Raw genomic sequence first — 57,671 nt, 5'->3', positions numbered from 1 at the left:
TTTACAAGTAGCAGAGCAGTATTTTGATTTACAACCAAAAGGAAACTTTAGCGATCGCTGTCGGCGTGTCGAACAGGCTGGTTGGAATTATATTTTTAGAGAAGAATACAAAGATATCAAAGCACTATCACCATTAGAAAAAGCATTAGGCGATCGTGTTGCCGAAGAAGCCAATTTACGGATGTGGCATATGCGTTTAGTAGAAAGTTTTGTTGCTGTGACAGGCAAGTACGTGCGCGAAAAACCCACAGCAGAAAGATTTGCTGAGACAACTTCACTCATCCGAGATATGGTGACTCGGATTAAAGGCGGTAATCCATTTAAATCTCCGCCACTAGGTAAGCAACGGGCGAAAATTACTATAGGTGAGCCACTATCTGTTTCAGAAAGGTATCCGGTTTATAAAGGCAGTCGCCAAGGTGCCAGACAAGCTGTTGCCGACTTAACGAAAGATTTGCAGATGGCAATGGAAAGTTTAGTTGTGAAGGGAGAGTGAAAAGGAGCGATCGCTCAACATTCTAGACTCAGCATCAGAGAGTTTCTACACCTGAACAAATGATTTAGCACCGCTATACTCTATACCAGCAAATATGTATTTGACTAAAATTTGCATCAATTAATCTTTTGAATAATTGGATTAATCTTATTAATGTTGTATTATTTACTACACATATCTCCAGAGGTTTTTCTCTTTTCACTTCCACATATTTGGTACAAACATTACCAAGTTGGTCTGCATTGAGGCTAATAATTTTTCTATTTCCTAATAAGGATTCAATTGCTAACCCAATATGCTCAACAACAATTTTTAGTTGTTGCATATCTTCTTCAGTGAATTGGCGGGAGCGAAAAGTACCAACATGGAGAACGCCGTTGGCTTGGTATTTCAGCACCAATGGAACACCAAGCATTGAGCGGATTCCCTTGTTACGCAGAATCGGACTTACTACCTCTATTTTTGACAAGTCATCTACAATCATATACTTACCCTCAGCGGCGATTTTACCAGCAAAACCACAACTGAGAGGTATTCGAATATCTTCTAAAATTTCTTCTTCTAGCCCAATGGTGGCACATACAGCCAATTGCTGTCCATCAGATGTTGGCAAAAGAACTGTAACAGTGTCTACATCTATTAATATACGTATTTTTTCTAGCAATACACGCAGCAGATTTCCAAAAATCAAATCAATAGATACCGTGTTGTTAATACCAACGTGCTGGTAGTTTATCTGAGCAAATTGCTTCAGCTTGGTTAGTTCTGCACTCAGTAAAATGGAAAGATGAGTGCTATCTCTATAGATGTATTCCTGTTCTAGTTCCTTGCTATTATGACTTTTGACCATCACATCAAATAAACGCAAACCGTGATTACTGATAATCCTCAGTTTTCTGGCTTGAGTCTGGTTACTGTCACACTGAACTATGGCACGGAACAAGCAGCTAGTATTTTCTCCAATATAGCTTGCAAACTTCCGGAGTTCCTCTTCACTCATCTCAAGTACAATACAATTTGACGTGCTCTCACAGGTTTTCTCCTGATTGCGATTCTCCAAAATTGTTGTTAAGTGAGCTTGCATACACTTAGACTCATTTTCGTTGAGGGTGATGCAGTTAAGCCTATGAAGCAAGCGGCTTTGTTCAGAAAGCTCAGAAAGTGGAGTTGTTGATTTAGAGTAGTTATCTTGGTACTGATTTTTGTTTTGAAATAACAAACGGCGCAAGCTGAGAAGAAATTTATAAATAACCATTGCTAATCTATTTGAATTTGTTTCAAATTCTTAATTAAATAATTATGGTCTTTCTAAAGAATAGAAAGGTATCGTAATCAATAATACTTACTATATTTTTTAGATTTATTTAATATTAAAATATTTATTTTTATACCAGTTACTGTTACATCTGCACGCATCTATCCTATGGCAGGAATTTACTGATCATCCAAACTCAAATAAATATCCTGCGAATTGCGTTACTTTGGTAGCCATATACTTATTTATCGAACCATATCTTTGAATTTGTAGTGGTGCTTTAGCACCACTACGGGTTCATCTATTTTTCTTGTCTATCCACTGATCTGAAGTTTAGCTGTTGGGTTTTCTGATTTGGCAGTAAACTGAGCTTTCACACGATCTGCCAACCGAATTGCTAAAGCGACAATTGTGAGTGTAGGATTTGCGTATCCTCCTGTTGGGAAAACAGAGCTACCTGCGATAAATAAATTTGAGATACCGTGAACTTTAGAATTTGCATCAACAACACCCTGTTTAGGATCAATATGCATCCGTGTTGTTCCCATATTATGATGTGTGCTAAAAGATAGAACACTCGGAAGTTCTCCATCTGACTCAATCTGGAATTTACCTAATCCTGCACGAGCTATTTCTTCTGCCAAGATAGCTTGCGATCGCTTGATGCTGCAAATGTCTGTTTCGCTCCATCGATATATTAACTTTGCTTGAGGACAACCAAGCCTGTCAAGTTTATTACTAAGCGTCACTCGATTATCGGGGTTTGGGACTTGTTCAGTTTGACTCAAGACTTCAAACATTAAATATCTGTTTTCGTTACCTTGATGTTCTGACCATCCGCCATAACTCAAATCAGGAAATAAATGTTGCTGTTTTATATGATACTTATACCAATCGACCACAAGGTCATCAATGTTCTTGATCACATTACCCAAATGCTGAAAAGTATGTTTGGGAATCTTTTTCTGCAAAATTGAAGAAAGCAAAGTTTTTGCAGAAGTTTTTGCTGGGGATCTAAACTTTCCATCTCTAGGAAATAGAATAAAACTCATATTGAGCAATTGCTCACGACGTATCACTTGTTCAGTTAAGTGAAGTTTTCCCATAATTGGTACATTATTCACTCGACGCAAGTCATATAAAGCCGTCGAATTGAAGATTTTTTGACTAGAAGGATATAGTATTCCAGAGCGAATAATGGGATGATCCATAAAAAACCTACCCACAACATCATTCTGATTGGCTAATCCAGTCTTTTGAATTTTATTAGATAGCAGTAATAAACGTGCGTTTTCTATACCACCTGTAGCTAATATAAAAATTTTGGCAACTATCCAAAATTTATTACCTTGGAGACAAGCTAGGCGTACACGAGTTACATTTTTAGCTGTTTCGTCAGTCTCAATTTCTACGACGTTTGCATTGAGATAGGTAGTGATGTTAGGAGATTGATTAATTTGTTTTCGATATTCATTGGTGAAAACATCGCGAGGTCCAAACTGAAATATAGTGGTAGTGACGCAATCACCAATGAATGGTAATTGAGGTGATTTTGCATCCTCCCAAGTCAGAGCATCATAAGCAAAAGCACCCAGTTTACAAACCTCATGAGCACGCTCGTAGAAAGAATTCAGGTGAGATTTACTAAAAGGCCATCCACTATATGGCACACAATTACGTTTTTCAAAGTCTATTGCATCTAAGGGCATATGCCTTAGACCAAATTGCTTGTTATTAATTTCAACATTCCAGACATTAGCATGTCCACCAAACTGACGATGTCGCATATCTTGCAGATTGGGAAAAGGCTCACCAACAGTTTCACCTTCGCTTAGAGATTGTGTCTCTCGATTAAATTCTAGATCGCCACTTTCTACTAAACATACTCTAAAGTCTTGTCCAATAAATTCTCGTGCCAGTGTAATCCCCGCCGGCCCGGCGCCAACAATACAAACTTCTGTTTTAATAACTTCATTATTTGTTAATGTACGACTATCAATCAACATAAATAATTAATATCCTTTCATATTTTTTGGCTATCTATGTCAATATCCCTACACATCGCAGTACTGTTTGGTAGGTTAGTGGTGTTTAATAATAAAAATTACTGATAAATGAAAATCATAGCTTTTAAAATCAATCAAATTCAAAGTTAACTTCAAAAATAGATAATTCTTCCTTGGGCAAAAACCTTGCCAAGAATAAACATTTGAGTGTAACAGTATTTACAGGCATGAGATACTGACACACTTTTATAATGTGATACTTTAATTATTCCCAATTCAATAAATATCTTTACAAAAAAGTTGTTTAGATATTTAAAAATTTAGCTGGTCTAATAAGTACCTACACATAAATATTGAGCCATTTTTAAAAATGGCTAAAATAGCTATATTTATTCTGTATTCCCCTAATCCTATTCCCTTACCTAACTAGATAATTTCTTTTGCACGATTATTTATATAAATGCTATTTGATATTAAGTGTATAAGTTAATTTTCTGGCCTTATATGTAGAAATCAAAAAAATCAGGTAATTTCTGTAAAGTTATTTCAAATTTTCATCTATGTGCAGTATCAATTGAAATTTAATATTTTTTTCTAGCTAATTTTTCCGCACAAGTAATTGTATGTAGTACATCTTGAGGTGAAACGAACAATTACACAGAAACTGATGCTAAGGTTGGAATACTTACTCCACAAGCGTTATAAGCATTGTGCTCATGAGTTTCCCTAGAATTGGGTAACAGATACAACTCTCCTACTTGTAGAGGCAAGTGATCGCACTCAACTACAGTCACACGTTCAAATTGATTTATCAATACTCAAGCTACTATCATTCCAGCCATGCTGACACCAATTACCAAAGCATGGCTATCATTGTTAAAAGATTGTTGTAATTATACCAATTCAATTGGTTGCGGGGGTGGGGTAGTAACCTCGCCAGCATTTGAAACTTTATTTGGTTGCACTTTAATTATCTGTGCCAAAACCTTTACCAAAATATCAGGAGCAAAAAGCACGGAAGGCGGTTTAACCATGTGGATAACTTCCGCAAATTTCCGGTACACCTTAGGATCATTTACCGCTTGCAAAATGACTTGATCCATATAGCGGTGCATGAGTCTTGTAATTATATCAGGCTTACCGCCCTCGGTAGTTTCCCAGCGAAAATCTTCACTTGTTGCCATCATCCAGGGAGTTTCTAAAACGCGAGCGAGTTGTTTGTGGAAGCAGCGAGTTAAATTTGTGAGCCTTTGCTCTTTTAAGCAATGCTCAAGAGTTAATGCACCCAAAGTCGCAGTTGTCATACCCTGGCCATAAATAGGATTAAAACTACAAACTGCATCCCCTAGTGCTACTAATCCTTCTGGCATTCGAGGCAGTTGCTCGTAGTGACGCCAAAGATTTTCTGTGCGGCGATAGCCATAAACGGGGGAAAGGGGTTTAGCATTTTTAATGGCTTCATAAAGGATGGGACTGCGTAGACTGCGAACAAATTCGAGAAAACCAGCTTCATCAGTCGGAGGGTAGTCTCTACCGATACCAGCCACAGTAATTACCCAACGCTTGCCTTCTACAGGATAAATTACCCCACCGCGTTGCTCATAGGGTGGTTTATACATCACAGTTAGCACTTTCCAATCTGCTTGAAAAGTGTCTGGACATTCATACCATCGAGAGCCATAGCCCAAAAAAGAGTTGATTATGGTTTCCTGGGGGGATGGGTAGCCTAGATCTGCCAGCCACTTTGGTAATGAGGAGTTGCGCCCACTAGCATCTACAATTAAGTGAGCGGTTAATTCTGTTGGCTCAGAAAGATTGCGACAACGCAATTTTATTCCTGTAACTTTGGAATTGCTATTGTCACTCAAAAGCCCAGTCACTTGAGTTTCATCAAGAAATTGCAGATTGTGATAGGTGCTTAAACGACGACGAACCAGCCATTCTAGTAAAGAACGACTACAAGTATGGGTAACTAAATCTGAATCAACGCGGGGAAACCAGCCCCAAATCCCTAACAAGGGATAATCCACTGTCCAATTTACCTTCGGCGCACCCGCAGCAGCTAATTCTGCCTCTAAACCAGGAAAAAGCTGCTCTAAAAGTCGTTGCCCTTGGGTAAGCAGCACGTGTACTTGATTCGCTTGGGGAACTCCCGGACGTAATTCTGGTTGCTGGGGTAAGCGATCGCGCTCAACCACAGTCACACGGTCAAAGTGATTTACTAATACTCTAGCTGCCAGCAGTCCAGCCATGCTGCTACCAATCACTAAAGCATGGCTGCCATTGTTAAGATTTTGTTGGTTTGTCATGAGTATAGACACTGCCACTAGACCCTAGTACTTTATTATTAAGTAGGTGAACATAATTAAATGTAAAATAGCAACTTCTAAAAAGCTGACGGAAATAGTCTTTTTCCTTCTGCCCTTAGCATAGCTGCCTTCTACTTAATATTTTTCCTTAGCTCCTAACATCTGTAAAATTTTATCTGCGTGATCCAAATTCCCAACAATACGCCGAATCGGCTGCGGCCAAACTTTTACCAGAGTTGGAGTTGCTGTTACCTGATTGGCTTCAGCTAGTTCTGGATGGGTAAAAACATCAATAACTTTTAGTGTGTACGGTTGCCCCAGGTACTTTTCTAGCAGTTCGTGAAGATTTTCGAGAATACGTTCTGTACCAGGACTATGTCCGGCAATAAATAGGCGCAGGACATAACCTTGGGTGTCTAGTTGTAACTGTTGTGTCGTTGTCTGTTGATAGTATAGGACTGCTTCAGTAGGATCTAAACGCAAAATTAAATCGTGATCTTCCCACAGTTGCGGAAACGAGGAGCGATAGCTTGTTAAAACCATGCGATCGCACAATCCCTCTTGCCACGGAGCGCTTTGCCAAACCAAATCCCCTGTGTCAAAAATAGCATTCAACACAGGCTGATATCGCATCACTACTGGATAAGCTTCAGCAAAAGTTCGTATTTGTTGAGTACGCGGATCTAACCAATGATCGATAGTCGCCGTATAACAAGGCACTAAAAAGTGAGGCGGTTCTGGCAAGTCTAGAATTTCTTGCAAAGTAGCACACAAATGCAAATGCCATCGACCTTGTTTACTAGGATCGATGCAATAAATTAAATCTCCTCCAGGCGTAAACAGGGCAATGCCTTTGAACAACTGGGGTAAAGGTGGTTTGTCGGGAGTCAAGGCTGATAATGGGGGATTAGGGACTAGGGACTAGGGACTGGGGACAAACAAGAGGAGGGGGAGAGATGAGGGAGATAGGGAAGATAGGGAAGATGGGGAAGAATTTACTCTTATTACTTCCTCACCTCCCTCAACTCCCTCAACTCCGTGTCCCCGCGTCTCCGTGTCCTCTTCTTCCCGATCCCCAATCCCTGACACCCTTACCTTATACTCTACCTCGGAGTGCCTGGGCCATTTCGTTGGGAGTTGGTGACATTTCTAAGGCTGTCTCTTCTGTGATTCGGCCTTCCTGATAGAGGTTAAACAATGACTGGTTCATAGTAATCATGCCGTCAAAGCTAGCTTGCTTCATCAGCTCGGTAATTTCATCATATTTACCGTCTTTGACCCAATCTTTAACTGCATCAGTATTAATGAGAATATCGTGGAAGGCTGCACGTTTGCCATCAGTGGTGCGACACAATCCTTGGGCAATTACTGCTACTAAAGATTCTGCTAGTGCTACGCGCATCGCATCCTGTTCTTCACCTGAGTAGAGATTAAGGATACGCTCAATCGTTTTAACGGCGCTGTTGGTATGTAAGGTTCCCATTACCAAGTGTCCAGTTTGAGCGGCTTTGAGGGCAGTGTTCACGGTTTCTTTGTCCCGCATTTCTCCCACCAGAATCAAATCTGGATCTTCCCGCAAGGCTGCTTTGAGGGCATTATCAAATTTCCGGGTGTGCATTCCTACTTCCCGTTGTTTGATCAAAGATTTTTGACTTTTGTGAACAAATTCAACTGGATCTTCAATGGTGATGATGTGCTTGGGCATCTCTTTATTGATGTAGTCAATCATCGCCGCCATAGTAGTAGATTTACCAGAACCTGTTGGCCCTGTTACCAAAATCAAACCTTTGTGATAATGGCAAATATCTCGAAAAACACGGGGTAAACGTAACTGTTCAATGGTTAAGATTTTTAACGGAATTAACCGCATTACCATTGCATAACCCTTGAGGGAATCAAAAATATTAATCCGGACGCGGGCAAAATCATACTGAGTTGCACCATCAAATTCCAGCTGTTCTTCAAAGCGGTGAATTTCTGACTCTGTCAGCACCTCCCGCATCCAACTCATAAAAGTTTCTCGATCCGTTTCGGGATAGTCTGTAAGCTGCATTTCTCCTCGGTTACGGAAACGCGGCACTTCACCCACGCCTAAGTGAATATCAGAATATCCTTTATCATAAGCTTCCTTAATTAATTGCTCTAAAGTTAGTTGCAAACTAACGGTTTTGGGACGCACGGAACTAGGCATGGGGGGTGGAGTTCCGGGGCGGTGGGCGGCATTAGTTGAAGGAGCCGGCGGTGGTGGCGGTGCTGCTACTGACTGAGCAGTACGATTAGTACTCCTTTCTACCGACATATCTAATGTTTGGGTAGCTTGACGCTGAGTGGCGATCGTTGGTGGCGGTGGGGGTAGTGGAGGGGTGCTGCGAGGTATAGTCGGAGTCGATGGGGTTTGTGATTCTGTCATAATTTTTTTGATAAATGCATACTAGCTTCACTTTTCTAGTAAAGAGAAGCGTTTTGTGAATACAAAAATTCGTTTTTGAGTGTGGTGGGTGGCAAGTTCAATTACTGATATTTTTTTTACATTCTCTCAGGATTACCTCTGTTCCCAATTTACTCAACGCTTATATTAATATGTTTAACACAGCAGGTTACCTATCTATGCCTAGTGAATATAACTAGTTTTTATGGTATAAAAATATATTTTTTTAATTTGAATTAGACTTGTACTTTCAGAAAATATCCGGGTAATTCACGTTGCTTCATGTCTTGCAGCAATAGAGACGCGAAATTATTTTCGGGAACCCCTACTGCGTATACTTCTCTACATTGATTGCAATTTTTGTGATGAGATAATTATCATAATCTCTACTCACCTGATGGGTACAATTTTCATGGTGCAAGACCAGTTTTTACACAATAATTGGCATGTCTTAGCACACTCCCAAGACTTGCAACCTGGAACTGTTCTACAAAAGCGTCTACTAAGTGAAGATTTAGTCCTTTGGCACAATGGGGACAAAACTCCAGCTTGGCAGGACTTTTGCCCTCACCGGGGAGCGCGCCTTTCTCTGGGATGGGTAGAGAAAGATACGCTTGTTTGTCCTTACTACGGTTTAGCCTTTAACACCAAAGGTAAATGCGTGCGAGTTCCGGCTAGCCCAAACCATCCGCCCCCTGCAAGAGCTTGTACCCAAACTTACCATATTCAAGAACGCTACAGTCTACTCTGGGTTTGTCTAGGAACACCGCAATATTAATATACCTACATTTCCAGACTGGGAAGACTCCTCCTGTCGCAAAATTTTCTGCGGCCCTTACCACTTCAAGTCTAGTCCTCTACGTGTCGTTGAAAACCTCATCGATCCAGCTCACTTTGCCTTTGTGCATAAAGGAATATTCGCCGACTCCAATCATCCGGAGGTAAGGCATTGTGACTTAGAGTTGCATCCATATGGTATGAGTTTCAAATTCGGTGTTTGGGAGGTGGTTACAAGATTGGGACAACCCGACTCACTGATGTTATTTGTTACGACTCAGTATCACCTCTGTCATCCCTTAGTTGGATATTTCCAACGACGTGCACAAGATGATAGTCTCATGAGTTTATTTTTTATGGTTACTCCAATCGATGAGGAAGAGTGCGTTTTGTGGTTCTGGCTCCTTGAGAACTATCTCCATCACATTCCAGAGCAAGCCTTTGTTGCTAGACAAGACCAGATTATAAATCAAGACATTGCCGTTGTAGAATCGCAGCGACCACGACGCCTCCCTTTGGACTTGCAAGCAGAGGTACATTTGCCAAGCGATCGCTATATCTGTGACTTACCGCAAGTGGCTTAAACAAGAGGGTGTCACCTTCGGTAGCATCTAGAATTTATGAGAATAGTCTTTGGTTTTTATAAGAAATATTAAGAACACTAGAAAGCCAGTCTATTGAAGTAGTTAGTTAGCTAGGGCTTTTGAGCTTATCTGTCATAAGATAGATGGCAAATATTGGTTTTCTGTCAAGCCCTAAAATCAGTGTTTATTCATCAATTACAAAATTTTAACTGTAAATTTTATTAAATAAATGCTCATCTTATCAATTGGTTTTTATATACTGAACATCACTAATTGTTGATCCCTTCAGAGATCAACGTCTACAGATATGCTTCTGAATCCCAATCAAATTTGCGTATTTAGGAGAGAAAGTCATGACTTTGTCACAAACATCTGATTTCGGTAAGAGTTACTCTTTGTTGATGCTCAAAAGCTTTTTAATATGGTCTTTCACATTGGCAGTATGCTTGCTGGTTGTCGGTTTTCCTTTAGTTGTCTTGATGGCTACGGTTGGATGTCTGTTGTCTATTGTATTGCAATCGGTAATGCCGGTTAGCGCTGTTTTGCTTGTAGCAGGTGGCTTAATTTTGTTTAATGTTTTGGCGGTTGTGGTTGGTGCAGGTGTGCTGACTGCTAAGGGAATTCACCCCAACGAAGTTAAATGGTTAAGCTGGTTGCATGGAGAAACAGAAGAAATGCAAAAAACCGTCTATGCCGCTTGCCCGTTGACATGTGACATCAAACTATAATCCTACCTGCTAAATTCGACAAACAGTGCATCTGCCCGGTCATACCGGGTTTTTTCATGCTTTTTTGTCTATTTTTATCAATTATTTATAGTTATTAATCCTTGACTATTCAGCATTTACCACTCACAAATAAGTACGGGCGGGTTTAGAAGATTAATTGTCGGTTTGTGCCGAACAATAATCAGCAAAATCCGCCCCTACTATTGACTATTGACTAATGACGATTAACTAATGACTATTGACTAGTGACTATTAACCAATGACCATTAACTAATGACTATTGACAAGCGCATTTACATTATTTTGGGTACTCGTCCGGAAGCCATCAAACTAGCTCCGGTGATTCAACTATTTCAAAAGTCTCCAGGTTTCCAGACGCAGGTAATTTTGACTGGACAGCATCGCGAGATGGTTGAGCAAGTTATGCAGCTGTTCCAGCTAAAGGCGGATCTTGACTTAGAGATCATGCAGCCACAGCAATCTTTAACTGATATTACTTGCCGCAGCTTACGAGGGCTGGAAGAATTATTTAAACAAAGCAAGCCAGATTTAGTGCTAGTTCAAGGAGACACTACTACGGCATTTGCTGCTACTTTGGCAGCATTTTATCAACAAATTCCTGTAGGGCATGTAGAAGCTGGTTTAAGAACTGATGACTTATTCAATCCTTATCCAGAAGAAGCTAATCGGCGGTTGATTTCGCAACTAACTCAGTTACACTTTGCACCAACGCCGTTGGCTGTAGAAAATCTACAGCGTTCTGGTGTTTTGGGCGAAATTCATCTTACAGGTAATACGGTGATTGATGCACTGCTGAATGTGGCGAGGAGTGAACCAGCCTGTCATATACCTGGGATGGAATGGGAAAAATATCGTGTCTTACTAGCAACTGTACATCGGCGTGAAAATTGGGGAGAGCCACTACAAGGAATTGCTGAAGGGTTTTTACAGATACTAGACAAGTTTCCTGATACAGCATTAGTGTTACCACTACACCGCAATCCTACGGTAAGAGAGCCATTACAAGTAATTTTAGGGAATCATCCTCGAATTTTTTTAACTGAACCTTTAGATTATGCAGAACTAGTGGGAGCAATTATGCGATCGCATCTGCTACTTACAGACTCTGGTGGTTTGCAGGAAGAAGCACCCAGTCTAGGAAAACCTGTTTTAGTTCTGCGAGAAACGACAGAAAGGCCAGAGGCTGTTGCTGCTGGTACAGCTAAACTTGTGGGAACTAAACCAGAGACGATAGTCTCCACTGCTGCTGAACTTTTAAGTAACCCCACTGCCTATGAAGCAATGGCAAACGCAATAAATCCCTTTGGGGATGGTTATGCAGCAGAGCGAATTTTGCAAATTGTGCAAAATTACTTGGGGCGGACTTGAAATAGAAGGCAGCTACGCTGAAGGCAAAAAAATATTTCTGTCTGCTGTCTACTATATAGGCAGCCAGAATTAACTGAACAAATAGTGCCGCTAGTATATTCCTAATGCGTTTCGTGTTTGCGGCCCAACAATTCCATCCACAAGTAAACCATTTCTTGCTTGGAAATTTCGGACGGCATTTGCAGTTACAGGGCCATAGTATCCAGTTCCCCTTATTCCTAAAGCTCTTTGAACTGCTGCCACTGCTGGGCCTCTAGAGCCTCTTCTGAGAAAATACCGACCACCTACTCCTAAACCAGGAGTATGCCAACTGCCAGGTCTAGTACTAATCCAATTGGAAGCAACATAATTACCTGTAGACAGCCGGGCAAAACCATTCCTGTATCCCACAACCCGTGGCAGTCGAGAACCATTTCTGTAACAAGCAACAGATCGAAAATGAAGACTTGGCCCATTGCGAACATTTAGACAACGACCATGTGTTCTGACATAATATACGCCAGGGCCATAGTATGCTGCTGAAACTTCTTGAATTGGAGCTAAAAGTGAGAATAAAACTCCTAAGCTAGCGAAAACTAATCCAGCAGATTTGAGACTGTTATGCCAATTAAACTTGAACTGAATTTCGGGTAGCCGAAGCTTAATGTCTAAATCTGGCTCTGCATTGGCAAGAGCCATTTCTGAATAAGCAAGATACTCCAAAATAACCTCCTTACTAAACAATACCAAGTTAAAGCGGAGATCTGCTTCGCTTTTCACCGAGAATTGCTTGAGTGTAATTTAAATTACGTAATAATCATACGAGATTTTTATTTAGAATTGGATTAAGAAAACATAAGTTTGTTAACAAATGTCCGGATGAAAAATGAGCACTATCCTGACGCAATAATGACTATATGCAAATTTACCTATCAAAAAAGGTCATGTAGTCTTGAAAATGTTAAGATTTGCCCATTTTGAAGATAGAAAACTTTTTAGCTAGGTAATCGCTTTGCGGTGTAAAAATGATCCGAGCGCACTAGACTACCATTTCGCCAAATTTCCACTCCATTTGGTGTAACAAAGTAAGAAAAACTACCATTGTCTGCCCGATATTTAGTTGTGTCAATGTTGATAGCTTGTAATCTGATCGGCTTCGTTGGTTCCTGTTTTAATTGCCCGATGTAAAATAATTGACCATTTTCTTGGCAAACTTTCACAAAAGCATTTGCTGTCTCTCCTTGAATTACTGTGTTACCGTTGCATTCTGTATTAGTACTCTTGGGTAAAACTTCCACAGGAATAGGTTTTGAGGGCGAAACTGTGGGTGAGGAGACTACCTGAGGAGCTACTTTTTTAGAAGCAGAATTAGCAATCTGCTGTGGTGGTGTTTTGCCAGCGATAGTAGATGATAATAGGCTAGAGGGATCAACTGCCAAACCACCATGAGAGTGTATTTCAAAATGCAGATGAGGCGCTGTACTGTTACCACTAGAACCCATGGCAGCAATAATTTGACCTTGAGTAACTTGTTTACCTTTACTCACTAAAAGGCGGCTATTGTGACCGTAGACTGTGACTTTGCCATCAGAATGCTTAATTGCTATGGCTTTACCTAACCCCCAATCATCCCAACCAGCTTTAATTACTGTACCGGATGCGGCAGCGACAACAGGAGTTCCGGATGCACCAGCGATATCAATTCCCTCATGACTATATTTACGGAAACCTTGAGAAACAATGCCTTGAGTAGGCCAAATAAACTCAGAAGCAGGAATAGTTTTTTGTTGCCTAGAAGTATGGTTTGGTGTTTTAGTTAAAACAGAAGAACTTGTACTTAATATGATGCTACAGAAAATTCCTAACCCTACTAAGCCATAGGTATGGAATCGAGAAAGGGTGGCTTTTTTCATGGCTGCAAAATTTACATAACAATGGTTCAGGTTGTATTCGGCAATTAGACAGTGTTTGGTTCCGCGTTGTTTCAGTATTAGACTAGTAAAACTACAACCGTCAAGTTATCTAATTGGCAAGTGTTTCAGTAGAAGGCAGCTATGCTGGAGGCGGGAGGTAGTCCCAATGAAACAAGTTTCACAAGCCTTGCATGAAAGTGTTTCTCTCCCCCAGCTTCCCCTGCTCTTTCAAGTCAGAAGGGAATTTGGGACAAGGGAGGGGGAGATGAGGGGAAAGAACGTAGCTCACACTCCTGCTCTTTGTCACCTTGTCCTCTTCTGTATGCAGTTTATGGTGGCTAATTAGAATCACTACTGCACCATTGGTATAGCTTGTATTTTATTTATCTACCTCAGGCAAAAGACAGAAGAATAAAATTGAAGAATAAAATTACTGTTTTGAAAAAGCGATCGCAAAAAAAAGCTCATGAATAATAACTACCATGAGCTGTAAATTAATGCTGATATTGTTTGAGATTTAGTTGAAAATTCTGCTATTTAGCGATCGACTCAGTTGCAGTTAATTCTGGCTCCTGCATCACTTCTTCTTCTTCAGGTAAGCCAAATATTGAGCGATACAATTTGACGTATTTCTTAGCAGATTGATACCAACTAAAATCTTGATTCATGCCACGTTTTTGTAGCTCCTGCCAGTAATCCTTATAGCGGAAGCCCTCCCAAGCTCGCACCATGCAGGTGAACAAATCTAATGGTTCATAGCGGTCAAAAGAATAACCAGTACCTGTGTGGTTAGTTGGATCGTGGTGGAATACGGTGTCAACTAACCCGCCAGTGCGGCGAACAATTGGTACGCTACCATAGCGCAAAGCCATCATTTGGCTAATTCCGCAGGGTTCAAATCGACTGGGCATTAAGAAAGCGTCAGAACCGGCATAAATGCGGCGAGCTAAGGCATCATTATAGAGTAGGTAAGTTTTCATCCGTCCAGGGAAGCGGGATGCCATCTGCCACAATTGGCTTTCGTAGTAGCGATCGCCAGTTCCCAGAACTATAAACTGAGCATCGGTATAGGACATAAACCGATCCAGAATATTCAATATCAAATCAATACCTTTTTGCTCTACTAACCGCGTCACTATACCCATTAAAAAGGCACCGGAATTGACTTCTAATCCAACTTCTTCTTGCAAAGCAATTTTGTTGGCTTTGCGTTTTTCAAGGGTATCGGTAGTAAACTTTTGGGCAATATATTTATCAGTTGCTGGATCGTAGACTTCCGTATCGATACCGTTGAGAATCCCAGATAACTTGCCGCTAATAAACGACATCAAACCTTCTAGGGTTTCACCATAGGCAGCTGTTTTGATTTGTTCGGCATAAGTCGGAGAAACTGTAGTTACCCTGTCAGCAAACTGCACAGCAGCCGCCATTGTATTGTGTCCTTGCATATACCAGGGACACCAGGTAATTTTCTCTAAATACCAACGCCACGGCCCTTGATAAGCTAGGTTATGAATCGTAAACACGCTGGTAATATCAGGAGATTGGTGCAACCACACAGGAAGCATACCCGTGTGCCAATCGTGGCAGTGGACAATTTCCGGCTTCCAGTAATTCCAGCAAAATTCAGCCGCACCATTGGCAAATAAGGTGAAGCGCCAGTGTTCATCTTCTCCAGAGTAGATGCGGCGAGGCGAAAATGCTGGATGTCCAAATAAGTACAAAGGGACATCAGTACCAGGCAGAACCGTTTCGTAAACTGCAAAGTCTTGGAACATTGCATATCCTTTCCAAATCGGCTCTTTGGGAATTTCCACTTTATCTGGCAGGAAGCCGTAGTAAGGCAGGAAAATCCGCACGTCATGCCCCATTTTTCTCAGGATTTTTGGTAGCGCCCCAACTACATCACCCATACCTCCAACTTTCGCAATGGGAGCTGCCTCAGCTGCAACAAATAGAATCCGCATGGTAATTAGTGTTTCCCCCGATTCTGCCTATATGTTCAATTTCATTTGGCAAAACATCAGTCGCTGACTAACGCGTCTTGAGAAATGTTCAGCCACTGAAATCTTTCTTCATATAATCACATTTGCTGGTGTTCAATCTCAAGAACCACGCTGGATCTGGGCAAAAATTTCGTCTAAAATTTCTTGCGCTCCTTGATTACGTAAGCGCTCTGCTAGCTCTGTGCCTAGTTTTTCAGCATCGGTGGTTTCCCCACTGACGGTATCTTGAACGAGTTTTTGACCATCCACACTGGCGACTATACCAGTTAAGGTTAAAGTACTACCCTGAATCTCAGTATTTACACCAATGGGAACTTGACAACCACCTTCTAGTTCTCGTAAGAAAGCCCGTTCTGCCAAACAGCGATCGCGTGTTTCGGGATGTTCGATCGCTTTTAGGAGAGATATCAATTCTGCATCCTCAGCACGACATTCAATACCTAATGCCCCTTGTCCAACGGCGTGTAAGGAAATTTCCTTGGGGATAATTTGATGAACGCGATCGCCCATTTCTAAGCGCTGCAATCCAGCTACTGCTAAAATTAGAGCGTCGTATTCACCCGCATCGAGTTTTGCCATGCGCGTGTTTAAGTTGCCACGTACATCTTTAAAGGTATAGTGGGGGAATCGATGCCGTAACTGTGCTAGTCGCCGCAAAGAAGAAGTACCAATCACCACGCCTTCCGGCAAAGTATCAATTTGCCTATCTTTATATTTTTCATGTACCACCAAAGCATCGGCGGGATTTTCCCTTTCGGTAACTGCTGCCAAAACTAACCCCTCTGGCAAGCGAGTTGGCAAATCTTTGAGAGAATGAACAGCAAAGTCAATCTCCTTGTTGATCATCCCCAATTCGAGTTCTTTGGTAAATAATCCTTTATCACCAATCTTGGCTAAGGCTACATCTAAGATTTTGTCGCCTTGGGTGGACATAGTATGGACTTCAAAAGTAATATCAGGAAAACTTTTTTGAAGTTGTTCTTGTACCCAGTAAGTCTGAACAAGAGCAAGTTGGCTTTTGCGCGAACCAATGCGAATAGTGCGGGGGGGGCTGGAAACAACTGAGGTCATAAAGCAGTATGTCAAAAAGCAGAGATAAAGTCACTTCGATCTAGACTACCGCAGTGAGTGACGCTTCGGTGTTTCAGTAGGCGCGATCGCAATCAAGTTTATTCTTTCTGAGCTTTACGTTTCTTTACAGTAATATTTTTGAAAAAAGTTCTAGCCACGGTCACAAAATTGAAATCTGCTGTATTTTCCGCTCGGCCACACCCAGCCCAAAGAGTAGAATTCACAGAAAATATAGAAGCCATTCCCTTCTAAATCTACAGGTACTTGTGACTGGAATTTCCCTGTTATTCCAACCCTATTCCCTATTCCCTTTTAAACGATAGTCTTTAGGAGCCATTCCTGTGTGCTGTCGAATCCATTTACCGAGATGGCTATGACTACTAAAACCGCACAACATAGCAATTTCCATAACTGGTAGTTCTGTTTGTTTGAGTAAGTGCTTTGCCCGTTCTAGCCGTTGCTGAAGCACATATTGGTGAGGTGTTACTCCAATTGATTGCTTGAAAAGTCGAGCGAAGTGAAATTGACTCATGCCCAGCAATTTACCTAAGTCAGAGAGTTTGATCTCTTGAGCCAGATGATCGCTGATGTAATCAGTAACTTGAATTAGCTGGCGATCGCTTAATTTTCCATAATCTGAAGTAACATAAGGTTGGACAGCAGAATAATTTCTAAGTAAATGCACGGTTAGTACATTCGTTAGCGATTCAACATAAAGCTGTCCTGCTAGCCCTCCATTTTTCAGTTCCATCAGGAGCATCATGGCGATCGCTTCAATTTGGGGATTGCGAACTCGAAACTCTGACAACAATTCTGTGCGATCGCGATTAATTTCCAAGGCTTCTTGGGCAACTTGTTGGAGAAACTGCGAGGCAATCCGGATACGCAAGTATTTGTCCTGTTCGCTCCATCGGCAAAAGAACAACTCTCCAGCAGGAGCGATGGCGATATCACCTTGAGTGAAAAGACCAGTATAGCGGCGATCGCCCATTACTTGTAACAGACGAGACGGACGATTGTTCAGAGATATGCAGATTGTGTGCTCTGTTTGACTTTGGTACGTCTCCTGTCCCGGTGGTTGGCAAAATTCTTCAATCACAATGTTTTTCCAACCCTGGGGTTCACTGGAATAGATTGGAGGATGGAGTTCGTTGTTTGGCAGATGAACCATCTTTGTGGATGGGGGTGTTAATGCTTGCATCTGGCGATCGGGCTTTCTGTACACTAAAGTTTCAGGGCTTTTGGGATCAGAGCCTTTTCAGACTCAACAGGTAGCGGCGAGGAGTCGCCCACCAAATGTTCTGATTGGTGGATTCTATAACGCCGCTCCCGGTACTGGAAAAAGGGTACTGGGGACTCGTGACGCTTGGTTTGGGGGAAGAGATTCTTCCCAGTACCCAGTCCCCAATCACCTGTCCCCAGTCCCTTTTACAACTCGCCGCAAGATTTTGAGAGTTACGCAAGTTTTGAGTAGTCAGAAATTATTAATTTTTTTTAAATTCTAAGTTATGAATCAAATTTACAGCCAAGAGGCACTTTCATGGCAATTAAAACGTTTGCTAAATCGAATATCCGAATCGAAATCCAAGAATTCCTAAAACTCGCTGTTCCTTTAGCAAGTGCTCAAGTTGCCCAAGCTGCTGTAGGATTTGCAGATACTCTGATTATGGGGCATTTGGGGCAGGAAACTTTAGCCGCAGGTGGATTAGCATCGATTACCTTTCAGTTTTTGCTCAATACGATCGGCGGCGTTTTGATGGCAGTGAGTCCGCTTGTTGCTGAAGCTTACGGAGCAGGTCGAAAAACGCAAATCGAGCAGATTGCACGTCAAGGGCTATGGCTTTCGCTACTTTTTGCAATCCCTATGATGTTCCTGATTGGGCATCTCGATTCAGTAATGATTCTTTTTGGGCAAGCACAACAAACTGTGGCGCTAGCAGATAGATATTTAGATTTCATTTTGTGGGGAACTTTTCCAGCTTTGGGGTTTGCTATGCTCAGAAGTTATGTTTCTGCACTCTCTCAAGCCCGCCCAGTGATGACTATTGTTATTGTGGGAACACTCGTCAACGTTATCGGCAATTACGTTTTAGGATTCGGCAAGTTTGGATTTCCACGGATGGAACTGGCAGGATTAGGTTTGGCAAGTGGACTCAGTTTCTGGGTGATGTTCTTGCTTTTACTTGGCTACACGTTCACACATCAGCAACTCAAGGATTACCGATTCTTACAGAATTTTCATCGCCTGACACCACAAATTCTCCAGAAGTTGGTGTGGGTTGGAGTACCGATCGCAGTAACTATTACCTTGGAATTTGGGCTGTTTATAGTTATCACTTATCTAATGGGTTTATTGGGAACCGAGGTATTGGCGGCACACCAAATCGTCTTTCAAACTATTGTTGTGATTTTCATGGTGCCTCTGGGTATGTCTTTTGCTACGACTGCTAGAGTTGGTATATGGTTTGGACAGCAAAATCTTGAGGGTGCGCGACGAGCAGGGTATATCAGTATCTCGATGGCGGTAGTTTTTATGACACTAACAGGAATTATAATGCTCGCGTATCCCCAGCAAGTGGTTGGAATATATTTGGATATTCGTAATCCAGAAAATGCCAACGTACTCAAACTGGCAGTATCAATGCTGATGATTGCAGCCTTGGCTCAACTGTTGGATGGTGTACAAAAAACAGCTATGGGTGCATTATATGGACTTCAAGATACACGTGTACCAATGCTGCTAAGTTTACTGGCATTTTGGGGTGTAGGGTTAACTAGCGGCTATCTGCTCGGATTCTACTTTGCTCTTGGGGGTGTTGGATTGTGGATCGGACAGTCGATCGGAGTGGCGATCGCAGGAGTGATTTTTTTATGGCGCTTTCACAAGCTAACTTCTGCACATATGGCTACTCTGAAAATAAGGCAGAAGGCAGAGGGAGAATAAAAACTAAGCTCCCCGACTTCTGGTGAGAAGTCGGGGAGCTTACCGTGATTCTCCTTATTAACAACTAAGTTCCCAAGAAGTTCGGAGGTAACTTAGCGCCATTACGACCAACAGCAGGTATTTCTAGGAGTTGATCCCTAGCTTGTGTAGTACCGTCTTGGGTTCTGACATTGGGGTCAATAGTGACAAAATTCTGGTTGCCAGGATGACCGTTAGGAACAAATAATTGGGGATGGTCAAAAGGTGCTCTTTGAGAGCGGACTCGCTCATCGGTAAGACCTTTGAGAAATGCCACTAACGCCTGTTTTTCCTCTGTGCTTAGATTCAGTGGTGGCAAATTCCGACCAAAGTCCCCGCCGCGATTGTAGAAATCTATTACTTGTTCTAAGGTTAATTGTCCGCCGTTATGGAAGTAAGGTGCGGTAAGTTCCACATTACGGAGTCCTGGGGTTTTGAAGGCTCCGTCGGCAACCAAATCTTGTTCGCTGCTAGGAATAACGGGTGGATCTTCACCAAGTAACTCCTCAAAAGTTCCATTCAAGGCCAAGCGTGATTCCGAAAGCGGATTGCCGAATGCGTCATTACTACCTACACCAAGATCATCTAGAGGAGGTCTGACACCGATATTAAAGAAACCAGCGTCTTCAACTCTTCCTCCTGCAAATGGTGGCGCACGTCTAATTCTTCCTTGACTGTTAGCGCTGCTAACTGAGGCAACAGTCAATTCTGAGCCACCGTGGCAACCAATACAAATACCCTTAGTCTGGAAAATCTGCCATCCTTGCTGTTGCTGTGGTGTCAAAGCACCATTATTTCCTGAAAGAAATTGGTCAAATGGTGTTTGATCGGCAACTAGAGTCGATTCATATTCCTGAACTGCCAACCCAAAGAATAGAGAGAAGTTGTACTCCATCAATGTGTATTCGTTGGTATTTAAGGCACGTCTTCCCCGTCTGGGCAGGAATCTGCGCTCACCAGTTTCTGGGTTAATGCGGATGATGATATTGGAGTTCCACCACTCTGGCTGGAAAGCTTCCCTAATCAGATTTTCGTAACTTATATTCAGCCCAGTTCTAGGAAAGCTGCTGTAGCGACTGAGAACGCTGTCATCTCTTGCTACCTGTTGCTTGTTAAGTGGTCTAAGAGCAAGTAACTTCTTACCCAGCTTTCTACCAATGCGTTGAAATTGCTGATTATTGGCTGGAAGTGGTTGTGTTTCTGGTGGCATTAAGTCTGTTCTGCCACTGACAGTTTCACCCTCAGGATTCAGTACTGCAACTTGTTGACCAGTGTTGGCATCAGACACTACAATCCGGTCATTATTTGCGGATGCCTGTACTCGGAATGGTGCGATGGGAAGGTCTTCGGCTGCTGTCTCCAAGGCACTGAGTGGTGGGCCAACGGCTTGGGAAGCTAGAGAAGAATTATTGATACTAACTTTTACATCTTCAAGTAGTCGAGGTTGGCTTGCCTTCAAGACATAAGCATTAGGATCTCTTAGCCCAAACTGGCTTACACCATTAAATATGGGTTGCGCTCTTCCATCCCAAAAGTTGCGGAAGTTGAAGACTGAATTAATTGTGCTGGGTGAGTTACGAGCCGTTACTTGGCGGACATTTGTGCCTTGTACATTAAAAATGTCATCTTGAAGTAGAGTTACATTGTCCCTGTCACTGCCAGGAATGACATCAACAAATCTTGTCCTGAATACTCCCTGAGAGCCGGTGCTATCGTTACTGTCGGACAAAACTGTCGAAGCCCGATCGCCTGGATTTGCTAACTTATGGAATGGATAATCTCCTACCTGTAACTGATAGTTTGGTCTACCTCCTATATTGAAAGTTGTATCCGGGTTTGGAGTTTTATCGGCATTGACACGCGATCGCCCCGGATCGATTTGGTTTTTGGATCTGTTGTCTGCTCCGGCATGGAAATGACAGCTAGCACAGGCTTGAATGCCGTCTGTACCAAGTTGCATATCCCAGAACAGAGATTTTCCCAGAGCGATCGTAGCCGTCTTATTCCTAACAAAGTCCCCGATATTATCTGGTTGTGGAACCGTGATTTTACTCAACGGCTGTAAGGGTGACGTTACTTGAGCCGAAGCAAGATGCCCAGCAAGGATTGCAACTGTTACCAGCGCAACTATAGCCGTACCTTGCCTAATGTTTTTAGACAACCGAGATGTAATTTGGAACGGTTTTGTGAGCATTCCCACTGCCGAAAAGGCAAGAATTTCACTTAACTTTAAAAAACTCGAAATTAAACGACTAAAAACAGTAGTACTTTCATTCCTCTGACTTGCCTGAGCTTTGTATTTGAATTGTTCTGACTCAGACACACTGCTATACCTGTTTGCTTCAGAATCTTTCATTTTTCTTTATTTTTATAGCAGGAACGCCAAAATTGGCATCTGTCTATTTGTCGTTATGATTCCTTGTTTGTATGCCAGATAACATTTTTTTGTTATAGTTTTTTACAAACTATACTTTATTGGTAAATGCCAAGCTCAACAAAAGATGTATCGTTTTATCTTTTTCTATAATCATTAATCCCTATCAAATCCTTATAAATTACAGGTTTTGATTTTGAATTTCTAATAATTATTGACTTTATGTAAAATTTATGAGTGTGTACAATTGCGAGAATACAGAAAAGCAATATAAGTAGCAAAAGTGTCTTTTTTAGAAAATCGAATTACCTAGTGGTTAATCGCATTAATTTTGTGGGGTTAGAATCGAAACACAGAGTTGAGCGTTCGCAAATCAGATAATATGCCAAAAAGCACATAGTAAAGCTGACACAAGAACAACATCAAAAGTTAGTTGAAATAGTGAAAAAAGGAAAAGCAACGGCGAGAATGATTTGTCAGGCGCACAATTTACTAATGGCTGCATCAGGTGAAACTTCTGGAAGCGATCGCCAAAATTCTATACATTAAGTGTGTCAACAGTGGAAAGGACAAGGAAACAGTTTGTCCAAGAAAATTTGAAAAATACTTTAAGCGAGCGCTAGCGTCCTGGAAAACCACGTAAGCTAACTCCAAGGAGAGAGGCATTTCTAATGGCGACACTTGCAGTCAGCCACAATTCGTTAACAATCCACCAGCACAAACAGATGAAACCCACGCTCTAAGTGAGGCTCTCAACGCGATCATCAATATTATACCCCTGCGTTGCATTGTTACTTTTACCAGCACAGGATATACAGCCAGATTAGCTGCGGGTGAGCGTCCGAAACTACCTATCATTGCCTTAATACTCAACTCCAAAGTTTACCACCGCTTGAACTTAGTTTGGGGAATTCGACCGATTTTATTAAAACATGAAGTTGAGACATTTGAAGAATTGACTGCACAAGCCCAGGCTATATTGCTACAGCGTGGTTGAGTTGGGCTGGGTGACAAAATATTGATTATGGGGGGCATTCCTACTAAGCAGCCCCAAGGAACAAATTTTCTTAAGATTCACAAAATCGAACCTTCTTAAGAAGATTTAAATTGAAACATGACTAAAGCCAACGTTGTTGTTTAGCATACATAATGCTACCAATCACAATTAATGCCATCACGCCAAGCGCAGCAGGATAAGCCCAAGGTTGTTCTAATTCTGGCATATATTTAAAGTTCATGCCGTAAACTCCAGCAATAAAAGTAATTGGTAAGAAGACAGATGAAAGGATAGTCAAGCGATTAATTCGTTCACTAGTTTTGCTAGCAATATTATCGCGTTGAATTTCCATTAATTCTGACATCCATACTCTCAAAGTTTGATATTCTTGCGAGAGTTTATCGATGTGACGCACTAATTCTTGATTAAATAATGTCTTCACTGGTTGAGTGAGCCATTGAAGATTTTGGTACTCCATAATAGCTAAAAGTGATTGCATACTTTGAAGATTACGTCGTCCCAGACGAGTGGATTGCCTCATTGTGGCAATTTTTTTGTATGTGGATTCATTACCAGAATTAGCTAAAACTTCATCTTCTAAATTATCTAGTTCTCTAGCAATGTGGTCAAATACAGTATAGTAGTTATTCAAAATGTCATTATAAATAATATATACAAGATTATCAATTCCCCAATTTTTGATATCTATATTTTGTTTTTTAATGTTATTGATTAATGCGCTTAATATTCTTAATTCATTCGTTTCAAAAGTGATTAGAAAGTTTGTCCCAACAACAAAACTACCGCAAGCTTCCTCGAAATTATGATATTTAACTTGACGAGTCAGAACTTCGTAATTGTCAAAAAAGCAATCTTCTAAGTCTTCATCAATTCCTTTAGGAAAATGGTTGAAAATCATGTCAACACGGCATGGATCGAGTCCAAAGTACTTGACTATTCGGGCAATCGCAGTGCGATCGCGTAAGTGAATACAACGAAACCAGATATTGTGAGTGCGATCAATCCTTTGTAGTGCAGCATCTACTTCCCAAGTGTTACAGTGAAAAAACTCCAGATGATTCGCAGAAAAGGTAAGAAGCATTAGCATAAGAGTATTGAGAGCATTTGTGCATTCTTGATCCTACTATTAATCTCAAGTTGCCAAATATAAAAGTGCCTGCTCTAAATAGTTATCTTTGAGTAAAAAAATTATACTTACACTAAATTGAGATAAATTTTTTGTAGAGATGCACCAGAGCATATCTTTATAGATTCAAAAAATACTAGCTATGGTAATTTAGTATTATGCTTGTGGAAATTAGGCGATCGCCCTCAATCATAGTTTAGACTTTACAACACTTTCTCTACTGAAATAGCAGAATTCTCAAGTCATGTTCTCTAAAAAAACTGATATTCCTTGAAATCTTCAAACTGCTCAACTGTACCTTTCATCAACTGCTGGAGCATTTTTTTAATCAGACGCCAACAACAATACTTAATTACTGCTATCTTTCACTACAAAAACAACCAAAAAAACCTCGCTAAAATTAGCCGAGGTAAATTATAGAGTATCAATTAAAAAATACATACTCAAGTCTCAATCTCAAAATTCTGAAATACTACTCGACAGCCTTCACTTTCTGGACACGCACATATCAAACCTACCTGCACTGCTTCTTCCCCAGTTAGGCTCACTGTTTTTAGTGATGTGTAATTTTTACTATCAAGAGAGTATTGCATCTCTACATTGCTACCTCCTCGCTGCAAACACAACCACAGGTAAGGAGGATTCTTTATTAATGGCACAACAGACCAATCGGAATTATTATTTGTGACAACTACACTGATAAACTGCATACTATCTACAAATTCAATCGTGGATTTGAACCAAGTCTTCTCATCCACGCGAATCATTAGACCTGCTTGACCATACATATTATTAAATTCATTGATGATTTTAACTCTAGCAGTAAAATCACCCTTGACTTCTTGATAATAAAAGTTGCCGTTGTCGCGAGTGTAGCCACAATCAATCCTACGCCAAAAATCTGTTTTCGCTCCGGAAGTAACCGTGATTAGATCTTCTTGATTTTCCCAAGCCGGAGGTTCGTTATACCATTTCATCAGCATAAGGAAATTTTTGTTAAGTTTTTACAAGACTTACTCTCAAGTATAACTTAAAATTATGCATTGCATATTACTTGGCTAAGATTGCCATCCCAGAAGGAGGTAAATCTATTCGCACAACTGTCCTACCACTTTTGTGTTGAACCACAATTTTTTGATTTTCTGGAGGTTGACGTAATTCGGCATCACTCCAATCACTTTTATACAAAAAGGTGAGAGTTGAATCAATCGAGTGCAAGGAGCTATCGACTGTTACAAACGCTCCGCGATTTTCTAAGCCATGTGTATTTAGTGCGACCACTACTTCAGTATTAAACTGAATCTGCGACCAAGCAATTAATTCTCCTGCACCAGGGATAGAAAAAGGACGATTTGCAAAGGATGTTTCGCGCAAATAATGATGTCCGCGACGCAATGCTTTACCAATATTGTCCTGACGATTGCGAATACGTGCGATCGCAGCAATTCGCAAATAAGTAGGATGACTTGTGTTAAAAAAATGGCAACCTTCAGTCTCAAATGCACCAAAAGCACTGCCAAACATAGATTCGCGAACATAGCGATCGGCATAAGTACGCTCAGGTTCAATTCCATAGTCGTGATAACTCTCTGAGCCGTCAAATGCCTGTTCGGTTCCGTAATAAATTGAGGGAATCCCTGGCATCGTTAACATGACACCGACTGCATGAGCAACTTGCTCGTAGTGATAAGGCACGTTGCTGTGAGCAGCAAACCGCTGTTTTGTTGGACGAGAAGACATATCATGATCGTCCAAAACAGCAACATGATAAGTTCCAAGTTGACGTTGACTACCTGCAAGCGTATTGTCGTTGTAAAGACAAAAAAAATCGTTTGGGTGTGCCAATCCTTTTACTACTGCCGTTAATCTGTTTGGTGCCACTACAATATCTAACACTGCATCTAGATTCCGTCCAAAAATATCTAGATAACCTCGAACCATGCTTTCATCTGTTAACTCTCCCACCATGAGAAAGTTATCTTTACCAATAGATTGAGCATATTCATGAATAGCATTACAAAATTTCCGAGAGGCGAAGGGAGAAACGTGCTTGACAGCATCTACGCGGAATCCGTCACAATCACTCACAGCAATCCAGTACTGATAGACGCGAGCAAGTGCTGCGATTACTTCATCGTTCTCCAAGTTAAAGTCTCTAAGTTCAAAGAAATCTCCACGCCGAAATTCCACGTGAGGATTCATAGGATCTTCCCATGATGCAGCTTCCCAGTGTATGATTGCACCCGCACGATTATACCAGTGAATATTCTGAAATTCTTTAGGAAAAACACCATCATCAAGGGTAATAATTTCAGGAATACTGTCTCCACTTTTGGAGCGCCAGCCATGAATAGGATAGGCAGGAGAAAAGCGGTAAGGCATTGTGGTTTTGGGACTTCCACAACTTTCATCTTTGTAAAACCAGTTGCTGCCACTATGGTTATAAATAACATCCAAAATCACGTACATACCGCGTTGATGGGCAGCCTCTACTAAGTCTTGTAAGTCTTGACGAGTTCCAAAGCGTGGATCGATATCTAAAAAGTTTTGAATTCCATAACCGTGATAAGTTTCCAAATCCGTACGCTGTTTCCAAGGTGGATTAATCCAAACTGTAGTCACTCCCAATTCTTGTAAATAGCTCAACTTGTTTTCAATTCCTTTAAGTGTTCCACCATTGAACTTATTGCCTGCTGCCATCCACGCAGCTTTATCTTTCACTCGATACTTTGTTGGATTTTTATAGTCAAAAAAATCTCGCTGTGCTTCACAACCGTCACTAAAACGATCTGGTAAAAGTTGGTAAAAAAGTTGATCTTGCCAATTAACAGGGCTAGGATGAACTCTTCCTCTTGGTGTGAGATCCACCTCAGAGAGTTTTTGGGGAACAAGATCTTCGATTTTAGTTACCATATGATTTTGTCATTCTGACTGAATTTACACGTATCAAAGAGCAAACTGATCCCAATCTTTATTAATTTTTATTTCTGGCACTTCATCATTGCCCATACATATTAAATGCTCGACCTGAGCCTTGTTCTGGACACCGTGAAATGTATTCTCTTCGACAATCTGCTTGTGAGCTTTCCATTCGTATATATTATTAATGTCAACCTCTTCTAAAGCCTGGATAATAGCTTGTTCCTCTGAGCTTGCTGCAATCATCGCTTCAATCACTCCAGTAATGGGAACCCGTACTAGATATTTTTTCATGAATGTCTTTAAGTAGTAAATTACAATTAAATTCCGCATTCTCGGACTATATAGAACTAAATCAAGGGAATAAAGAACTGTTTCCCAGAAAATTGCAGAGGTAACTTTGATAATTAGATCTACTAGTTCCTTATAAATAGCTAGTTACAGAGATGAATAGCAAAATTTGGCTTTTTAAGCTTATGAAATCCAAATTAGTAATTCAGAACAGACTATATAGATTTACTGAGTAATATTTATACCGCAAGTAAGAACTTCTTTGATTTAGAGATGATTAGCTGTGCTAAATTGTTCGTTGCATCCCTCTTGCTATTATTTGTGCTTTCACTATTTTTTTCAAATTATATTTATTTATATCTTTGTAATTATTTAATTAAAATACAGTATGTTTAATCTATTTTTAACCCAAGCTTTATTTGAATTTAGGTAAATTGTTATAAGCAAAATTTAGATCGAAAGATATTTAAAAATATTAATCGAAAATATTAATCGTTGGTTTTTTATTAATTTAGCTGGATAATCCAGTTAATTCTGTACTAAGCTATGTACTTACTAAATTCTTATAATACCTCAATGAATAATCACATTCTTGGTATTGGCAATATTTTATATAAACATAGATACAGCAGATAGCATTCAATTAAGCCTTCTGATAAGCGCATACAAAAAATCTATTCTCAATAAGTATCAGAAGAAATCTTTATATTATCTTACTTTTATTGAGACTAATATGCTTTGAAAGAGATTTAGTCATAAAATCAAAGAAAATCTAAAGATTACTCTAGCTCTGGTTAGAATTTAAAAATTCATCAGTCATTACTAATATGGTGTTATCACTTCTTAATCAAGTTCTTATATATTGGATGTTTCTAAAATCAAAAATATACTGACGTTTTTGAATTGCATTAATTTAAATTTTCAAAAATCAATAATTCATGCAATACTAATTTTGAAGGAACTTCCTCAATACTAAATTAAGGAATTTTCTGGATTAGGCTTATCAAGAGAATTATTCGCTTCAAAAACAACTCAACTCATATTTAATTTTGAAGAGTTAATTTATGGTAGTAGCAACTCGGCCCGAAACAAAGCCTTTAAGTTCAGAGGAACTACGTAAGATTCACGCTTACTGGAGAGCATGTAACTACTTGGCAGTAGGCATGATATATCTACGGGATAATCCCCTACTAAAAGAGCCTCTCAAGCCTGAGCACGTGAAGAAGCGTCTATTAGGACATTGGGGAACAAGCCCTGGTTTAAGCTTTGTCTACATCCACCTCAATCGGCTCATTAAAAAGTATGACCTGAACGCTATCTACATGGCAGGCCCAGGTCACGGCGCTCCCGGAGTGCTTGCTCCTGTCTACTTAGAGAGAACCTATAGCGAAATTTATCCCGATAAGAGCGAAGACGAGGAAGGCATGAAGAAATTCTTCAAGCAATTCTCCTTTCCTGGTGGTATTGGTAGCCATTGCACTCCTGAAACTCCAGGCTCGATCCACGAAGGTGGTGAACTTGGCTACAGCCTTTCTCACGCTTATGGAGCTGCTTACGATCACCCTGATTTGATTGTTACCTGTGTTGTTGGTGATGGAGAAGCAGAAACAGGCCCCTTGGCTACTGCCTGGCACTCAAACAAGTTCGTCAATCCAATTCGTGATGGTGCAGTGCTGCCTATATTGCACCTGAATGGATATAAAATTGCCAACCCAACTATTCTGGCTCGGATTAGTCACGAAGAACTAGAAGACCTATTTCAGGGCTACGGTTATACACCCTACTTTGTGGAAGGGGATGACCCAGAAACCATGCATCAAGACATGGCTGCGACTCTAGAGGAGTGTGTGAACGAGATTCGCAAAATTCAGCAAGAAGCTCGCAGTAGTGGTGTTGTCAGACGTCCTCGCTGGCCAATGATTTTATTGCGTAGTCCGAAAGGTTGGACAGGGCCAAAAGAGGTAGACGGCCACAAAGTAGAAGGTTTTTGGCGTGCTCACCAAGTACCAATGGGTGCGATGCACAGCAACCCAGAGCATCTCAGGCTGTTGGAAGAATGGATGAAAAGCTATAAGCCAGAAGAATTATTTGATGAGAATGGTACTTTCATTGGTGAATTGAAAGAATTAGCACCAACGGGCAACCGTCGTATGAGTGCCAATCCTGTTGCCAACGGAGGATTTCTGCGTAAACAGCTGCTTCTACCTGACTTTAGAGACTATGCTGTTGCAGTCAGCGAACCTGGTAAAGTTGAGGCAGAAAATACTCGTCCACTCGGCAACTTTCTGCGCGATATTATGCGCAAAAACCCAACTAACTTCCGCATCTTCGGCCCAGATGAAACTGCCTCCAATCGACTGAATGCCGTCTACGAAGTCAGCAAAAAGGTTTGGTTGGCAGATATGTTACCTGAAGACCAAGACGGTAGTGAACTGAGTACCGATGGGCGGGTAATGGAAATGTTGAGCGAGCACACTTTGTTAGGGTGGCTTGAAGGCTACATACTTAGTGGCCGCCACGGCTTTTTCCACACCTACGAAGCCTTTGCCCACGTCATTGATTCGATGTTTAACCAACACGCTAAGTGGCTGGATATTTGCAAAAACGAAATTTCCTGGCGAGCTCCGGTATCTTCAGAGAACATATTGCTTTCTTCCACAGTTTGGCGACAAGACCATAATGGTTTTTCGCACCAAGACCCAGGCTTTATCGATATTGTCACCAACAAGAGCGCCGATGTTACTCGCATTTACCTACCTCCCGATGCTAACTGCTTGCTGTCAGTAGCAGACCACTGCCTGCGCAGCACTAACTATGTCAATGTGATTGTTGCTGACAAACAGAAACATCTGCAGTACTTAAGCATGGACGAAGCGATTAAGCACTGCACTAAAGGTATTGGTATCTGGGAATGGGCAAGTAATGATGATTGCGGTACAGATCCCGACGAACCTGATGTCGTGATGGCGTGTTGTGGAGATGTGGCAACCATGGAATCGTTAGCAGCGACGGCGATTCTGCGGCAGGAAATTCCCCACCTGAAGATTCGGTTCATCAATGTGGTTGACTTATTTACTTTGCAACCTCAGACAGAACATCCTCACGGGCTTTCTGATTGGGACTTCGATAGCTTGTTTACCAAAGATAAGCCAATTATTTTTAACTTCCACGGCTATCCTTGGCTGATTCATAAGCTTGCTTATCGTCGCACTAACCACAATAATCTTCACGTGCGCGGTTACAAAGAGAAGGGTAACATCAATACACCACTAGAATTGGCAATTGAAAACCAGGTTGACCGATTCAATTTGGTCATTGATGTGATTGACCGAGTACCAAAGCTTGGCCCTGCGGCTGCTTTTGTTAGAGAGCGTATGAAGAACGAAATTATCGAGAATGTGAACTACGCCTTCGAGAACGGTATGGACAAGCCTGAAATAGTTGATTGGAAGTGGCCGTACTAGCTTCAGCATGAATGTTAAGGGTTGGGGTTGTATTCCTCACCCCTAACTATTACAGCCAAGGTAGGTTGGATTGTAATCATTGAGGGTGATCGCTTAATCTCAACATTCTTACATTCAAAAAATATTCTATGAAGATAGAAAAACCAAACGACCAACCTCTTTCATTTGAAGATCTCAAAAATTTCGACAAACCAAAGGCTTTGATTAAGCGTGCTGTTGCAGATGGCAAGCTGTTTAAACAAGAAAAAGATTGCATTGATGTGACCATATATGCCGATAGAAAAGTTACGGTTGAGGAGCTAAATCTGTGTCAAAAAATTATCTGGGACAAAATCCAAAAAGGAGAATTGGAATATAGCTGGTGGTGAAAATTAAAATTTCAGACTCGCACTCACCAACTATTCAAGTTTAAAATTTGATCCCTCCCCAGGTAGACTATAGGAGCAGTTTAAGCAATGGATACTAAACAACTCTGGCAACGCTATCAAGACTGGCTCTACTATCATCCGGGTTTAGAATTGTATTTGGATGTCAGCCGCATACCATTTGACTTTGAATTTGTAGAATCCTTACAGCCAAAGTTTGAGCAAGCCTTTCAAAATATGGCTGCTTTGGAAGGAGGAGCGATCGCTAACCCAGATGAAGGTCGCATGGTAGGACATTACTGGTTGCGAAATCCAGATCTAGCCCCTACCGAGGAGATAAAAAAAGAGATAGTTGAGACTTTTGCAGAGATTGAAAACTTTTCCCAGCAGGTGCATACAGGCACGATTCATCCACCTGAAGCACCCAAGTTTACTGATATCCTTTCAATAGGCATTGGGGGTTCTGCCCTTGGCCCTCAGTTTGTAGCATCTGCTTTGGCCCCTAGTTCTCCACCCCTAGCGCTTCACTTTATTGATAATACCGATCCAGCAGGAATGGATCGGGTTTTGGATGGAATCAAAGACCGCCTCAAAAGTACTTTGATCATAGATACTAGTAAATCTGGTGGTACACCCGAACCACGCAACGGGATGCTAGAAGTCAAGCATATCTATGAAATTCAGGGATTGAACTTTGCTAAACACGCTGTTACCGTCACTATGAAGGGCAGCAAAATGGATCAGTTAGCTAAAGCTGAGGGATGGCTGGCAGAGTTCCCGATGTTTGACTGGGTAGGGGGACGCACCTCACAGATGTCTGCGGTGGGGCTGTTACCTGCTGCCTTACAAGGAATTGAGATTCGAGCGATTTTGGCTGGCGCTAAGGAGATGGATGCAGCGACGCGATCGCCTGAAATTAAAACCAATCCAGCTGCACTTTTGGCGCTTTGCTGGTACTTTGCTGGCGAGGGCAAAGGTAAAAAAGACATGGTAGTACTGCCCTACAAAGATAGCTTGCTATTGTTTAGTCGCTATTTGCAGCAACTAGTAATGGAGTCTCTCGGCAAAGAAAAAGACTTAGACAATCAGATTGTGAATCAGGGCATCGCCGTCTACGGTAACAAAGGCTCAACAGATCAGCACGCTTATGTGCAACAGTTGCGGGAAGGGGTGCCAAATTTCTTTGCCACTTTTATTGAAGTGCTAGAGGATCGCTCTGGTGCTTCTATAGAAGTAGAACCAGAAGTAACAAGCGGAGATTACTTATCAGGCTTTTTACAAGGAACTCAGCAAGCACTTTATGAAAAACAGCGGGGTGCAATTACAGTCACAATTCCCCAGGTGAATCCTCAGACAGTAGGGGCATTAATTGCTTTGTACGAACGAGCAGTGGGGCTATACGCTTCACTAGTGAATATCAATGCTTATCACCAACCAGGTGTAGAGGCTGGCAAAAAAGCTGCGGCATCGCTACTAGATTTACAAAGGCGAGTTTTGCAAGTTTTACGTACCACAGAGCGATCGCTAGATTTAAATACATTAGCCCAGCAAGTCGGTTTACCTGAACAAATTGAATCTATCTATAAGATAGTACGGCATTTGGCAGCCAATCAGCGTGGAGTCGTCTTGGATGGCGATCGCGCTCAACCATCTAGTCTGAGTGTCAGTTTGCATAAAGGCGATCGTCTCAATCAGGATAATTTCACCCGTACAACCAAATCTCTACAAGTCAACCGTTAAAAACAATGATTAATCAATCTGTTTGCTTCAGGAAAGTTTCAGTATTAGTTTTGGCAATCAGCGTCGCTGCTTGTGGCGGACAAAATAACAGTGCCACTGATGCAGCCGTCTCTAGAGTCGGACAACTGGATTTTGGCGTAAATATGCGATTAACTGGATCTGGTGCCTCTTTCCCAGCACCACTTTACCAGACTTGGTTTCAAAGCTTAAATAGACAAAATAAAAATCTGCAGATTAGTTATCAGTCAACAGGTAGCGGCGCTGGAGTTGAACAATTTACACAAGGCATCGTAGATTTTGGTGCCAGTGACGTGGCAATGACAGATAAAGAACTCCAAAAGGTGCCGCAGAACAGGGGCGTACTGATGTTACCCATGACCGCCGGTAAAATTGTGTTGGGTTATAATCTGCCAGGTGTTGAGCAATTAAAGCTATCACGGCAAAATTATACTGATATCTTCCTTGGCAAGATCAAGACTTGGAATGACCCAAAACTTGCTGCCACAAACCCTGGCATTAACCTCCCCAACCAACCAATCACACCAGTGTCTCGTTCAGATGGTAGCGGTACCACAGGCGTATTCACAAAGCACCTTAGTGCAATTAGCCCGGAATGGAACAGCAAAGTTGGTGAAGGTAAAACCGTTAATTGGCCTACAGGAGTAGGTGCCAAGGGCAACGAAGGTGTTACCGCCCAAGTTCTGCAAACTCAAGGTGCGATTGGTTACGTAGAGTATGGCTACGCCAAACAAAACAATCTTAAATTTGCTGTTTTGGAAAATAAATCAGGTAATTTTGTTGAAGCTAACGAGCAATCAGGAGCCAAAACCTTAGAGGCAGTAACTCTACCAGCTAATCTCCGCGCTTTTATTGAAGATCCACAAGGAGCTGATTCTTATCCGATTGTTACCTATAGCTGGATGTTAATGAATAAAAAATATTCCAATCCAGCAAAAGCAAAAGCAATCGAAGCGATGATTGAATATGGCTTAACTGAAGGTCAGAAGATAGCCCCCGAATTAGGATACGTTCCTCTGCCCCAGAACGTAGCTCAAAAAGTGGTAGCAGCAGCAGATGGAATTAGTCCAGATTTCCAAATCGCAGTCGGTACAAGCAATGAACCCAGCGCCAGCAAATAGCCGATCGCATCAATAAAGCTAAATAGAAGTAGGAGTTTTGCAATCATGAGCGCACAAGAACTTGTTGCTACTGCTAAAGCTATGGTTGCTCCTGGTAAAGGGATCTTGGCGATGGATGAGAGCAACGGTACCTGCAACAAACGTTTTGAGGCACTGGGTATCGCACCGACACAAGAAAATCGCCGGGCTTATCGGGAGCTAATCTTAACGGCTCCAGGATTGGGTGAATACATCAGCGGAGTTATTCTCTATGACGAGACAATCCGTCAAGCCAAAAAAGATGGAACTTCGTTTGTAAAAGTAATCACTGATGCCGGAATTATTCCTGGTATTAAAGTTGACACTGGCGCCAAAGACTTAGCAAATCATCCCCAAGAAAAGGTGACTGAAGGACTAGACGGACTGCGATCGCGTATTGCCGAATACTATGAGATGGGTGCGCGTTTTGCTAAATGGCGTGCTGTCATCACTATCAGTAAGAAGATTCCGAGTCGCGGTTGTATTGAGGCGAATGCACACGCCTTGGCACGCTATGCAGCACTTTGTCAAGAAGGAGGACTTGTACCGATTGTTGAGCCGGAAGTCTTGATGGATGGCGATCACACAATTGAGCGTTGCTACGAGGTTACAGAAGAAGTTCTGCATACTGTCTTCAATCAACTGTATGTGCAGCGGGTTGTTTTAGAACAAATGATCCTTAAACCCAGCATGGTAATTTCTGGTAAGGATTGCCCCAAGCAAGCTAATGTTGTCGAAGTGGCACAAGCTACTGTGGATTGTTTGTTGAGAGCGGTGCCTGCTGCTGTACAGGGTGTGGCATTTCTCTCCGGTGGTCAGAGCAATGAAGTAGCATCTGCACACTTGCATGAGATGAATGCTCGCTTCAGTTCGATTCTACCCTGGCCAGTGACATTCTCTTACGCTCGTGCGATCCAGCAGCCGGCACTGGAGTTGTGGAAAGGGGATAACGCTAATGTGCAGACAGCGCAAAAAGCTTTACTGCATAGAGCTAAGTGCAACAGCGCTGCTAGAAATGGCAAGTATAGCCCGGAAATGGAAAAATTAGCAGAACCAGCGATCGCTGGTTTTAGAGGTTCAAAGTCACCATTGTCTAGCCAGGACTAAGTATTTTGTAAACACAGAAGTCCCAAACTGACTAGTAGAGAATAAAAAATGACTTCTTTAAATATCTCAACAAATATTCGTACATTTGCTACTACTCCTTTCTCTGACCAAAAGCCTGGAACCTCTGGGCTGCGTAAAGCAGTTAGTGTTTTTCAACAACCTCATTACTTAGAAAACTTTATCCAATCTATCTTCGATACACTAGGAGACTTGCAAGGACAGACTTTAATTTTGGGTGGTGATGGTCGTTATTACAATCGCCAAGCCATTCAAACCATTCTCAAAATGGCAGCAGCAAATGGAATGGGCAGAATTAAAGTCGGTCAAAGGGGAATTTTGTCCACTCCTGCAACTTCCTGTATTATTCGCAAGTATCAAGCAATGGGTGGCATTATTTTATCTGCCAGCCATAATCCGGGTGGTATCAAAGGAGATTTTGGTGTAAAGTACAACATCGAAAATGGAGGCCCTGCACCAGAAAAAATTACAGAGGCCATCTATGCCCGCAGCAAAACAATAGCTCGATATCAAATCCTAGATGCGCCAGATGTGGATCTGGAAAATTTAGGTGAATCTCGACTGGGAGAAATGGTAGTAGAAGTCATTGACTCCGTACAGGATTATGAAAAGTTAATGGAGTCACTATTTGACTTTGCTCACATTCACCAACTTTTAACATCTAGAAACTTCCGAATCTGCATAGATTCAATGCACGCCGTGACTGGGCCATATGCTCATGCTTTATTTGAGCGGCGTTTAGGCGCACTCACAGGCAGCGTGCGTAACGGTAAACCTTTAGAAGACTTTGGAGGCGGACATCCCGATCCGAATTTGGTGTATGCCCATGAATTAGTTGATCTCCTTTATGGAGAAAATGCACCTGACTTTGGTGCTGCTTCTGATGGGGATGGCGATCGCAACATGATTTTGGGGCGCAAGTTTTTTGTTTCTCCTAGCGACAGCCTAGCAATCTTAGCTGCCAACGCTACTTTAGTTCCAGGATATCAAGCTGGTCTAGCAGGAGTGGCACGCTCGATGCCCACCAGTCAAGCTGTAGACCGAGTAGCAGCGCAACTTGGCATTGACTGCTACGAAACACCTACTGGCTGGAAATTCTTTGGTAATTTATTAGACGCAGGTAAAGCTACTGTTTGCGGTGAAGAAAGTTTTGGTACTGGCTCCAACCATATTCGAGAAAAAGACGGACTGTGGGCGGTACTGTTTTGGCTGAATATCTTGGCAGTGCGGCAACAATCTGTAGAGGAGATTGTCCGGGAACACTGGCAGAACTATGGACGCAACTACTATTCTCGCCACGATTACGAAGAAGTAGATGTCGAGCGAGCCAATGCTTTAATGGAGCGACTGCGATCGCAAATACCAAATCTGAAAGGAAAACAGTTTGGTAAGTATGAGGCTGAGTATAGCGATGACTTTAGCTACACTGACCCAGTAGATGGAAGTATTAGTCAAAAACAAGGTATTCGGATTGGATTTACTGATGGCTCCCGTATAGTCTTTCGTTTATCTGGTACTGGTACCCACGGTGCAACTGTGCGAATTTATCTGGAATATTACGAGCCGGATGCTGCCAAACAAAACTTAGAACCCCAGCAAGCCCTAGTAAATTTAATTGCGATCGCTGATGAAATAGCTCAGATTCGCACCTTAACAGGTAGAGACAAGCCAACTGTGATTACCTAATTGCTTCTCACAGCTAATGGTAAATAAAAACTTACATAAAATTTAAAATCGAGGAACACATGAACCCACCAGTAGAAACTTTACAGCAGACAATCAAGGTAGAAGACGATCGCACTGGTTTAAGTTTAGAAACCCTGAAGCGAGCAATAGCTGATAATCTTTTTTACATCCAAGGTAAATATCCTGCCATTGCGACTAAGAATGATTTTTACATGGCACTGGCATATACAGTACGCGATCGTCTTCTGCAACGCTGGCTCAACACTACTGAAACTTACTTAAAAAGTAAAGTAAAAGTAGTTTGCTATCTCTCCGCAGAATTCCTGATGGGGCCACACTTAAGTAACAACTTGGTAAACTTAGGAATTTACGAGCAAGTGCGTAGAGCAGTTGAGGAATCCGGTTTAGATTTTGTCGAATTACGCGAACAGGAAGAAGAACCGGGCTTGGGTAACGGAGGCTTAGGGCGTCTTGCTGCCTGTTATATGGACTCGCTTGCTAGCTTAGAAATTCCAGCGATCGGCTACGGTATTCGCTACGAATTTGGTATTTTCGATCAAGAAATTCGCGATGGTTGGCAAATTGAAATCACCGATAAATGGCTACGCTATGGCAACCCCTGGGAGATTGAGCGTCCAGAAGCAAGTATAGATGTAAAATTTGGCGGTTATACCCAAGCCTATAACGACGAGAAAGGTCACTATCGAGTTCGTTGGATTCCCGATATAATTGTCAAGGGTGTTCCTTACGATACACCAATCCTTGGATATAAAGTCAATACTGCCAATACTTTACGTTTATGGAAAGCTGAAGCTCCCGAATCATTTGAATTTGAGGCGTTTAATGTTGGCGACTACTATGGTGCAGTCAACGAAAAAGTGGTTGCAGAAAATATTACTAAAGTTCTCTATCCCAATGATGAGCCAATTCAAGGTAAACAACTACGTCTGCAACAACAGTACTTTTTTGTTTCTTGTTCCCTGCAAGATATGATCCGCTTGCACTTGCAGAGACAGGATAGTTTAGATAACTTCCACGAGTCGTTTGCAGTCCAACTCAATGACACCCACCCTGCTATTGGTGTTGCTGAATTAATGCGGTTGTTGGTGGATGAGCATCAAATGGATTGGGATCGAGCTTGGCAGATTACCCAAAATACTTTTGCTTATACCAACCATACCTTATTACCTGAAGCTCTAGAAAAGTGGCCTCTAAGCCTATTTGGTAGACTTCTACCCAGGCATCTACAAATTATCTATGAAATCAATCAACGTTTCCTCGGTCAAGTTCGGGCTAAATATCCCGACGATCACCAGCGCATTGCCAGACTCTCACTGATTGATGAAAGTGGCGAAAAGTATATCCGTATGGCACACTTAGCTAGTGTTGGGTCTCATGCCATCAATGGTGTTGCTGCACTGCACACAAAGTTACTTCAGCAGGATGTGCTTCGGGATTTTTATGAATTGTGGCCTGAAAAGTTCAGTAATAAGACTAATGGTGTGACACCACGCCGCTGGATAGTAGTGAGTAATCCTAAACTGGCTGAACTAATTAATCGCAAAATCGGGACAAACTGGATAAAACATCTAGAGGAACTAAAGCAACTAGAAGCTTTTGTTGAGGATGCTGAGTTTAGGCAACAATGGCGACAGATTAAGCAGGACATTAAGCGCGATTTGGCAGAGTACGTCAAGAAAAATCATGCAATTGACATCAATCCTCAATCGCTGTTTGATGTTCAGGTAAAGCGCATTCACGAGTACAAGCGTCAACACCTGAACGCGCTGTATATTATCACGCTCTACAATCAGATTAAGCAAAATCCTAATATTGACGTTGTACCTCGCACCTTCATCTTTGGTGGTAAAGCAGCTCCTGGCTATTTCATGGCCAAGTTGATTATTAAACTCATCAACTCCGTAGCTCAGGTAGTTAATAACGATCCTGATGTACGCGATCGCCTCAAGGTGGTTTTCCTGCCAGACTATAATGTTAGGTTTGGTCAGCGAGTCTATCCCGCTGCTGATTTGTCGGAGCAAATCTCTACTGCTGGTAAAGAAGCCTCTGGCACTGGCAACATGAAATTCTCTATGAATGGAGCATTGACAATTGGCACGCTTGATGGCGCCAATATCGAAATTCGCGAAGAGGTGGGAGCTGAGAATTTCTTCTTGTTTGGATTGACAACACCAGAGGTATATGCATTGAAAGCCAAAGGCTACAACCCTTGGGATTACTATCATGCCAATTCGCAACTAAAAACAGTAATTGATTTGATTAGTTCAGGATTTTTCTCTCATGGCGATACGAGTTTATTCCGACCGTTGGTAGATTCGTTACTTTATCATGATCAGTATATGCTGTTTGCCGATTACCAGTCTTATGTAGACTGTCAGGAGCAGGTAAATCAAGCTTACCGCGACGAGGAAAAATGGACACGAATGTCAATTCTCAATGCTGTACGGATGGGTAAGTTCTCTTCTGATCGTGCAATTCGGGAATATTGCCAAGAAATTTGGAACGCCCAGCCAGTTAATGTAGAAATGCAAGAGTACGTACAACCAAAACCGGACATGGGAAAAGAAGCACAATCTGTGGCTTCTCAAGCTTCTCAAGCGTGGTTAGGAGCTAAGGTCTAGTCAGTATAAGGCAGGAGGCAGAAGAAAATTAGGACAAGGAGACAAGGAGTTGAGGGAGGTGAGGAAGCAATCAGAGTAAATTCTTCCCCATCTTCCCTATCTTCCCCATCTCCTCCATCTTCCCCTCTCCTTGTCCTCTTCTATACGCAGTTCATGAAGGCTACTTGTTCACTGATTTTAATAATTAACCTATGAGCCTAAAATTATACCTATTACGACACGGGGAAACAATTTACAGTCGCACAGGTGGTTATTGCGGTGTACTAGATCCGGATTTAACCCCAGAAGGACATTTGATGGCTCAGGCGTTTGCCGAGACTTATAGCAAACTACCCTGGGAAGCTATTTATGTCAGTCCAATGAAACGCACGATCGCCACTGCCAAGCCGTTGTGTGATGCGATCGGGATGGAAATGCAACTGCGGGATGGGCTAAAAGAAATTAACTACGGTCAGTGGGAAGACAAAACCGTAGATTATGTAAAAGAACACTACAGGGATGATTATGTTCGGTGGTTGACTGAACCTGCTTGGAACCCTCCAACTGATGGAGAAACTGCCGTCCAAATTGCCAGCCGCTCTTCAGTAGTTATTGCTGAAATAGAAGAAAAATATACCACAGGCAATGTTTTAGTGGTGTCGCACAAAGCAACTTTGCGGATTATTCTATGTGGATTGTTGGGTATAGATTTAGGACGATACCGCGATCGCATTAATGCTTTGGCTGCCTCTGTTAGTGTTGTTAAGTTTGATCATCATGGCCCATTATTAGAAGTGTTGGGCGATCGCTATTACTTGCCGGAAGAACTACGTGCCTTAACAGGAACTTAGAGCTAGGCGTTGTCCTTGGTAAACAAAATGAATATCTTAGTTTTAAATGCAGGCTCAAGCAGTCAAAAAAGCTGCCTGTATGCACTTAGGCATGATGTACTACCATCACAACCACCTGAACCTCTTTGGGAAGCACAGATTGACTGGACGCATCAGCAAGGTGTGGCAGAACTCAAGGTAAAAACAGCTACTGGAGTTGTGCTCAAAGATGAGCTACCCTCTGTTTCGCGGGTTAATTCAACCTTAAAGATGCTCGAAACACTGTGGAGTGGCAAAACACAGGTATTAGAAAAACCGCAGGCAATTAATATTGTCGGGCATCGAGTCGTGCATGGAGGACAAAAGTTTCGCTCCAGTACGCTAGTGACTCCTCAAGTGAAAGCTGCGATCGCTGACTTAACCGATTTAGCCCCTGCTCACAATCCTGCTAACTTGGAAGGAATGGAAGTAGTTGAACAAATTCTCGGCACTGAATTACCCCAAGTTGCAGTTTTTGACACCGCATTTCACACACAAATGCCTCTTGCTGCGGTTGTCTATCCTGGGCCGTATGAATGGCTAGAAAAAGGTATCCGACGCTACGGGTTTCACGGGATTAGTCACCAGTACTGTGCTCAACGAGCAGCACAAATTTTAGGGCGAGAACTGAAGCACCTGCGCCTAATCACCTGTCACTTGGGTAACGGTTGTTCTCTTGCTGCTATCCGTAATGGCTACAGTGTAGATACCACAATGGGGTTTACGCCTCTTGAGGGTTTGATGATGGGTAGTCGCTCTGGCTCCGTTGATCCTGGTATTTTAATTTACCTGATGCGGCAGAATAATTACACTGCTGACGAGTTGGATAGGTTATTGAATAAAGCCTCTGGTTTGCAGGGAATATCGGGTATATCTGCGGATATGCGGCAAATTATGACGGCTCTAGTTGAAGGTAATTCACGCGCCCGATTAGCGCTTGAAATCTACGTTCATCGTCTCCGCTCTGGTATTGGTGCAATGCTTGCCAGTTTGGGAGGGTTAGATGCCTTAATTTTTACCGCAGGAATTGGAGAGAATTCTTCGGAGATTCGGGCTGCTGCCTGTGAAAGTTTTGAATTTCTGGGATTGCAACTCGATCCCCAAAAAAATACACGTTCACCTGAAGATAGAGATATTGCCACAGCTAATTCAAAAGTGAGAATTTTGGTGATTCATACCCAAGAAGACTGGGCGATCGCTCAAGAATGTTGGCATTTATTGTGTAGTAATTGAGTGGTGTAAATTTCAGAGCAATGATTCAGAATAGCTATATAAAATTCATGTCAATTACTGAAGAATCGTTTAAAGATTTTACGCTACCCTGCTACTAACTCTAAATTAAGAATCGAAAATGACAAACAAAGATGAGTTTCTGTATACATACCGTCCTTATCATGGTGAAGTTAAACCAGAGAATCTAGCATTCAATGCAAATTTACAAGAATTTGCACAGCGAATTAGCTATATTTGCAGTCTAGAAACCAACGGCAAAATAGATTCGGATCAGGCATATCAACAAATCAAAGACATTTGGAAAGGATTAAAACGCTCCAAAGAACAGCTAGGAATTAGCAAAGATCAAGAACGCCCTCCTGAGGAATGATAGATTCTTAGCTGATTTGGAAAGCAGCAAGAAAGTTTTTATCGTCTATTGGATTCACGATTTAGATTTTCTGTGTCAACCAAGCTAGGATACTGTCTTTACTCTCTGTCAAGCCCTTGTATATCAGTGATTTTGATGTCATTGACTGAATAGCAGAAACTAACTTTGAGCGCAACTGTGGATCTTGTTTGATTGCACCACAATCTCGAAAGTAAGTACGGATACTAAACAGCGCTGCCTGATATTCTGGTAGCCCCCAAACGACTTGGCGTTCAATTCGTAAATAGAGCCGAGGATTGTAAGGATCAAAGTTTCTACCTTGCCACTGCTGAATTGGTATATTCGTTGGCGGTTTGGGGTGATGGTTAAGGCGAGTATCTGTACTCAAACCCCAAGCAAAGCGCACCATTGGTTTGTGAGCAATCATTGTGTTGACGATCGCATCTGCCCGCCGATTAATTTTTTCCATCCCTGCCACAGGTGTATGTATGGCATTGAAATCTTTACCAATTTTATCTTCAGCAGACCAGTGGTTGGGATAGCAAAGATGAACTGCACTCAGCCAGTTCCTACCATCAGCAGCACGACAGATGACTGTCAAATCTTCCTGTATTTGTGTAGCAAGAGCATCAAGGATTGAGACATAAGGTGGAAAGACAGGTTTTCCATTTGTTTGAAAAGACAGTAACTGCCAATTTCCATCTAGGTAGAAAGTTTCTGCACTCAGGCGGCTATGAAATGTAATCTTGTCACTAGCTTGCTGTTCGACTTGAAAATGATGGGGATGTTCTTTGGTAAGGCGATGAATCATTAAACGAGCGATCGCACTGGCTACATCAGTGGAATAATTGCAAGTCTGGTAGTATTTGCTCAAACATTCGGCACGAGCAGACAACTTCAGTTCACGATAATCAGCAAAATTATCATCAATTTGAAATACTTGGCGATCGGTAATACCGTTACCTAAGTCAAAGCCAAAAGGCATCAAACCTGGTTTAACTTCATAGCGTCCGTTATCAAGCGGAAAATAGGAAGCACAGTTGCTAGATGCTTCTGTTGTTGGTACTTCCTGCCATACATTATCTAAGGAAGAGGTTTGGATACAAGTCTTGTACATAATTAACTTGGCAATGGTGAGTTACCCATCACAAGTAAGTAGACATAAATTAATTCTTGGTTGAGTTAAAGAAGTTAGGTTTAAAGCTTCAATAATTAATTAGCTAATTTCTTTAGATTATCTCAGCACTTAAATACCAATATATAGTAATTAACCTAGATAAAGTTTTATATTCTTACAACTAATTTTATCTATTTTTGATGACATTTATGAAAATTATAGGAATCCGGTTTGATGACTGAAAAAATGAAGTATTTATAGGGGAGGCAATTTGCTGTGTAGATTTTCTGATCGCAAAACTGCCGTTGTGTTATGACTTTAGTCTAACGCACCCAACTCTTGAAAACGGTACGTTAAGCCCTGCGATCACACACCCTATGTGTTTTTCAAAAATCAAAGATGAGTCCTATAGTTGCTTTAGTAATAGACTATTTTTGAACAATATATATTAATAAAAATCTATTAATCTTGCTTATTGCAGATTTACTTATATCTTTAGATAGATGTTAGGTAATTGACTTCCACTGCTCAATAATATGGCTGATTGAAGATAGGGACTAGAGGAAAGAGATTTTCATTACCTCATTGTGTGATTTATTACATGAACGTCTGAGTTGAAAATAGAATTGGGGGTGCTTTGTTGTGAAATTTTAGATTGTAGGTATCTGTTTTGAAAACAGAGCTAGAAAATGATTTTTATAATTTTTGTATAATACATCACACAAAATTTGATTCTGACATGACTCTTATCTCATGAGATATGACAGAAATCTTAACTGGTATTGGCTTTGGTTGAAATAACGATGGAGCGATCGCAGCAGTTAAAGTTTTAATTTCTTCACCTTAAGTACAGGCGGTTCCAGCGAAATTATGAGCCTGGATAAAAACCGCGATGAGTTGATCTATAAAATTTATTACTTGTATAACTAATTACTAACTTTTCTGTTTGACGTGAAGTATATTGTATGACTAATCTCTAAAGGTGTGTAATTATGATGTTTTTATTTCTTTATATAGAGTATTCTCTAAAGAGAAAAAAGAAATAATTACTAGGCTTTGTAAATCAGCAATATTTCATCTATCAAAGCTTTAGAACAATTAAACCACCACCTAAAAGCTTATCTATATTGGCTTGTGTGGGAGGAGTGGTAACAGCGATCGCCACTGATAGTCGATTAGTCTCAACATAATTTCTGGTACTTCCGTTGTGCAAAAAATTGACATATTAACATCCCAATTTACCTCCCCAGTTCAAGAAACTGAAGCAATTGCCAGGCTTGATGCTCAATCCTTAGCTTGGCGCGGTACACCGATTAGCCCTAGCCAAATTAAAATTGCCAAAACTCCCTATACTGCCCCTGGCGTAGGAACGTTAACACCAGAAGAAATAGCGATCGCTCATCAAGCTTGGTTATATTTTGAGCGCAACTGGAACAATGAAACAGGCTTAACTAATTCTATTGATGGATTAAGTTCTGTAACGATTTGGGATCAAGCAGTGGCTATTGCTGCATTAGTGAGTGCAAAAGAACTCAATATCCTGTCTGCATCAGAGTTTGAAATCAAAATCAGCAAGACTTTGCAAACTCTAGCAACGCTACCTTTGTACAAACAAGAACTACCCAACAAGATTTATAATACAAAAACTCTCATACCCATTAATTATGGTCAACTAGAAAAACGTGAAGAAATTGGTTGGTCAGCTTTAGATTTGGGAAGGATGGGAATTTGGCTAAAAATTGTCGGAGCAAAATATCCCCAACTGCAAGCGCAGACAGAAGCTGTTTGGAAGCATTGGCGAGTTAAACGTCTCACCAAAAATGGACAAATGTATGGTACCAGCGTAGTCCAGAATAAAGAAGAATATAACCAACAAGGTCGTTTAGGTTATGAGAATTACGCTGCCTATGGTCTAAAATTGTGGGATCTATATGTTAACCAAGCCTTGGATTATCAATCCCACACTGCCTTTGTCAATATTTACGGGCAGGGAGTTCCCTATGATCGGCGCAACTACAAAAATTCAGGAGCTAATAACTACGTTCTCAGCGAACCCTATATCTTGGATGGCATTGAAACAGGTTTTCAAGCTTTGCCTAAAGCTTACGCAGACAGGGTTCTAGCTGCTCAAGAAGCTCGCTATCAGGCAACAAAACAATTAACTGCTGTTACCGAAGACTATTTAGATCGTCCTCCCTACTTTGTTTACAATAGCTTGTTTGTGAACGAAGAAACCTGGGCTACCATCACAGATAGTGGACAAAAATACAATCATTTACGGTTTCTCAGTGCTAAGACAGCTATCGGTTGGCACGTGCTTTACAATACTGCTTACACCCGTCAGTTATGGGACTTTGTTCAAGTAAATCTTAAGTCTGGTAATGGCTGGTACAACGGCTTCTACGAATCTCTGCATCAGCCGAACAAAGCTCTCACCGCTAACAATAACGGTGTGATTCTGGAAAGTCTACTCTATAAACAAGTTGGCAAACCACTAACGGTGTGGGCAGGAGTACATACAGCTTATTATTCTGGCTAAATATTTATGCGTAGGTACTTGTATACCGCCATGCTAGGGCAAAGTGGCACAGTGATTACGCATCAACAACATGGCAAGTTTAGCCAGTGGTTTCATGCCCCTAGCATTAGGTTGGCTAGCATAGTACTATGAGTTACAGCAAACGATGTGGTTGTTTCTGACTGCACCGATGATCTTGTTAATTGGGTTAGTTTGAAAGAAATTTTTGATTTTTGAATTTTGCGATCGCTTCATTATTCGCAACTTAAAATTCTGTGTCTGCTCCAAATTAGATCATAATTATTCGCAAAAAGAGAGATAATAATTGTATGGTGAAAAGTGAGGAAGTTGTTTGTAAATAGCAACTATACCGGAGGTGCATATGAGCCGTCTTTTATACGAGCATTCCTTGTCATACAAAGGATATCTCATCATTCCCTTTGTTTTTGGCAAAGCGAATAATTACGACATTTATTCGTATAAATTATTATCAGAAATTGGTTATCAAAGCCACTTTCATAAAGCAGAAAATCCAGTAGGAATCTGTGGCAGCAGCATCAGTAATATCCTTGAGATAGCCAAAGAACATCTTGACAATAACCTAGAATTCACCAGTAAAGGTGATTATTTTCAACATCGCTACGTATATCGCAATAATTTAATTATTGTGTATCAAGAAAGTGGTAAATATTTTTACGATCATTATCCTCCAGACTCATTGAATAATATCGCAGCACCCAAAATCTTCACATCAGAATTTGAATGTTTAAATTGGATCAAGCAAGGACTTAATGGATTGCATGTGCGGCGTAGTTAGATAGTAGCTAACCAAGTTAATTGCTCGTGCGATCGCCCTCAGGTAAATACCTATTTTTTTATGCCCTCCACCTGCATAACGCAGGTGGTTTTGATGATTTGTAAATAAATTATGGTAACCAAAAATCAGGCAAGATAGATTTGCCGACATGACGTGCAGCACGATTTACAGTTCTTGCTAACTGAATATGAGGTTCATCTACTTCCACTGGTAAAATATTAGCTAATTGTCCTTTCCCTAAAAAGGAAATTGTTAAATTTGCTGCTTCCAAACCTGTAACATAGGCTTTTTCTTGCGACCAAGAACCGTGACGATTAATAATCCAATCACCACTCATAAACACATTTTTCAAACAAGTTCTTGCTGGCAACATATAGCGATAGCTGCCAGGAGCAAAGTGAGTTACTGCTTGTGGTAAACGAATGACACTGCTGTCAATTACTTTTGCTGTTTGGAATTGGGGTATACAATGTGCTAAATAACGTTGTACAATCGGCACAATTTCTTTGTCTTCTAAAGAAATAAATTGGTTAGCGTGATAAAAATCAACTTCAACAACTGTTCCTGGTTCATTTTTATATTCATCATGTAATGCATTTAAATCAAAAAATGTCCATCCGGTAGTTTCATCAAAGCCAAAACAAGCATTAGAAGGACGAGGAATATTAATTTTGCGGTCAAACCACAAACGAGTTGCTAAAACATCAATCGCTCCTAAATTACTTACATTGCGGAATTGTTCGCGACTTTGAAGATTGACACTACTGGAAATAATTTTCTTCATGCCAGTGATGCCAACAGCAAAAATTACTGCATCAGCTTCAAACACTTCATCACCGCAAACCACTCCTGTTGCCTGATTATTACTATCAACAATGACATCAGTAACTCGTTTGTTGGCGAGTAATTTTCCCCCTGCTTTTTCAATGCGTTCTACCCAAGGGCGAAAGATTCTTTCGCCGATAGTGCCGCGACACCACACTACATCAAAATCGGGTTGATGCGCCAGAATAAAGAAATACAGCATTCCCAAAGTTGCGGCAGCAGAACATTGTTCGCCTGGAGCAAATAAACCAACTAATAGCATTGGTTCAAAAGATTCTCGGTAAAGACGTGCAGACACACTAAAATCTTTGAACAATTCACGGGCAGTCACAAAATCGTAACGCCGCCAAGCTTCATCGGAATTATCAAAATCAACTACGGCATAAAGTAAAGGTAAGGCACTCAGGCGATCAATTAATGGTAGTCGTTTGAAATACGTATAAACAAAAGTACCTAAAGGAGTCGGCAGACGCGGTAAATCTTGAAAAATCGGAGACTCAACCTCCAAACCAACGGGTGAATATTGTGAAGAACGAGTCCAATTGGTAAAAGGGTTAATTCCTAATTCATTAATTAGAGAAAAAATATTTTTGTAAGGATACCAAAAGCCGTGAATGCCTGCTTCCACAGCACGCCCTCCTGATGTTCTCCAACCAGCTACTAGCCCACCAGGATAAGAGCCTGCTTCGAGCAGTGTCACATCGTAACCTTGTTTTGCCAAGTGGTAGGTTGCGCCTAAACCAGCCCAACCTGCACCAACAACAACAACTTTTTTACGCTGTGACGATTCTGCCATTGTAGTCTCCGATTTTTTAGTCTACTCAAAAATTTATAAATAACAAGGTTGGTAATTAAGTAAGTCAGAAAAATTCAATAGATGTGAATAAATATAAATTAGCCTACGGCTAACGCACCTGAAATTCTGGATGGTGCGTTGCCCTGCGCGACAACACACCCTACATAGATATTTCTTAACTTAGTTTACTAGTTCCCAATCCCTAACTTCTGCATTCTTTTATTGGGTTTTTACTGTCACGATTGCTGACATTCCGGGAGTGATTCGGGATTCATAACCTTGAATGCTATTAGGATCGAACACAATTTTGATGGGGATTTCTTGCATCTCATTATTTCCAATGGCACTAGCTGGAAGACGTTCCTCGGAAGAAATATCTTCTGGAGGAAAGGCAAACATACTAGAAGTTGGGTACATACTATCTACCTTGCCTTGGAACGTCCGACTGTGGAAGGCGGGAATTTTTATGTTCACATTTTGCCCAGGCTGTATTTTTTCTAACTGTGTTTCTTGAAAATTAGCAATAATCCAAGGATTGGGCTGCACTATGGTGAAAAGAGTTTGTCCTGGTTCTACCCTCTGCCCAACTTGAATGTTTTTGTTACCGATTTTTCCATCAACTAAGGCAGTGATTTGAGTATAAGATAGCTGGAGTTCAGCTTTTTTCAGATCCGCTTGCTTTTGAGCGATCGCCGCCTGCGCTGTTTTATACTGTTGCTCGTTTAGCTCTCTTTGCTGCCTGATGACTTGTAACTGCGAGAGATTATTTTTGTTTGTTTGAGTGTTTTTATTTGCTGGATTTTGTGGACGTGGCTCTGATAATTGTAGGAAAACAGGATTATTTGCGGCATTTTTGATTTTTTCTTGTGCCAAATTCGCTTGCTGTTTGGCTAATTCTAAGGATGCTTTTGCCTGAGCCAAAGATATTTGATAGTCACGGGGATCGAGTTTTACCAATACCGTGCCAGGAGATACAAATTGGTTATCACTGACTGCTACTTCGGTAACTACCCCTGATATTCGAGATGTGACGGGATGAATATCTGCTGTGACGTAGGCATGGCCAGTTTGTAAATTGTTTTGGGTGTACTGCCAACGACGGTAAGCGTAAATTCCTGAAGCGATCGCTCCTACACCTAATAAGACTCCCAATCCCACTACAGGTAGCAAACGCTTAGAAAATGGCGAAACTCTTTTTGTGGTGCTACTACCGGAATCACTAACAGTGATAGCTGTCATCACCTCTTGCTCCAAAACTGGAGTTTTTTGTTCCTCCAATCCTGCGACTTGCTGGGTGTTTTGTGAAGAATTTAGGCGTTCCATCGCGATCTTCTTTTAGGCATCGATTGAGGATTTCTGGGGTAAAACGGATGACTGAATAAATTTGATTAATTATTTACCAGTAGTAATTCCTATTTGTCCCCTGTTTTTATTCAACTACAGATCATCCACCAATTTTTACCTTAGTCATTAAGTTATTTTGAAGAACGACACTCTAAATTCTGAATTCAAGAAAATTAAAGCAGCTTTAAGCCATACTGCGATTACGCCAAACGTGCCAAAGCTAAGTCGCGAATCAGTGGAACTCTAGAACTCAAATAAGCACTGATTGTGTTAGTTTCTTCACTAGTAAGCCATGTTTTGTTTCTAAGCTGCCACAGTAACTGTTGAACAAGTTCTGCATCAGGAAATTGAACAAGAGTACTAGTCTGAGTTTCCTCAACTACAGTCCATAGCAGACGTAATGTAGAAGCGTTCACAGTATGTACCTCCACTGCAACTGCTGGTCATTTGGATCTCAGCATTGAAGTTCTACTGAAACCTAAAAAAAATCTTAAATCGATTCATTTTAGATTTCCTTAATATTTACAAAGGTTTATAAGAATTTAGTAATTTAGATAGGAATCTAAATATAACTTCAACTAGCCGCAGTGAGGAGTTCTGTATATGGGGGAATAGGTTATTCTCAGCAAAACCTATTTGGTGTTGGTGCTAAAGTAAGGGCGGCAGTTTTTGCCCTGACTGTGGAGATAAGTATGCAACCCAAATGGCTAGAATGGGCGAGACAACTACAAGCGATCGCTCAAAATGGTTTAACTTTTTCTGAAAATGCTTTTGATATTGAACGCTTTAAAGCAATACAAGCGATCGCTGCGGAAATCATGGTTACCCACACCAACGCCGAACTTAGTTATATCCTTGATTTGTTTGCTCGCGATGTTGGATATGCGACTCCTAAGGTAGATGTACGGGGTGCAGTGTTTCGCGATGAGCAAATCTTGCTTGTGAAGGAACGATCTGACGGTTGTTGGACTTTACCTGGTGGATGGGCTGATATAGGTTCCTCGCCCAGTGAAGCAGTTGTCAAAGAAATTTATGAAGAATCCGGTTACCTAGCCCGTGCGATCAAACTTGTTGCTGTCTATGACAGAGATAGACAAGGACATCCACCTTTTCCACATTACATCTACAAGCTATTTTTTCAGTGCGAATTGCTTGGTGGTTTCCCATCTCCCAGTATTGAGACAGAAGCTGTGGGATTTTTTCCTGAGGATGAAATTCCCGAATTGTCTGTTGGGCGTGTCACAGCAGCGCAAATTACCAGACTTTTTGAGCATTATCGCCATCCAGAGTTATCGACTGATTTTGATTAAGCTGAGTGTAAATAATTAGAATGCCTTAACATGAAAAAACAAAATCATCATGGAAAGAAGCGATCGCCTCACAATAATTTTGGATTTTGGATTGCTAATCTTTAACTTCCCAACTGTTTCACGTAGATAGAACAACATTATTTATCATTTATCCTAAATTTGGCGTTAATCTACCTTGCTCTTTTGACGTTCGTAAACAAGCCTCAATTCTTCTTGATGCTGCCAAGCCCAATCTGCCAAAGCTGCTATAGGTTCAATCAACTTTTCACCAAATGGAGTGAGATTATATTCCACTTTTGGTGGCACAACTGCATACACAGTTCGTTCAATAATACCTGCGGCTTCCAACCTTCTTAGGGTTTGTGTCAGCATTTTCTTGGAAACTCCAGGAATTTGACGCTGAAAATCACTGTATCGACTGGTACCAGAAGACAAAATATACAACACTGGTGGCGTCCACTTATCTCCTACCAAATCGAGCATTCGCCGCATCGGGCAATCTGGGCTAAGAAGGGGTTTTCGGTCATTTTTGGGAACCATGAGGTAACTATATCACCAGAAAGTGCCTACTTGTGGAAAAGAGTCTAAATCAGTCACACTAGTTTATTGGTTGATTGGGTGTGAATAAGATGACAATATTGGAGAACAAAGTTGCATTGGTTACAGGTGGCACTTCTGGGATTGGACGCACTACAGCGATCGCCTTTGCTCGTGCTGGTGCTAAAGTTGTTGTTGTCGGACGACGTGAACAAGAAGGTAATGAGACTGTTCGTCTGATTCGTGAGGCAGGAAGCGATGGCTTGTTTGTTCAAGCAGATGTAGCCAAAGAGGCAGATGTAGAAGCAACAGTTGCTGCAACTGTAAACAAGTTTGGTAGTCTCGACATAGCATTTAATAATGCAGGTATGCTTGGTCAAAATGCCTTATTAGTAGAGCAAACAGAGCAAGCTTACGACCGAATCTTTGCAGTCAATGTGAAAGGGGTTTTTCTATGTATGAAGTACGAAATTTCCCAGATGTTGGCTCAAGGCAATGGTGGAGCGATTGTTAATACATCGTCTATCAATGGTTTCCGTCCACTAGCACCAGGTTTTTCAATCTACAACGCTTCCAAAACAGGTGTGATTATGCTGACAAAAACAGCAGCATTGGAATACGCATCACAAAAAATCCGAATTAATGCGATCGCCCCAGGGCCAATCGAAACTGATATGCTAAATCAAGCAACTGGTGGTAATGCCAAAGCTTTCGAGAATTTTGTTCCTGCTGGACGTTTGGGCAAGCCTGATGACATAGCCGATGCTGTTCTGTGGCTATGTTCTAATTCTGCTGATTATGTGAATGGACACACCCTTGCTGTTGATGGAGGGGTGCTGGCAGCTTAACAATTCTATCTGGAAATTATTGTCATACTATTTCACAAAAACTCTCATACAAATACAGGCGGCGTAGAAACGTAAAATTTGAAGCAGCGCGTAGCGGAGAGAAGCACCATGCGGCAATCTCTCCGTAACAGCTAAATAAATTCAAAAATTGGAACTTACTTCATATAATTATTCTCCTGCATATTTACACTGATTGATAATATCTGCGATAAAAGGTCTGTCTGGTAAATTCCAAAGTCGGATGACACAGCTTGAAGTTTGAGGTATAGCATATTGGCATACATCACGAGCTTGAGCATAGTTCAAGCCAGTTTGATCCCAAATCTCTCTCACACACTGCTCTGTGTACTGTGTAGCAGCTTGAATCTTTGGCACTAAGGAGATGGTGGTAACTAAGGAGAGTGAAACTGTAGATATAAATAAAGTCTTTACGGAGGACATAAATCTCATATGCAGACCTCTTAGTCTTGGTAGAAGGTGATAAATGTATTAAAATCCTTATCTGACCGAGTTTAAGCCTGAGAATGACTGAGTAAGGCTGACTTTTGAGCTATTGCATTCATCAGCTATTGCATCCATGTAGAATCTAACTAGCTTAGATGTATCAATATGCCGCGATCGCTCAAGGTTCGACAAGACTTTATAGAAAAAGTTAAGCTAGCAGTAAGACGGAACGGCTTTCCTAGTCAACAGGCTCTCGCTGAGGAACTAGGCATGGCTCGCTCTACAATAGTCAATTTTTTGACTGGTAAACCAGTTGATCGGGCTGTTTTTGTAGATATATGTCAGAAATTAGCCTTAAACTGCCAGGAGATTGCTGAGTTTGACATGGAAACTCCATTAGTTTCTACTACAGAGACTCAGATCGAGTCCAGCAGAAATTATAGAGACTTGGAAGAGACGGACGATGTATCAACCTTTATTGAAAATAAAGAGCCGCTTGCGCATATATGTGCTGTGGAAGCCCAAGTTATGGATTTTGCATTTTATGTAGAACGTCCTCCCATTGAAGAACGTTGTTATTCAGAAATTTTGAAGCCTGGATGTCTGCTGCGAATTAAAGCGCCTTGGCAGACAGGAAAAACAGAGTTAATGTCAAGGTTGATACATTACATCGAACAAAAGGAATATCGAAGAGCGGTTTTGAACCTGCGGGATGCGACTCAAGAAGATTTCAGTAACTTAGATAAATTTTTACAGTGGTTTTGTACTATCGTTGCTAATAGATTAGAGTTGAGTATTAGTGTTGAAGAACACTGGCATAAGAGTCTTGGAAATAGCAAGATTAAATGTCGAAGCTACTTTGAAAAGTATTTATTACCAGGTGAAAACCCCTTAGTTTTAGCTTTAGATGAGGTTGACAGAATTTTCCCCATTCGAGAAATTGCCAGTGAGTTTTTAGGTATGCTGCGAACGTGGCATGAGGATGCTAAAACTCGTCAAATCTGGCGACAATTCCGGCTCATTGTGTTACATTCAGAAATTTACACTGAAGTTGATATCAATCAATCTCCATTTAATGCTGGATATGAGGTGATATTAACAGACTTTAACCAAGAGCAAGTGCTAAATTTAGCACAGAAGTATGGACTGAATTTTGATACAACCAAAGTCACACAGTTAATGGCTACAGTAGGAGGGCATCCTTATTTAGTAGGAGAAGCCCTCAAACAGATAGAGCAACAAAATACAACCCTTGAAGCAGTGCTGCAAACATCTTACACAGTATGGGGAATTTATAGCCGCCACTTAGAACGACATTGGAGAAATTTGCAATCTAATGCTGAATTGGCTCGTGCTTTTGAAAAAATAGTTTTAGCCAACACCCCAGTAGAATTTAGTTCCGAGTTGAATCAAAGTATGGCAATAAAGTTAAATGATTTGGGGCTGGTGAAGCTTTCCAGAAATAGTGTAATGCCACGTTACGAATTATACCGCAAGTATTTTCGCGATCGCTTCCAAAATCTTCCAAAATAATCTATGAGTGCAACGTCCAACAAGAGCAACTCTTATCAAGTAGGAGGAAGTTTGCCAGAGTCTGCTCCTACTTACGTGACACGACAGGCAGATTGTAAACTGTATGAAGACTTAAAAAGTGGTTTTTTTTGTTACGTTTTGAATTCCCGACAGATGGGTAAGTCCAGCTTGCGGGTAAGAACAATGCGAATCCTCCAAAAAGAAGGGTATGCTTGTTGTGCAATTGAAATGAGAGATATTTGCAGTTATGAAGTCACACCAGATGAATTTTTTGGTGGTTTCCTCAGCCTTTTAGTAAGTGGCTTTAATTTAGAAATTGATATAGGAGACTGGTGGGACAAGTATCAGTATATTCCTCCATCAATGCGATTGAGTAAGTTTGTTTGTGAAGAACTGCTAGAAAAGGTTAATCAAAAGATTGTTATCTTCGTCGATGAAATCGATAATGTTCTCAATTTAAAATTCAAAGACGATTTTTTTGCTTTTGTTCGTAGCTGTTATAACCAACGTGCTGACAATTTAAAATATAATCGCCTCACTTTCGCTCTGTTGGGAGTGGCAACACCCACGGATTTAATTGCCAATCATAATTACACACCTTTTAATATTGACAGTCGAGCAGTTGAACTGACAGGCTTTCAACTAGAGCAAACCGAGCCTTTAGAGCAAGGATTGGTTGGGGTAGTTAGTAATCCCAAAGCAGTCTTGAAAGAGGTATTAAAATGGACAGGTGGTCATCCGTTTCTTACGCAATGGTTGTGTCAACTGATTAGCACCTATCCTTTGCCCCTTCATGCTCAACATGAGGCAGAATGGGTAGCTGCGACTGTACGAGAACGGATCATAGAGAATTGGTGGGCGCAGGATAAACAACAGCATTTACAGACAATACGCGATCGCATACTTAGCAATGAGAAGCGCATCTCTCGACTGCTGGGACTCTATCAACAAATTCTACGTTTAGGAGAAATTGAGAGCGATGATAGCTCTGAACAAATGGAATTGCGGCTATCTGGTTTAGTAGTTAAACAGGATGGATTTTTAAGAGTTTGTAATCGCATTTACGAATCTGTTTTTGATCAGACTTGGGTTAAAAAAGAGCTAGCTTCTGTGCGTCCCTATGGAGAAGTGATCGCACTTTGGGAAGAATCTTTATATCAAGACACTTCAAAGCTCTTGCGCGGGCAGTACTTACGAAATGCTCAAGCATGGGCAGTAGGTAAAAGTTTAAGTGATTTAGATTATCAGTTCTTAGCGGCAAGTCTTGAGTTCGATAAGCAAAATATTCAAAGTGCTTTAGATGCAGAAAAAGAGGCAAGTCAAATCTTAAGTGAGGCTAATTTAAAATTAAGTGAAGCTAATCAGACATTGATTACAGCACAACAAAAAAGACAATGGATTATTAGCTCTGGACTTGGCGTATTGTTTCTTACGTTTGTTGTGACAGTAATATTAGTCAGATGGGCAGAAATCCGGGTAAGTAAAGCAGAGTATCAAAGTAAATTAGCAGAAATTGCTGAACTAAATGCTTTATCTACAGTTGATATTACCTCAAACAATCAGCTTGAAGCATTAGTAAATAGTGTAAAGGCAGGTCGTCAATTACTCGAAATTGAAGCCCCAATTGATATCAAAAATCAGGTTGAGAAACAACTCAAGCAAGTACTCAACGAAGTGCAAGAGCGTAATCGCTTAGAAAGTCATAGCACCATAGTCTACAGTGTGGATTTTAGTCCTGATGGTAAGACTATTGCTAGTGCTAGTGGTGATAAAACCATCAAACTTTGGAGGATTGATGGCACTTTACTCATAACTTTCTTGGGTCACAGTAATGCAATTTATAGTGTCAGTTTTAGTCCTGATGGTAAGACTATTGCTAGTGCTAGTGGTGACAACACTATCAAACTTTGGAGCATTGACGGCACTTTACTCACAACTTTATCGGGTCACAGTGATGCAATTTATAGTGTCAGTTTTAGTCCTGATGGTAAGACTATTGCTAGTGCTAGTGGTGACAAAACCATCAAACTTTGGAGTCTAGAAAGGGGCAGTTTACTCACAACTCTCAAAGGGCATCAAAAGGAGGTTTTAAGTGTAAGTTTTAGCCCTGATGGTCAGACTATTGCCAGTGCCAGTGCTGATAAAACACTAAAGCTGTGGAGTAAAGAAGGCAGAGAACTTAAAACTTTAAACGCTCATAACGATGAGGTTTTAAGCGTGACTTTTAACCCTGACGGCAAGACTATTGCTAGTAGCAGTTTGGACAAAACAATCAAGCTCTGGACTAGCGATGGCAATTTGATCGCAACCCTACCTAAACTTAGCTCTGGAGTGTATGGTGTCAAGTTCAGCCGTGATGGCAAGTTTCTGGCTTCAAGTAGTGGTGACAGTACAATCAAGTTGTGGAATAAAAATGGTAGCGAACTTACGACTTTCAAAGGACATAGTAGTGGGGTTGTCAGCGTAAGTTTCAGCCCCGATGGCAAAACTCTTGCCAGTGCTAGTGCTGACAAGAGTATTAAGTTATGGAGTACTCATCATACTTTGCTCACCACTCTCAAGAGTCATGGCGATAGGGTTTATGGCGTGAGTTTCAGCCCCGATGGCAACACCCTTGCTAGTGCCAGTGTTGATAAAACTGTCAAACTTTGGGGTAGAAATGGTCGTCTGCTAAAAACTCTAAGCAGGCATCGTGATAAAGTTTATACAGTAAGTTTTAGCCCCAATGGCAAAACCCTTGCTAGTGCTGGTGAGGACAAAACAATCAAGCTTTGGAGTTTAGATGGCAACGAACCTAAAACTCTCAAAGGTCATAGTCATGCAGTCCAAAGCGTAAGTTTTAGCCCTGATAGCAAAACCCTTGCTAGTGCCAGCGAGGACAAAACAATCAAACTTTGGAGTTTGGATGGTAAGGAACTTAAAACCTTAAAGGGACATAGTGCTGTAGTCAACAGTGTGAGTTTTAGCCCCAATGGCAAAACCTTGGCTAGTGCCGGTGATGATAAAACAATCAAGCTTTGGAGTTTGGATGGCAAGGAACTTAAAACCCTAAAGGGTCATAGCGATGAAGTTCTCAGTATAAGTTTTAGCCCAGATGGCAAAACTCTGGCTAGTGCTAGTAATGACACAACAATCAAACTTTGGAATCTTGTTGATGGTAGAGAACTTAAGACTTTAAAGGGACATAGTCGTAGAGTCTTTAGCGTCAATTTCAGCCCTAACGGCAAAATGATTGCCACAGCCAGTGATGATAAAACAGTCAAACTTTGGAGCCTGGATGGCAAGGAACTTAAAACCTTAAAGGGACACAGTCGTGGTATC

The 57,671-nt window shown here is 41.3% G+C and carries 46 protein-coding genes (2 of these 46 running past the window's edge); 23 read left to right on the top strand and 23 right to left on the bottom strand.

Annotation, left to right across the window (positions count from 1 at the left end):
• A protein-coding gene (locus QUB80_RS05645) for a 1-acyl-sn-glycerol-3-phosphate acyltransferase (protein WP_289788503.1) crosses the window boundary here: on the top strand, positions 1–496 show its 3' portion. 899 nt of this gene lie to the left of the window's left edge; the window shows 496 of its 1,395 coding nt (coding positions 900–1,395); the start codon falls outside the window, past its left edge; its stop codon occupies positions 494–496.
• A 73-nt stretch (positions 497–569) separates the two neighbouring features.
• Here QUB80_RS05645 and QUB80_RS05640 read toward each other — a convergent pair whose 3' ends face one another.
• The 6 genes from QUB80_RS05640 to QUB80_RS05615 all read right to left on the bottom strand — a co-directional run bounded on the left by QUB80_RS05640 (position 570) and on the right by QUB80_RS05615 (position 8,476).
• On the bottom strand, positions 570–1,751 hold the full coding sequence (locus QUB80_RS05640) for a GAF domain-containing protein (protein WP_289788502.1): 1,182 nt from the start codon (positions 1,749–1,751) through the stop codon (positions 570–572).
• A 314-nt stretch (positions 1,752–2,065) separates the two neighbouring features.
• Positions 2,066–3,757, bottom strand: coding sequence for a GMC oxidoreductase (locus QUB80_RS05635; RefSeq protein WP_289788501.1), 1,692 nt, complete (start codon positions 3,755–3,757; stop codon positions 2,066–2,068).
• Positions 3,758–4,410: 653 nt separating this feature from the next.
• Positions 4,411–4,572, bottom strand: coding sequence for a hypothetical protein (locus QUB80_RS05630; RefSeq protein ID WP_289788500.1), 162 nt, complete (start codon positions 4,570–4,572; stop codon positions 4,411–4,413).
• A 78-nt stretch (positions 4,573–4,650) separates the two neighbouring features.
• Positions 4,651–6,066, bottom strand: coding sequence for an FAD-dependent oxidoreductase (locus QUB80_RS05625; RefSeq protein ID WP_289788499.1), 1,416 nt, complete (start codon positions 6,064–6,066; stop codon positions 4,651–4,653).
• 135 nt (positions 6,067–6,201) lie between these two features.
• Complete coding sequence (locus QUB80_RS05620) at positions 6,202–6,957, bottom strand: circadian clock KaiB family protein (RefSeq protein WP_289788498.1); 756 nt, start codon at positions 6,955–6,957, stop codon at positions 6,202–6,204.
• A gap of 205 nt (positions 6,958–7,162) precedes the next feature.
• Positions 7,163–8,476, bottom strand: a complete 1,314-nt coding sequence (locus tag QUB80_RS05615) for a type IV pilus twitching motility protein PilT (RefSeq protein ID WP_289788497.1) — start codon at positions 8,474–8,476, stop codon at positions 7,163–7,165.
• Between the two features lie 430 nt (positions 8,477–8,906).
• Here QUB80_RS05615 and QUB80_RS05610 point away from each other — a divergent pair, with 430 nt between their 5' ends.
• The 4 genes from QUB80_RS05610 to wecB all read left to right on the top strand — a co-directional run bounded on the left by QUB80_RS05610 (position 8,907) and on the right by wecB (position 11,972).
• Complete coding sequence (locus tag QUB80_RS05610) at positions 8,907–9,272, top strand: Rieske 2Fe-2S domain-containing protein (RefSeq protein ID WP_289788496.1); 366 nt, start codon at positions 8,907–8,909, stop codon at positions 9,270–9,272.
• A complete protein-coding gene (locus tag QUB80_RS05605) occupies positions 9,268–9,855 on the top strand; it encodes a hypothetical protein (protein ID WP_336622310.1) in 588 nt (195 codons plus the stop codon). Before QUB80_RS05610 ends, QUB80_RS05605 begins: the two co-directional genes overlap by 5 nt.
• A 353-nt stretch (positions 9,856–10,208) precedes the next feature.
• On the top strand, positions 10,209–10,583 hold the full coding sequence (locus QUB80_RS05600) for a hypothetical protein (RefSeq protein ID WP_289788495.1): 375 nt from the start codon (positions 10,209–10,211) through the stop codon (positions 10,581–10,583).
• Positions 10,584–10,856: 273 nt separating this feature from the next.
• Positions 10,857–11,972 carry a non-hydrolyzing UDP-N-acetylglucosamine 2-epimerase gene (wecB, locus tag QUB80_RS05595; RefSeq protein WP_289788494.1) on the top strand — a complete coding sequence of 372 codons (1,116 nt, stop codon included), beginning with the start codon at positions 10,857–10,859 and terminating at the stop codon, positions 11,970–11,972.
• 90 nt (positions 11,973–12,062) lie between these two features.
• On the opposite strand, the gene QUB80_RS05590 is transcribed toward wecB, so the two are convergent.
• The 5 genes from QUB80_RS05590 to QUB80_RS05570 all read right to left on the bottom strand — a co-directional run bounded on the left by QUB80_RS05590 (position 12,063) and on the right by QUB80_RS05570 (position 18,166).
• Positions 12,063–12,731: a peptidoglycan-binding protein gene (locus tag QUB80_RS05590; protein ID WP_336622308.1), complete on the bottom strand. Its 669-nt coding sequence runs from the start codon at positions 12,729–12,731 to the stop codon at positions 12,063–12,065.
• Positions 12,732–12,946: 215 nt separating this feature from the next.
• The gene (locus tag QUB80_RS05585; protein ID WP_289788493.1) at positions 12,947–13,864 is read right to left on the bottom strand and encodes a M23 family metallopeptidase; all 918 of its coding nucleotides are present in this window, start codon (positions 13,862–13,864) and stop codon (positions 12,947–12,949) included.
• 533 nt (positions 13,865–14,397) lie between these two features.
• A complete protein-coding gene (glgA, locus tag QUB80_RS05580; RefSeq protein WP_289788492.1) occupies positions 14,398–15,831 on the bottom strand; it encodes a glycogen synthase GlgA in 1,434 nt (477 codons plus the stop codon).
• A 138-nt stretch (positions 15,832–15,969) separates the two neighbouring features.
• Complete coding sequence (hemC, locus tag QUB80_RS05575) at positions 15,970–16,941, bottom strand: hydroxymethylbilane synthase (RefSeq protein WP_289788491.1); 972 nt, start codon at positions 16,939–16,941, stop codon at positions 15,970–15,972.
• Positions 16,942–17,236: 295 nt separating this feature from the next.
• Positions 17,237–18,166: a helix-turn-helix domain-containing protein gene (locus tag QUB80_RS05570; protein ID WP_502875277.1), complete on the bottom strand. Its 930-nt coding sequence runs from the start codon at positions 18,164–18,166 to the stop codon at positions 17,237–17,239.
• Positions 18,167–18,481: 315 nt separating this feature from the next.
• Here QUB80_RS05570 and QUB80_RS05565 point away from each other — a divergent pair, with 315 nt between their 5' ends.
• A complete protein-coding gene (locus QUB80_RS05565; protein ID WP_289788490.1) occupies positions 18,482–19,885 on the top strand; it encodes an MATE family efflux transporter in 1,404 nt (467 codons plus the stop codon).
• 64 nt (positions 19,886–19,949) lie between these two features.
• Here the strand turns inward: QUB80_RS05565 and QUB80_RS05560 are convergent, their stop codons facing one another.
• A complete protein-coding gene (locus QUB80_RS05560; RefSeq protein WP_289788489.1) occupies positions 19,950–22,259 on the bottom strand; it encodes a cytochrome-c peroxidase in 2,310 nt (769 codons plus the stop codon).
• Between the two features lie 682 nt (positions 22,260–22,941).
• Here QUB80_RS05560 and QUB80_RS35040 point away from each other — a divergent pair.
• Positions 22,942–23,274, top strand: coding sequence for a pyruvate kinase alpha/beta domain-containing protein (locus tag QUB80_RS35040; RefSeq protein ID WP_353962228.1), 333 nt, complete (start codon positions 22,942–22,944; stop codon positions 23,272–23,274).
• 121 nt (positions 23,275–23,395) lie between these two features.
• On the opposite strand, the gene QUB80_RS05555 is transcribed toward QUB80_RS35040, so the two are convergent.
• From QUB80_RS05555 to QUB80_RS05540, 4 genes are all read right to left on the bottom strand, one after another.
• A complete protein-coding gene (locus QUB80_RS05555) occupies positions 23,396–24,382 on the bottom strand; it encodes a magnesium transporter CorA family protein (protein ID WP_289788488.1) in 987 nt (328 codons plus the stop codon).
• Positions 24,383–24,864: 482 nt separating this feature from the next.
• Positions 24,865–25,404, bottom strand: a complete 540-nt coding sequence (locus tag QUB80_RS05550) for a DUF1349 domain-containing protein (protein WP_289788487.1) — start codon at positions 25,402–25,404, stop codon at positions 24,865–24,867.
• Positions 25,405–25,471: 67 nt separating this feature from the next.
• Positions 25,472–27,334, bottom strand: coding sequence for an alpha-amylase family glycosyl hydrolase (locus QUB80_RS05545; protein WP_289788486.1), 1,863 nt, complete (start codon positions 27,332–27,334; stop codon positions 25,472–25,474).
• Positions 27,335–27,367: 33 nt separating this feature from the next.
• Positions 27,368–27,673, bottom strand: a complete 306-nt coding sequence (locus tag QUB80_RS05540; protein ID WP_289788485.1) for a hypothetical protein — start codon at positions 27,671–27,673, stop codon at positions 27,368–27,370.
• Positions 27,674–28,695: 1,022 nt separating this feature from the next.
• Here QUB80_RS05540 and QUB80_RS05535 point away from each other — a divergent pair.
• The 10 genes from QUB80_RS05535 (at position 28,696) to QUB80_RS05490 (ending at position 42,261) form a co-directional block, all read left to right on the top strand.
• Complete coding sequence (locus tag QUB80_RS05535; RefSeq protein WP_289788484.1) at positions 28,696–31,095, top strand: phosphoketolase family protein; 2,400 nt, start codon at positions 28,696–28,698, stop codon at positions 31,093–31,095.
• Positions 31,096–31,223: 128 nt separating this feature from the next.
• Complete coding sequence (locus QUB80_RS05530) at positions 31,224–31,463, top strand: hypothetical protein (protein WP_289788483.1); 240 nt, start codon at positions 31,224–31,226, stop codon at positions 31,461–31,463.
• 87 nt (positions 31,464–31,550) lie between these two features.
• Positions 31,551–33,200 (top strand): glucose-6-phosphate isomerase, encoded by a 1,650-nt coding sequence (locus QUB80_RS05525; protein ID WP_289788482.1) that lies wholly within the window; start codon positions 31,551–31,553, stop codon positions 33,198–33,200.
• A 5-nt stretch (positions 33,201–33,205) separates the two neighbouring features.
• Positions 33,206–34,339, top strand: a complete 1,134-nt coding sequence (pstS, locus tag QUB80_RS05520) for a phosphate ABC transporter substrate-binding protein PstS (RefSeq protein ID WP_289788481.1) — start codon at positions 33,206–33,208, stop codon at positions 34,337–34,339.
• Between the two features lie 45 nt (positions 34,340–34,384).
• Entirely contained in the window at positions 34,385–35,464 is a 1,080-nt protein-coding gene (locus QUB80_RS05515) for a class I fructose-bisphosphate aldolase (protein ID WP_289788480.1), read from the top strand.
• A gap of 48 nt (positions 35,465–35,512) precedes the next feature.
• A complete protein-coding gene (locus tag QUB80_RS05510; protein WP_289788479.1) occupies positions 35,513–37,168 on the top strand; it encodes an alpha-D-glucose phosphate-specific phosphoglucomutase in 1,656 nt (551 codons plus the stop codon).
• 59 nt (positions 37,169–37,227) lie between these two features.
• Positions 37,228–39,810: a glycogen/starch/alpha-glucan phosphorylase gene (locus tag QUB80_RS05505; RefSeq protein WP_289788478.1), complete on the top strand. Its 2,583-nt coding sequence runs from the start codon at positions 37,228–37,230 to the stop codon at positions 39,808–39,810.
• A gap of 191 nt (positions 39,811–40,001) precedes the next feature.
• On the top strand, positions 40,002–40,640 hold the full coding sequence (locus tag QUB80_RS05500; protein WP_289788477.1) for a histidine phosphatase family protein: 639 nt from the start codon (positions 40,002–40,004) through the stop codon (positions 40,638–40,640).
• A gap of 27 nt (positions 40,641–40,667) precedes the next feature.
• The gene (locus QUB80_RS05495; protein WP_289788476.1) at positions 40,668–41,891 is read left to right on the top strand and encodes an acetate kinase; all 1,224 of its coding nucleotides are present in this window, start codon (positions 40,668–40,670) and stop codon (positions 41,889–41,891) included.
• 118 nt (positions 41,892–42,009) lie between these two features.
• Entirely contained in the window at positions 42,010–42,261 is a 252-nt protein-coding gene (locus tag QUB80_RS05490; RefSeq protein WP_289788475.1) for a DUF7219 family protein, read from the top strand.
• A 61-nt stretch (positions 42,262–42,322) separates the two neighbouring features.
• Here QUB80_RS05490 and QUB80_RS05485 read toward each other — a convergent pair whose 3' ends face one another.
• Positions 42,323–43,378: a heme-dependent oxidative N-demethylase family protein gene (locus QUB80_RS05485; protein WP_289788474.1), complete on the bottom strand. Its 1,056-nt coding sequence runs from the start codon at positions 43,376–43,378 to the stop codon at positions 42,323–42,325.
• Between the two features lie 1,081 nt (positions 43,379–44,459).
• Positions 44,460–44,591 carry a hypothetical protein gene (locus QUB80_RS05480; RefSeq protein ID WP_289788473.1) on the bottom strand — a complete coding sequence of 44 codons (132 nt, stop codon included), beginning with the start codon at positions 44,589–44,591 and terminating at the stop codon, positions 44,460–44,462.
• Between QUB80_RS05480 and QUB80_RS05475 the strand changes: the two genes are divergently transcribed.
• Together QUB80_RS05475 and QUB80_RS05470 are read left to right on the top strand one after the other, a co-directional pair.
• The gene (locus QUB80_RS05475; RefSeq protein ID WP_289788472.1) at positions 44,586–45,917 is read left to right on the top strand and encodes a DUF3131 domain-containing protein; all 1,332 of its coding nucleotides are present in this window, start codon (positions 44,586–44,588) and stop codon (positions 45,915–45,917) included. The genes QUB80_RS05480 and QUB80_RS05475 overlap by 6 nt on opposite strands.
• A gap of 361 nt (positions 45,918–46,278) precedes the next feature.
• Positions 46,279–46,713, top strand: a complete 435-nt coding sequence (locus QUB80_RS05470) for a hypothetical protein (protein ID WP_289788471.1) — start codon at positions 46,279–46,281, stop codon at positions 46,711–46,713.
• Between the two features lie 109 nt (positions 46,714–46,822).
• Here the strand turns inward: QUB80_RS05470 and QUB80_RS05465 are convergent, their stop codons facing one another.
• The 3 genes from QUB80_RS05465 to QUB80_RS05455 form a co-directional block, all read right to left on the bottom strand.
• Positions 46,823–48,334 carry a hydroxysqualene dehydroxylase gene (locus tag QUB80_RS05465; protein ID WP_289788470.1) on the bottom strand — a complete coding sequence of 504 codons (1,512 nt, stop codon included), beginning with the start codon at positions 48,332–48,334 and terminating at the stop codon, positions 46,823–46,825.
• A 219-nt stretch (positions 48,335–48,553) separates the two neighbouring features.
• A complete protein-coding gene (locus tag QUB80_RS05460) occupies positions 48,554–49,657 on the bottom strand; it encodes an HlyD family secretion protein (protein ID WP_289788469.1) in 1,104 nt (367 codons plus the stop codon).
• Positions 49,658–49,878: 221 nt separating this feature from the next.
• Complete coding sequence (locus tag QUB80_RS05455; protein WP_289788468.1) at positions 49,879–50,094, bottom strand: hypothetical protein; 216 nt, start codon at positions 50,092–50,094, stop codon at positions 49,879–49,881.
• A 276-nt stretch (positions 50,095–50,370) separates the two neighbouring features.
• Here QUB80_RS05455 and QUB80_RS05450 point away from each other — a divergent pair, with 276 nt between their 5' ends.
• A complete protein-coding gene (locus tag QUB80_RS05450) occupies positions 50,371–50,988 on the top strand; it encodes an NUDIX hydrolase (RefSeq protein WP_289788646.1) in 618 nt (205 codons plus the stop codon).
• Positions 50,989–51,153: 165 nt separating this feature from the next.
• Here the strand turns inward: QUB80_RS05450 and QUB80_RS05445 are convergent, their stop codons facing one another.
• Positions 51,154–51,528, bottom strand: a complete 375-nt coding sequence (locus QUB80_RS05445) for a winged helix-turn-helix transcriptional regulator (RefSeq protein WP_289788467.1) — start codon at positions 51,526–51,528, stop codon at positions 51,154–51,156.
• Positions 51,529–51,617: 89 nt separating this feature from the next.
• Between QUB80_RS05445 and QUB80_RS05440 the strand changes: the two genes are divergently transcribed.
• Entirely contained in the window at positions 51,618–52,373 is a 756-nt protein-coding gene (locus QUB80_RS05440) for a glucose 1-dehydrogenase (protein ID WP_289788466.1), read from the top strand.
• Positions 52,374–52,541: 168 nt separating this feature from the next.
• Here the strand turns inward: QUB80_RS05440 and QUB80_RS05435 are convergent, their stop codons facing one another.
• Complete coding sequence (locus tag QUB80_RS05435) at positions 52,542–52,823, bottom strand: hypothetical protein (protein WP_289788465.1); 282 nt, start codon at positions 52,821–52,823, stop codon at positions 52,542–52,544.
• 159 nt (positions 52,824–52,982) lie between these two features.
• Here QUB80_RS05435 and QUB80_RS05430 point away from each other — a divergent pair, with 159 nt between their 5' ends.
• Positions 52,983–54,350, top strand: a complete 1,368-nt coding sequence (locus QUB80_RS05430; RefSeq protein WP_289788464.1) for an AAA-like domain-containing protein — start codon at positions 52,983–52,985, stop codon at positions 54,348–54,350.
• A gap of 3 nt (positions 54,351–54,353) precedes the next feature.
• On the top strand, positions 54,354–57,671 hold the 5' portion of the coding sequence (locus tag QUB80_RS05425) for a WD40 domain-containing protein (protein ID WP_289788463.1). Its footprint extends 231 nt past the window's final position; 3,318 of the gene's 3,549 nt are visible here — the first part of the coding sequence; its start codon is at positions 54,354–54,356; its stop codon lies beyond the right edge, outside the window.

This window comes from Chlorogloeopsis sp. ULAP01, from assembly GCF_030381805.1.
Lineage (GTDB): Bacteria > Cyanobacteriota > Cyanobacteriia > Cyanobacteriales > Nostocaceae > Chlorogloeopsis.
Note: the sequence above shows the minus strand (reverse complement) of the source record. Positions and strands in the feature narration are given on the sequence as shown.

What these genes read in the sequence shown, in the direction of transcription:
- QUB80_RS05585 (WP_289788493.1), bottom strand. Translation starts at nt 13,864, where the DNA reads ATGAAAAAAGCCACCCTTTCTCGATTCCATACCTATGGCTTAGTAGGG.
- QUB80_RS05515 (WP_289788480.1), top strand. Translation starts at nt 34,385, where the DNA reads ATGAGCGCACAAGAACTTGTTGCTACTGCTAAAGCTATGGTTGCTCCT.
- QUB80_RS05610 (WP_289788496.1), top strand. Translation starts at nt 8,907, where the DNA reads ATGGTGCAAGACCAGTTTTTACACAATAATTGGCATGTCTTAGCACAC.
- QUB80_RS05470 (WP_289788471.1), top strand. Translation starts at nt 46,279, where the DNA reads ATGAGCCGTCTTTTATACGAGCATTCCTTGTCATACAAAGGATATCTC.
- QUB80_RS05535 (WP_289788484.1), top strand. Translation starts at nt 28,696, where the DNA reads ATGGTAGTAGCAACTCGGCCCGAAACAAAGCCTTTAAGTTCAGAGGAA.
- wecB (WP_289788494.1), top strand. Translation starts at nt 10,857, where the DNA reads ATGACTATTGACAAGCGCATTTACATTATTTTGGGTACTCGTCCGGAA.
- QUB80_RS05555 (WP_289788488.1), bottom strand. Translation starts at nt 24,382, where the DNA reads ATGCTAATGCTTCTTACCTTTTCTGCGAATCATCTGGAGTTTTTTCAC.
- glgA (WP_289788492.1), bottom strand. Translation starts at nt 15,831, where the DNA reads ATGCGGATTCTATTTGTTGCAGCTGAGGCAGCTCCCATTGCGAAAGTT.
- QUB80_RS05495 (WP_289788476.1), top strand. Translation starts at nt 40,668, where the DNA reads ATGAATATCTTAGTTTTAAATGCAGGCTCAAGCAGTCAAAAAAGCTGC.
- QUB80_RS05505 (WP_289788478.1), top strand. Translation starts at nt 37,228, where the DNA reads ATGAACCCACCAGTAGAAACTTTACAGCAGACAATCAAGGTAGAAGAC.
- QUB80_RS05640 (WP_289788502.1), bottom strand. Translation starts at nt 1,751, where the DNA reads ATGGTTATTTATAAATTTCTTCTCAGCTTGCGCCGTTTGTTATTTCAA.
- QUB80_RS05525 (WP_289788482.1), top strand. Translation starts at nt 31,551, where the DNA reads ATGGATACTAAACAACTCTGGCAACGCTATCAAGACTGGCTCTACTAT.
- QUB80_RS05625 (WP_289788499.1), bottom strand. Translation starts at nt 6,066, where the DNA reads ATGACAAACCAACAAAATCTTAACAATGGCAGCCATGCTTTAGTGATT.
- QUB80_RS05490 (WP_289788475.1), top strand. Translation starts at nt 42,010, where the DNA reads ATGACAAACAAAGATGAGTTTCTGTATACATACCGTCCTTATCATGGT.
- QUB80_RS05530 (WP_289788483.1), top strand. Translation starts at nt 31,224, where the DNA reads ATGAAGATAGAAAAACCAAACGACCAACCTCTTTCATTTGAAGATCTC.
- QUB80_RS05435 (WP_289788465.1), bottom strand. Translation starts at nt 52,823, where the DNA reads ATGAGATTTATGTCCTCCGTAAAGACTTTATTTATATCTACAGTTTCA.
- QUB80_RS05460 (WP_289788469.1), bottom strand. Translation starts at nt 49,657, where the DNA reads ATGGAACGCCTAAATTCTTCACAAAACACCCAGCAAGTCGCAGGATTG.
- QUB80_RS05565 (WP_289788490.1), top strand. Translation starts at nt 18,482, where the DNA reads ATGGCAATTAAAACGTTTGCTAAATCGAATATCCGAATCGAAATCCAA.
- QUB80_RS05485 (WP_289788474.1), bottom strand. Translation starts at nt 43,378, where the DNA reads ATGTACAAGACTTGTATCCAAACCTCTTCCTTAGATAATGTATGGCAG.
- QUB80_RS05545 (WP_289788486.1), bottom strand. Translation starts at nt 27,334, where the DNA reads ATGGTAACTAAAATCGAAGATCTTGTTCCCCAAAAACTCTCTGAGGTG.
- hemC (WP_289788491.1), bottom strand. Translation starts at nt 16,941, where the DNA reads ATGACCTCAGTTGTTTCCAGCCCCCCCCGCACTATTCGCATTGGTTCG.
- QUB80_RS05430 (WP_289788464.1), top strand. Translation starts at nt 52,983, where the DNA reads ATGCCGCGATCGCTCAAGGTTCGACAAGACTTTATAGAAAAAGTTAAG.
- QUB80_RS05600 (WP_289788495.1), top strand. Translation starts at nt 10,209, where the DNA reads ATGACTTTGTCACAAACATCTGATTTCGGTAAGAGTTACTCTTTGTTG.
- QUB80_RS05510 (WP_289788479.1), top strand. Translation starts at nt 35,513, where the DNA reads ATGACTTCTTTAAATATCTCAACAAATATTCGTACATTTGCTACTACT.
- QUB80_RS05550 (WP_289788487.1), bottom strand. Translation starts at nt 25,404, where the DNA reads ATGCTGATGAAATGGTATAACGAACCTCCGGCTTGGGAAAATCAAGAA.
- QUB80_RS05440 (WP_289788466.1), top strand. Translation starts at nt 51,618, where the DNA reads ATGACAATATTGGAGAACAAAGTTGCATTGGTTACAGGTGGCACTTCT.
- QUB80_RS05560 (WP_289788489.1), bottom strand. Translation starts at nt 22,259, where the DNA reads ATGAAAGATTCTGAAGCAAACAGGTATAGCAGTGTGTCTGAGTCAGAA.
- pstS (WP_289788481.1), top strand. Translation starts at nt 33,206, where the DNA reads ATGATTAATCAATCTGTTTGCTTCAGGAAAGTTTCAGTATTAGTTTTG.
- QUB80_RS05445 (WP_289788467.1), bottom strand. Translation starts at nt 51,528, where the DNA reads ATGGTTCCCAAAAATGACCGAAAACCCCTTCTTAGCCCAGATTGCCCG.
- QUB80_RS05635 (WP_289788501.1), bottom strand. Translation starts at nt 3,757, where the DNA reads ATGTTGATTGATAGTCGTACATTAACAAATAATGAAGTTATTAAAACA.
- QUB80_RS05500 (WP_289788477.1), top strand. Translation starts at nt 40,002, where the DNA reads ATGAGCCTAAAATTATACCTATTACGACACGGGGAAACAATTTACAGT.
- QUB80_RS05540 (WP_289788485.1), bottom strand. Translation starts at nt 27,673, where the DNA reads ATGCGGAATTTAATTGTAATTTACTACTTAAAGACATTCATGAAAAAA.
- QUB80_RS05465 (WP_289788470.1), bottom strand. Translation starts at nt 48,334, where the DNA reads ATGGCAGAATCGTCACAGCGTAAAAAAGTTGTTGTTGTTGGTGCAGGT.
- QUB80_RS05615 (WP_289788497.1), bottom strand. Translation starts at nt 8,476, where the DNA reads ATGACAGAATCACAAACCCCATCGACTCCGACTATACCTCGCAGCACC.
- QUB80_RS05450 (WP_289788646.1), top strand. Translation starts at nt 50,371, where the DNA reads ATGCAACCCAAATGGCTAGAATGGGCGAGACAACTACAAGCGATCGCT.